Annotated in this window: 41 protein-coding genes and 3 tRNA genes; 24 read left to right on the top strand and 20 right to left on the bottom strand. The window is 66.8% G+C overall.

Annotation, left to right across the window (positions count from 1 at the left end):
- Positions 1-238: 238 nt before the first annotated feature.
- From ACTJLF_RS33090 to ACTJLF_RS33050, 9 genes are all read right to left on the bottom strand, one after another.
- Positions 239-1,591, bottom strand: a complete 1,353-nt coding sequence (locus ACTJLF_RS33090; RefSeq protein WP_440884751.1) for an LLM class flavin-dependent oxidoreductase — start codon at positions 1,589-1,591, stop codon at positions 239-241.
- The gene (locus tag ACTJLF_RS33085) at positions 1,588-2,421 is read right to left on the bottom strand and encodes a MetQ/NlpA family ABC transporter substrate-binding protein (protein WP_132802777.1); all 834 of its coding nucleotides are present in this window, start codon (positions 2,419-2,421) and stop codon (positions 1,588-1,590) included. The genes ACTJLF_RS33090 and ACTJLF_RS33085 overlap by 4 nt, the downstream gene beginning before the upstream one ends.
- A gap of 139 nt (positions 2,422-2,560) precedes the next feature.
- Entirely contained in the window at positions 2,561-2,953 is a 393-nt protein-coding gene (locus ACTJLF_RS33080; protein WP_019658249.1) for a DUF4150 domain-containing protein, read from the bottom strand.
- 41 nt (positions 2,954-2,994) lie between these two features.
- Complete coding sequence (locus ACTJLF_RS33075) at positions 2,995-3,633, bottom strand: DUF3540 domain-containing protein (RefSeq protein WP_019658250.1); 639 nt, start codon at positions 3,631-3,633, stop codon at positions 2,995-2,997.
- Between the two features lie 64 nt (positions 3,634-3,697).
- Positions 3,698-4,747: a pentapeptide repeat-containing protein gene (locus tag ACTJLF_RS33070; RefSeq protein ID WP_440884750.1), complete on the bottom strand. Its 1,050-nt coding sequence runs from the start codon at positions 4,745-4,747 to the stop codon at positions 3,698-3,700.
- Entirely contained in the window at positions 4,744-7,347 is a 2,604-nt protein-coding gene (locus tag ACTJLF_RS33065) for a DUF2169 family type VI secretion system accessory protein (RefSeq protein WP_440884749.1), read from the bottom strand. The genes ACTJLF_RS33070 and ACTJLF_RS33065 overlap by 4 nt, the downstream gene beginning before the upstream one ends.
- On the bottom strand, positions 7,344-7,808 hold the full coding sequence (locus ACTJLF_RS33060; protein WP_132802783.1) for a hypothetical protein: 465 nt from the start codon (positions 7,806-7,808) through the stop codon (positions 7,344-7,346). Before ACTJLF_RS33060 ends, ACTJLF_RS33065 begins: the two co-directional genes overlap by 4 nt.
- A 13-nt stretch (positions 7,809-7,821) precedes the next feature.
- Positions 7,822-10,212 (bottom strand): type VI secretion system Vgr family protein, encoded by a 2,391-nt coding sequence (locus ACTJLF_RS33055; RefSeq protein WP_440884748.1) that lies wholly within the window; start codon positions 10,210-10,212, stop codon positions 7,822-7,824.
- 281 nt (positions 10,213-10,493) lie between these two features.
- Positions 10,494-11,420 (bottom strand): alpha/beta fold hydrolase, encoded by a 927-nt coding sequence (locus ACTJLF_RS33050; protein ID WP_132802787.1) that lies wholly within the window; start codon positions 11,418-11,420, stop codon positions 10,494-10,496.
- Between the two features lie 138 nt (positions 11,421-11,558).
- Between ACTJLF_RS33050 and ACTJLF_RS33045 the strand changes: the two genes are divergently transcribed.
- Positions 11,559-12,620 (top strand): aldo/keto reductase, encoded by a 1,062-nt coding sequence (locus ACTJLF_RS33045; protein WP_019658256.1) that lies wholly within the window; start codon positions 11,559-11,561, stop codon positions 12,618-12,620.
- Between the two features lie 17 nt (positions 12,621-12,637).
- Here ACTJLF_RS33045 and ACTJLF_RS33040 read toward each other — a convergent pair whose 3' ends face one another.
- Entirely contained in the window at positions 12,638-13,291 is a 654-nt protein-coding gene (locus ACTJLF_RS33040) for a hypothetical protein (protein ID WP_132802789.1), read from the bottom strand.
- A gap of 42 nt (positions 13,292-13,333) precedes the next feature.
- On the opposite strand from ACTJLF_RS33040, the gene ACTJLF_RS33035 reads away from it, so the two are divergent.
- The 3 genes from ACTJLF_RS33035 (at position 13,334) to ACTJLF_RS33025 (ending at position 14,943) form a co-directional block, all read left to right on the top strand.
- Positions 13,334-13,828 (top strand): aminoacyl-tRNA deacylase, encoded by a 495-nt coding sequence (locus ACTJLF_RS33035; protein WP_019658258.1) that lies wholly within the window; start codon positions 13,334-13,336, stop codon positions 13,826-13,828.
- A gap of 101 nt (positions 13,829-13,929) precedes the next feature.
- Positions 13,930-14,568: a glycerol-3-phosphate 1-O-acyltransferase PlsY gene (plsY, locus tag ACTJLF_RS33030; protein WP_019658259.1), complete on the top strand. Its 639-nt coding sequence runs from the start codon at positions 13,930-13,932 to the stop codon at positions 14,566-14,568.
- A 21-nt stretch (positions 14,569-14,589) separates the two neighbouring features.
- Entirely contained in the window at positions 14,590-14,943 is a 354-nt protein-coding gene (locus ACTJLF_RS33025) for a RidA family protein (RefSeq protein WP_132802791.1), read from the top strand.
- A gap of 115 nt (positions 14,944-15,058) precedes the next feature.
- Here ACTJLF_RS33025 and ACTJLF_RS33020 read toward each other — a convergent pair whose 3' ends face one another.
- Positions 15,059-15,703 carry a TIGR02281 family clan AA aspartic protease gene (locus ACTJLF_RS33020; RefSeq protein ID WP_132802793.1) on the bottom strand — a complete coding sequence of 215 codons (645 nt, stop codon included), beginning with the start codon at positions 15,701-15,703 and terminating at the stop codon, positions 15,059-15,061.
- A 153-nt stretch (positions 15,704-15,856) separates the two neighbouring features.
- Positions 15,857-16,342, bottom strand: a complete 486-nt coding sequence (locus ACTJLF_RS33015; protein WP_019658262.1) for a YajQ family cyclic di-GMP-binding protein — start codon at positions 16,340-16,342, stop codon at positions 15,857-15,859.
- 47 nt (positions 16,343-16,389) lie between these two features.
- On the opposite strand from ACTJLF_RS33015, the gene murB reads away from it, so the two are divergent.
- Together murB and ACTJLF_RS33005 are read left to right on the top strand one after the other, a co-directional pair.
- Positions 16,390-17,442, top strand: coding sequence for a UDP-N-acetylmuramate dehydrogenase (gene murB, locus ACTJLF_RS33010; protein WP_019658263.1), 1,053 nt, complete (start codon positions 16,390-16,392; stop codon positions 17,440-17,442).
- Positions 17,443-17,458: 16 nt separating this feature from the next.
- The gene (locus tag ACTJLF_RS33005) at positions 17,459-18,307 is read left to right on the top strand and encodes a hypothetical protein (protein WP_132802795.1); all 849 of its coding nucleotides are present in this window, start codon (positions 17,459-17,461) and stop codon (positions 18,305-18,307) included.
- Between the two features lie 71 nt (positions 18,308-18,378).
- On the opposite strand, the gene argG is transcribed toward ACTJLF_RS33005, so the two are convergent.
- From argG to ACTJLF_RS32985, 4 genes are all read right to left on the bottom strand, one after another.
- Entirely contained in the window at positions 18,379-19,719 is a 1,341-nt protein-coding gene (gene argG / locus ACTJLF_RS33000) for an argininosuccinate synthase (RefSeq protein ID WP_019658265.1), read from the bottom strand.
- A 159-nt stretch (positions 19,720-19,878) separates the two neighbouring features.
- Positions 19,879-20,205 carry a pyrimidine/purine nucleoside phosphorylase gene (locus tag ACTJLF_RS32995; RefSeq protein WP_019658266.1) on the bottom strand — a complete coding sequence of 109 codons (327 nt, stop codon included), beginning with the start codon at positions 20,203-20,205 and terminating at the stop codon, positions 19,879-19,881.
- Positions 20,206-20,330: 125 nt separating this feature from the next.
- Positions 20,331-20,942, bottom strand: coding sequence for a hypothetical protein (locus ACTJLF_RS32990; protein ID WP_440884747.1), 612 nt, complete (start codon positions 20,940-20,942; stop codon positions 20,331-20,333).
- A 58-nt stretch (positions 20,943-21,000) separates the two neighbouring features.
- On the bottom strand, positions 21,001-21,354 hold the full coding sequence (locus ACTJLF_RS32985) for an ArsC family reductase (RefSeq protein ID WP_126183411.1): 354 nt from the start codon (positions 21,352-21,354) through the stop codon (positions 21,001-21,003).
- A gap of 36 nt (positions 21,355-21,390) precedes the next feature.
- Here ACTJLF_RS32985 and folC point away from each other — a divergent pair, with 36 nt between their 5' ends.
- From folC to ACTJLF_RS32940, 9 genes are all read left to right on the top strand, one after another.
- Positions 21,391-22,698: a bifunctional tetrahydrofolate synthase/dihydrofolate synthase gene (gene folC, locus ACTJLF_RS32980; protein WP_019658269.1), complete on the top strand. Its 1,308-nt coding sequence runs from the start codon at positions 21,391-21,393 to the stop codon at positions 22,696-22,698.
- An 81-nt stretch (positions 22,699-22,779) separates the two neighbouring features.
- Positions 22,780-23,655 carry an SPOR domain-containing protein gene (locus ACTJLF_RS32975; RefSeq protein ID WP_019658270.1) on the top strand — a complete coding sequence of 292 codons (876 nt, stop codon included), beginning with the start codon at positions 22,780-22,782 and terminating at the stop codon, positions 23,653-23,655.
- A 21-nt stretch (positions 23,656-23,676) separates the two neighbouring features.
- A complete protein-coding gene (locus ACTJLF_RS32970) occupies positions 23,677-24,162 on the top strand; it encodes a CvpA family protein (RefSeq protein ID WP_019658271.1) in 486 nt (161 codons plus the stop codon).
- A gap of 12 nt (positions 24,163-24,174) precedes the next feature.
- Positions 24,175-25,677 (top strand): amidophosphoribosyltransferase, encoded by a 1,503-nt coding sequence (gene purF / locus ACTJLF_RS32965; protein WP_019658272.1) that lies wholly within the window; start codon positions 24,175-24,177, stop codon positions 25,675-25,677.
- Between the two features lie 11 nt (positions 25,678-25,688).
- A complete protein-coding gene (locus tag ACTJLF_RS32960; protein WP_132802803.1) occupies positions 25,689-26,915 on the top strand; it encodes an O-succinylhomoserine sulfhydrylase in 1,227 nt (408 codons plus the stop codon).
- A gap of 4 nt (positions 26,916-26,919) precedes the next feature.
- Complete coding sequence (gltX, locus tag ACTJLF_RS32955) at positions 26,920-28,308, top strand: glutamate--tRNA ligase (protein ID WP_132802805.1); 1,389 nt, start codon at positions 26,920-26,922, stop codon at positions 28,306-28,308.
- A 35-nt stretch (positions 28,309-28,343) separates the two neighbouring features.
- Positions 28,344-28,419: transfer RNA gene (locus ACTJLF_RS32950), tRNA-Ala, on the top strand.
- A gap of 48 nt (positions 28,420-28,467) precedes the next feature.
- Positions 28,468-28,543 (top strand) — tRNA-Glu (locus ACTJLF_RS32945).
- A gap of 69 nt (positions 28,544-28,612) precedes the next feature.
- A tRNA-Asp gene (locus tag ACTJLF_RS32940) sits at positions 28,613-28,689 on the top strand.
- 68 nt (positions 28,690-28,757) lie between these two features.
- On the opposite strand, the gene ACTJLF_RS32935 is transcribed toward ACTJLF_RS32940, so the two are convergent.
- Entirely contained in the window at positions 28,758-29,114 is a 357-nt protein-coding gene (locus ACTJLF_RS32935; protein WP_440884746.1) for a hypothetical protein, read from the bottom strand.
- Between the two features lie 233 nt (positions 29,115-29,347).
- Between ACTJLF_RS32935 and ACTJLF_RS32930 the strand changes: the two genes are divergently transcribed.
- Entirely contained in the window at positions 29,348-29,725 is a 378-nt protein-coding gene (locus ACTJLF_RS32930; protein WP_019658275.1) for an HU family DNA-binding protein, read from the top strand.
- Positions 29,726-29,854: 129 nt separating this feature from the next.
- On the opposite strand, the gene ACTJLF_RS32925 is transcribed toward ACTJLF_RS32930, so the two are convergent.
- Positions 29,855-30,064, bottom strand: coding sequence for a hypothetical protein (locus ACTJLF_RS32925; RefSeq protein ID WP_019658276.1), 210 nt, complete (start codon positions 30,062-30,064; stop codon positions 29,855-29,857).
- Positions 30,065-30,235: 171 nt separating this feature from the next.
- On the opposite strand from ACTJLF_RS32925, the gene ACTJLF_RS32920 reads away from it, so the two are divergent.
- On the top strand, positions 30,236-30,706 hold the full coding sequence (locus ACTJLF_RS32920; protein WP_132802809.1) for a hypothetical protein: 471 nt from the start codon (positions 30,236-30,238) through the stop codon (positions 30,704-30,706).
- A gap of 102 nt (positions 30,707-30,808) precedes the next feature.
- A complete protein-coding gene (locus ACTJLF_RS32915; RefSeq protein ID WP_126183417.1) occupies positions 30,809-32,647 on the top strand; it encodes a bifunctional metallophosphatase/5'-nucleotidase in 1,839 nt (612 codons plus the stop codon).
- A gap of 46 nt (positions 32,648-32,693) precedes the next feature.
- Here ACTJLF_RS32915 and ACTJLF_RS32910 read toward each other — a convergent pair whose 3' ends face one another.
- The gene (locus ACTJLF_RS32910; protein WP_440884745.1) at positions 32,694-33,365 is read right to left on the bottom strand and encodes a DUF418 domain-containing protein; all 672 of its coding nucleotides are present in this window, start codon (positions 33,363-33,365) and stop codon (positions 32,694-32,696) included.
- A 283-nt stretch (positions 33,366-33,648) separates the two neighbouring features.
- Here ACTJLF_RS32910 and ACTJLF_RS32905 point away from each other — a divergent pair, with 283 nt between their 5' ends.
- On the top strand, positions 33,649-34,224 hold the full coding sequence (locus ACTJLF_RS32905) for a BPSL1445 family SYLF domain-containing lipoprotein (protein ID WP_019658280.1): 576 nt from the start codon (positions 33,649-33,651) through the stop codon (positions 34,222-34,224).
- A gap of 43 nt (positions 34,225-34,267) precedes the next feature.
- Here ACTJLF_RS32905 and ACTJLF_RS32900 read toward each other — a convergent pair whose 3' ends face one another.
- A complete protein-coding gene (locus tag ACTJLF_RS32900; protein WP_440884744.1) occupies positions 34,268-35,119 on the bottom strand; it encodes a plasmid replication/partition related protein in 852 nt (283 codons plus the stop codon).
- Positions 35,120-35,401: 282 nt separating this feature from the next.
- Here ACTJLF_RS32900 and ACTJLF_RS32895 point away from each other — a divergent pair, with 282 nt between their 5' ends.
- From ACTJLF_RS32895 to ACTJLF_RS32875, 5 genes are all read left to right on the top strand, one after another.
- Entirely contained in the window at positions 35,402-35,923 is a 522-nt protein-coding gene (locus ACTJLF_RS32895) for a sigma-70 family RNA polymerase sigma factor (RefSeq protein ID WP_440884752.1), read from the top strand.
- A 52-nt stretch (positions 35,924-35,975) separates the two neighbouring features.
- Complete coding sequence (locus ACTJLF_RS32890) at positions 35,976-36,242, top strand: DUF4880 domain-containing protein (RefSeq protein ID WP_019658283.1); 267 nt, start codon at positions 35,976-35,978, stop codon at positions 36,240-36,242.
- Between the two features lie 157 nt (positions 36,243-36,399).
- Positions 36,400-36,651, top strand: a complete 252-nt coding sequence (locus ACTJLF_RS32885; protein WP_019658284.1) for an MbtH family protein — start codon at positions 36,400-36,402, stop codon at positions 36,649-36,651.
- The gene (locus ACTJLF_RS32880; RefSeq protein WP_440884743.1) at positions 36,651-37,397 is read left to right on the top strand and encodes a thioesterase II family protein; all 747 of its coding nucleotides are present in this window, start codon (positions 36,651-36,653) and stop codon (positions 37,395-37,397) included. The genes ACTJLF_RS32885 and ACTJLF_RS32880 overlap by 1 nt, the downstream gene beginning before the upstream one ends.
- A gap of 128 nt (positions 37,398-37,525) precedes the next feature.
- Positions 37,526-41,228: condensation domain-containing protein (locus ACTJLF_RS32875; RefSeq protein WP_440884742.1), on the top strand; the 3,703-nt coding region annotated here is incomplete at its 3' end.

Raw genomic sequence — 41,228 nt, 5'->3', positions numbered from 1 at the left:
TCATCCCAAGGCAGTCTGTAGTTGACAGGCAGAACGGTGTCTTTATTTCGCTGCGGGGAGCACCCGATGCCCTGTGCGAATGGGCGGTCTGCTGGTGCCGGCGGTTCGACTGCAGCGCTCATCGATCACGACGACGGGGTGCCTTTCGCAGCGAAACAAAGGGGGAGGCCGCAGGCCGGGGGGCATTCGCGGAGAGGCACCCCGTCGGCGTGATCTCTCCCTGAACAACAGGCCTTCTTCAGGCCGCCAGCCTGTGTGCCGCCCGACCCGCAGGCCGTGCCAGCCCCAGGTGATCGCGCAGCGTGCGCCCCGCGTACTCCGTGCGGAAGATTCCGCGCTTCTGCAGGATCGGCACCACCCCGTCGACGAAATCCTGCAGCCCGTGCGGCAGCGCGTCGGGCATCAGGTTGAAACCGTCCGCCGCACCGGCCCTGAACCAGCGTTCGATGTCGTCCGAGATCTGCTCCGGCGTGCCCACGACCACGCGGTGCCCGCCGCCGCCCGCGAGCTCACGGATCAGCTGGCGCACCGTGTAGCCGTGCGTGCGGCCGGCCGCGACCACCGCGTTGAAGAAGGTGTGGTTGCCGTTGCCGTTGGCGGGCAGCGGCAGGTTGTCGGGCAGGCGCTCGTCGAGCTTCAGCCGGTCTGGCGTGATGCCCAGGGTGCCCGCGATGCGCGTCAGGCTGTAGTCCCACGGGATCAGGTCGACCAGTTCGTCGCGCCGGCGGATGGCCTCGGCCTCGGTGGCGCCGACGATGGTGGTCAGGCCTGCGAGCACCTTCACCGCGTCGGGGCCGCGGCCCAGCTCGGCGGCGCGGGTCTTGAGCGCTCGTGCGTATGCCAGCGATTCCTCGAAGGACTGCGAGGCGGAGAACACCGCCTCCGCATGGCGCGACGCCAGTTCGCGCCCGTCGGCCGAGGCTCCGGCCTGCACCAGCACCGGGTGCCCCTGCGGCGAGCGCGGCAGGTTCAGCGGCCCCTGTACCGCGAAGTGTTCGCCGCGATGCGCGATGGCGTGCACCTTGGCCGTGTCGATGAAGCTGCCGCTGGCCTTGTCGCCGACGAAGGCGTCGTCCTCCCAGCTGTCCCACAGCGCCTTCACGATGGCGGTGAACTCCGAGGCGCGCGCATAGCGCTTCGCATGGTCGGGCACCGCATCGAGGCCGAAGTTGCGCGCCGAGGGCAGGTCGGCCGTGGTCACCACGTTCCAGCCCGCACGGCCGCCGCTCACGTGGTCGAGCGTCGCGAAGCGGCGGGCGATGTTGTAGGGCTCGTTGTAGCTGGTCGAGGCGGTCGCGATCAGGCCGATGTGCGTGGTGGCCGCGGCCACGCAGGCCAGCAGCACCGTGGGCTCCAGCGCTGTGATCGGGCGGAAGTGGATCTGGTCGACGATGGCCGCGTTGTCCGCGAGGAACACCGCGTCGAGCTTGCCTGCCTCGGCGATCTGCGCGGTGCGGACGTAGTGCCGGATGTCGGCGAAGGCCTGCGGATCGCTCTCCGGCAGGCGCCACGCCGAGGGCACGAAGCCCGAATGGAGGATGTTGACGTTGAGGTGCAGCTGCCGCGGCGCGGTCTTGTTCGAAACGCTCATTGGGAGAAGTAGTCGGGCAGCCGGTAGCCGGCCCATGCCGGGTTGGCCCTGAAGAAGCGCTGGAACTCCGCCGACTGGTAGGCCGCCGCGATGTCCTGCGCGAACTTCGCGTTCTCGTTGCTGCGCTTGACGGCGACCACGTTCACGTAGGGCAGCGTCATGTTCTCCAGCTTCAGCGCCTCGGTGAGCTTCAGGCCCGACGCGATCGCGAAGTTGCCCTGGACCGCGGCAATGTCCGCATCGGCCAGCGATCGCGGGGCCTGCGCGGCCTCGAGCGGCACCAGCTTCAGGCGCTTGGGATTGGTGACGATGTCGCGCTCCGACACCGAGATCGGGCTCACGCCCGGCTTGAGCGTCACCCAGCCGATGCCCGCGAGGATGTTGAGCGCGCGCGCCGCATTCACCGGATCGGAGGGCAGCGTGACCGTGGCGCCGTCGGGCACCGCGTCGAGCGACTTGTGGCGCTGCGAATAGAGGCCCATCGGCGGCGTCGGCACGTGCACCACCGGCACCAGGTCGAAGCCCTGCTGCTTGTTGGTGGCGTTGAGGTACAGCGTGTGCTGGAAGATGTTGGCGTCGATCTGGCCGCGCTCGACCGCGTCGTTGGGCTGAACGCCCTGGCTGAACTCGACGTACTTCACGGTGTAGCCCAGCTTCTTCAGCTGGGGCTCGATGCCGTTGGTGAAGGCGTCGCGGTAAGGACCGGGCATGAAGCCCACGCGCAGGTCGGCGGCGTGGGCGGAAAGCTGCGCCGCCAGGCTCAGGGCGAATCCGCCGAGCAGGGGCGCGAAGCGGCGCAGCCAGGACGGCGCGCGCGAAGAGGAAGACATGACGACAACTCCAGGGGGACGGCGGAAAGGAGTTGGGCACTCTAGGGCGCGATGCCCGGGAGGCGAACGAAGATTTGCGCGCTTCCTTATCCGCTGGCCGGATATGGGATGCCGGCCCGGTTCCGGCGGCCCCGGGGCTTCAGGGTGAGAGGATCATCACCTTGCACTGGCTGGGCACGATGCGCATGCCTACCATGTTGCCCCGGTTCTGCGTGCTCAGGCTGGTCATGCGCGTGGCCGGCGTTCCCTTGACCAGCACGGTGAACGCACCCGTCACGTGCCGCGACTGGCTCATGAAGGTCTGCGAGACGATGCCGCCGCCCGCGCCGGTGGTGTCGCCCAGCGTGATCGGCGTGGTGGTCGCCATGTTGTGTGCGGGCATGCACATGAAGAGGATGTTCCAGGCGTTCGGTACGGCCGTGGGGCCGAACGCCATGTTGGGGTATGGGATGGGCGCCATCGCGGCGGGCGGCGTCTTGCAGACGTCGGGAAAGGCGAGGTCCATTCCCATCAGCTGGCAGTTGGCGAACATGGCGGTGCTCCTTTCGGCAATGAAGGCGGGCGGCGGATGGGTCAGCCCATGTGGATCTGCGTGGCATCGACTTTGACGAGATCGCTGGCCGTGACCACGGTGTGCCGGGCGTGCATGCGTGCCGTGCCGCCGGCTTCGCAGTCGAGATGGCCGACGCGGACCTGCTCGGTCTCGTCCACCACGCGCAGTACCCTGCGCGCCATCTGCACCACGCGGTCCGCTACCGATTCGAAGACCTGGCCGACCAGCCGCAGCCTGCCCACCGTGGCGTCGAGCGCCTGGCCCGTGAAGCGCATGTCGTCGACGCGGCACTGGCCGCTGTCGGCCTGCAAATTCCATTGCGCGGCCCGCATCTGCAGCTCCGCCCCGCTGCTAAGCCGCAGGCCGGCCGGGCTCTCGATCGACAGCGCACCGGCCGCATCGAGCCGGCTGACCGAACTGTCGACCTGTTCGAGCACGGCGATCAGGTACACCCGCGCGCTGTCGGGGCCCGAGAGCAGCACCGTATCGCCCGCCTCGGGCCTCAGCAGGCAACTGGCCGCTCGGCGGCAGCGCCAGCTTTCCCCGTGTTCGTCTTCCACCTCGAATTCGGAATCCGGCAGGGAGGCCGTCAGCCGGCCGACGAAATGGACCGGGGTGGCGGTCGTTGCGAGGCCGGGGCGCAGTGGAACGACATTCATGGCTTATTCCTTTTCGAGGTTGGCGGATGTGTTTCTCGGAAAAGCGGGCGTTCGGAGACAGGGCTCAATGCGGGCCGGACCAGGCCTGTGCCTGGAAAAGCTCGGGCTCGTTCTCGATGATTCCGGCGCGGCTGGAAAACCGGGTGCCTTGCTGCTGCGCGCGATGCAGGCGGGTGCGCAGGAAGTGCGCGCCGCCGAGGTCGGCGCCGCTCAGGTCGGCGTACGAGAGGTCGGCATCCTGCATCGCGGCGTCGCGGAAGTTCGCGCCGGCGCAGCGTGCTCGATGGAACACGCAAAGAGGCAGGCGAGCTCCAGAGAAGTCGGTGCGCTCCAGCAGGGCCTCCACCCAGATCGACTGGTCGAAGCGTCCGCCGCTGCAGTCGGCGTCGCCAAGGTCGGCCTCGGCGAACAAGGCCTGGCACGCATCCACGTTGGAGAAGTTCGCCCGCTTCAGCGTCGCGCCCTTGAAGTTGGCCTGGGTGAGCGTGGCGCTGCCGAAGTCGGCTTCGTCCATGCGGCTGTCGGTGAACTGGCACATGGGCAGCGAAAGGCCTGCGAAGTGCTGGCCGCTCATGTCGCACTCCAGGAACATCGCGTTCATGGCCGACGCGCCCTGGAAGACGGCAGTCCTCAGGTCGAGCCGCAGGAAGGTCACGTAGGCCAGCACCGCGCCGCTGAAATCTGCCTGCCCGAGCTGCGACTCGATGAAGCTGGCTCGTTCGAAGCGGGGCGTCCCAAGCCGGCTCTCGGTCAGTTCGCAGCGAAAGAACCTGACGAGGTCGAGCCCGGCCTGCGCAAAGCTGGCCCGCGCCGCGTGGCATTCGGCGAAAGAGGCTCCTTCCAGCTCGGTAGTCTCGAAGCGCGCGGCGTCCATGCGGCTGCGGAAGAACTGCACTTCCTTCAGGCGAGCGAAGGAGAAGTCGCAGCTCGACAGCGTGCAATGCGACAGCGAGCTGCCCTCGAGGTTGGCGTGCGAGAAGTTCGCGCCGCTGAAGTCGACGTCGTCCATCATCGCGCCCGAGAGGTCGAGGCCGCTCAAGTCCCATTCCCTGCAGTCGGCGCTGCCGACCTGGATGCCGTGGCGGACCTTGTCGACGAGTTCATCGCGGGTCATTCGGCGGCGGAGGCGCGTCGCGCGGGCAAGGTTCGGGCGTGCCGCGTGTAGGCGCCGAGCAGATGCGTGGTGCCGTCGATCAGGCTTTGAGACACGTCGGTGCGGAACAGGTTGGCGCCGCTCAGGTCGGCCTGCGTGAAGACCGCCTTGGAGAAGTTGGCATCGATGAGGTTGGCGCCGCGCAGAATGGCGCCGGTGAGGTCGGCCCGCACGAAGAGGCTTTCGCCGGCGATGAGCCGCTCCAGGTTGGCCTCCTGCAGCGCACATTCGGAGAAGTCGCAGTTGTCCAGGCTTGCATTAGCCAGGTCCGCGCGCGTCAGCGGCGTGGTGCGCAGCCCGCAATGCCTGAGCACGCAGCGGCGCAGCACGGCCCCGGCGAGCGTGCTGCCGTGCGCAAAGCTGCATGCGTCTAGCCGTGCGTCGGAGAAGTCGGTCGACAGGCTGCAGTCGGTGGAGACGAAGCCGCAGCGCACCAGCGACGCGTTGACGAAGCGAACGTTCGCCAGCGTGCATTCGAGCCACACCACCTGCCTGAAAGATGCTCCATCGAAGGCGATGCTGCTCATGCGCAGCTTCGTGAGGAACACCTGGTGCCAATCGGCGCCGCGGAAGTCGCACCGGCTGATCTCGCATTCGCCCAGGCGCGTCTGGTCGAACGTGGTGTTGGCCATGTTGCACGACACGAAGCGCGCCTTTTCGCAATTGGCTCCGCTCATGTCGGCGCCGGAGAAATCCGCGAACTCGCATTGCGCACCGCCGAGGTTGGTGTTGCGCAGGGTCGCATTGGGCAGCGAGGCGCGGGCCAGCCTGGCGCGCGCCAGCACCGCGCCGTTGAAGTTGGCGTTCGCGAGCTGGGCTCCCTCGAGGTTGGCGTCCTCGAGGGCGGCGCCGGAAAAATCGGCGCCGTTCAGGTCCATGCCCGAGAGGTCGGCACCGACGAGCCGCATGTTCCGGAAATCGCGCTCGCCCGGAGCTGCCGCCGCCAATTGCCTGCGCAGCTTTGCCGAGCGGAACGAAGGCATCGGCGGCGCGGGGTCGAAGAGGTGGGCGCCGTGGAGGTAACCCTGTCTGATCTGCACCGTCATCCGCTCCCTGGTTCCGGCGGGCATGAGCGCGGGGGCCGGGTCCGGGGTGGCTGGGGAGGCGGCAGGCGTTGCGGCGAGCTGGTCGAGCTGCCGGATGAGCGCATCCGGATCGAAGCGTTGCGGCTGTTCGCGGCTCTTGTGGAGCAGGGCGGGGTCGATCTCGTTTTCCTGCCTGCGGCGCATCCGCGCGCTTTCTGCCTCGAGTCTGTTTCGGGCTTCCATCATTTCTCCCTGCATGCGCTCGAAATGCTCGGGCACTTCGTCGAAGGGCAGCGGTGCGGCCGGGGGCAGGGGGGGCGGCAGGTATCTGTCGGGGTCCACGCCAAGTGCGACGAGTTCCGCGCGCCGTTTCTCGTGTTCGCGCAGTTGCCCGGCGCGAAGGTTGCGCAGCAGTGGCCGCTGCATCGGGTCGGGTGCGTCAAGGGCGCTCCAGTCGCCGAGGATCTCCTTCGGGGCGAGGTCGCTGTCGCGAAAGGCGAGCAGGCTGCCGCGGGCGGTGTCCAGCCGCTGGAGCAGCACCGACTGGTAGTGCTGGGCCGTGCGCGGCTGCCGGGACAACTCCAGCGCCGGCATGATGTGCCGCACGTCCGCCGCGTCGTCCTCGCGCACCGGCAGCACACCGTGCCAGACGAGCGCCACGCGCTCGCGATGCGGAAAGAACCAAGCGGTGGTCAGCCGCAGGGCGATTTCGCTCAGCCCGTTGCCGTCCTTCTCGAAGCTCGCGAAGCAGCGCGCGCGCCAGTCGGGAAGGGGGCCGGAGAGCACCGGCTTGTGCGGGTGCATGTTGAGGATCTCGTAAGGAGCGCCGGGCGGCAGTTCCTGCAGGGCCGGCAAGCGCTGGTCTTCGGGCGCGGCGTTGAAGAAGCGCCAGTCCATGTCCGGAGCGAAGCCGGGGAAGTGACTATCCAGCCAGTGCTGCCCGTAACTGCTGCCCATGAGGGCCATGCGCCGGGGGCTGTCGATGGGCACCGGGCCGAAGCTGGCGGGTGCTACCTCCTGCCCGCGCGAGCGCACCCGACCGTGAACGCCTTCCACGTTGGGCGCGCGGCGGGTGTGCACGCCGTTGATCGTCTCGTCGAACGCCCCGATGCCTCCCGGGTTTTCCGGCACGCCCGGCCCGCCATAGGCATGCGCCCAGTCCAGCGGCATCGCCTCGAAGGGCTGCGGCTCGCTCAGACGGCCGTCGAGCCAGTAGCGGTCTCCGGATACGTGCAGGGACTTATCCAGGCCGGCGATGCGCAGGTGCACGGCGCATTCGGCCTTGTCCTGCTGGTGGCGGGTGTAGGCGTGGCCGCTCGCCAGCACTTCTGGCACGGACTTGGGCACGCCCATGTCGAACACGCCCATGCCGCCGATTTCCTCTCCGACGGTCTGCCACAACTCCTGGTCGGCCAGGAGCTTCGGTTCTGCTTCCAGGCTGGCGAGTGCCGTGACGGCTACGCCGAGCTGGTCGAAGCCCTGCCAGCGATACGGCCGCGTCAGGATGCCCAGGCGCAAGGGTTTGACGGTCTTCATCGGCCTGTGGCCTCCGGTGATGGGCGAAGGCGGGTGAGGTCGTCGCCGTGGTAGGCCGGGGCGGTGCTGCGGCGCTCGAGCACGACTTCACGGCTCACCGGGTCGAAGCGCACGGCGAGGGTCTTTCCGGCCGCGTGCTCGGCCAGCTCGGGCATGGCGATGGCGGTGGTCTGGTCGACGTCGAAGGCTTGGCTGCCTGCCACGGCATGAACCCGAAGATGCAGCTTCGCGATCGCCCACGTGGTGCCTTCGCCCGAACGGCGCTGGCCGGTGTCGGAGAGGGACATCACCAGCGCCATGGCGGGCGTCCCGTTCGCGAGCATGTCGGCAGCCCTGCGCATGCGCACGAGTCGCACGGCGCGCCGGCGGCGCTCGCGCACGAGCGTGACGCATAAGGTGAGCACCAGCCATGCAAGCAGCGGTGCCAGCACCCACCAGATCGTGAAGGAGACATCCGGCATCCGGTCTGAGCGCTCATCCGAAGAGCACGAAACCCTTGAGGGCGCCCCAGAAGCCGCCGGCGTGCTGTTCGGCGACGACGTTCGAGAAGCTCACCGAGCCGAAGTTGGCCTGGTGCGCGTACATGTTCATGATCTGCGCGGTGGCGTCCATCTTCTTGATGTTGCTCGTGAGCGTGAGGCCGGCGTTGCTGTTGTTCACGCCGTAGGTCGCGCTCGACAGACCGGTGGCCACCACGGCCGTGGGCGACCAGTCCCACAGCAGCACGCGGTTCACGCGCTTGACGTGGTTGCCCTCGAAGGTGAAGTCGCCGCTGGCCTTGATGTCGACGTCGCCCGCCGTGGCCTCGATGGTCACCTTCTGCGCCTTGCCGTGGTAGTTGCCGGCCGAAACGGTCGAATTGTGGTCGCCCGTCTCGATGGTTTCCTCCAGGCCGCCCTTGATGTTGTCCTTCCCGCCGCCGCCCACCACGGTGCGCTGCCAGCCGGTCTGGTAGGTTTCCTGCCGGTTGCCGGCGAGCGTCTTGAGTATCGAGTCGCCGGTGTGGATCTCCTCGTCCATGCCCTCCTTCACGTCGACCAGCAGCCCCTTGTCGAAGGTCTCGTGGCGCAGGCCCGCATTGACGACGACCTCCGACTGGCCGCTGAGCACCGTCTCCTTCGAACCGAGCCTGGTGGTGGTCTCGATGCGGTTGTCGAAGAAATGTTCGGTGAGCGCGCCCGAGACGGTGAGCTTGGAGCCGTTGCGGTACTCGGCGGTGTCCTTCTTCTTGATGATGGTGTCGCGCGTGCCGTCGACGGTGAGCGTGTCGGTCTTCAGCACGTGGCTGTTGCGGTGGCCGTCGATGGTCTCGGTCTCATCGTTCTCGACGTGGATCCTCAGGTCGTTCTCCACGTCGATCTCGAAGTCCTTCTCGGCGTGGATTCGCACTAGCTCGCAGCCCGGCGCGTCGTCGAGGATGAACTCGTTGGCGTTGGCGGCCGAGCCGTCCCTGCTGCGGCTGACGAAGCCGCTGACCGTGACGTTGGCCGGCAGTTCGAGCGGCGGCATCTGGTCGGCGTTGTAGACGCGGCCGATGATGATCGGCCGGTCGGGGTGTCCCCCAATGAAGTCGACCACCACTTCCTGGCCCCGGCGGGGATGGTTCACGGCGCCGTAGTTCGAGCCGGCCCATGCGCTGGACACGCGCACCCAGCACGAGCTGTTCTCGTCGCTCCTGCCGTAGCGGTCCCAGCGGAACTGCACCTTTACGCGGCCGTATTGGTCGACCCAGAACTCCTGCCCTGCCTTGCCCACCACGGTGGCCGTCTGGGGGCCGTTGGCCCGCGGCATGGGTGTCACGCGCGGTGCTCGGAAGGCGCAACTGGCGGGTTGCACCGCGAAGTCGAAGCTGTAGGAGGCAGCCTCGCTGCCGCTCGCATAACCTCCTTCGCGCAGCTCATAGGCGACCGACACCACGAGGTACTCGCGGTTGTCGTCTTCTCGGGGGCAGTTCTGCATGGTGAAGCGGTAGCCGGGCGCCATGCCGCGCACGTTGGTGTGGCCGGTGTCGCGCTCGGCCTGGGCCTGCGCCTCCTCGAGGCGGATGCGCGCGTAGTGCTCGCCCTGCTCCGACTCGCTGAAGCCGCCGAGCCATTCGTACATCTCGTACTGGCCATGATCGCCGCCGCGCGGCTGGTTTCGCACGTTCATGAGGTCGGCGCGCGGTTTCTTGAAATCGAAGTCGTCCACCACGTAGCTGCCCGGGCGGATTTCCTCCGTGACCTGCCATTGATCGATCACTTCCTGGAACGGCGCGAGGTCGCGGTCGGTGGCGAGGTAGCTGATCTTCGGATAGGCCGGCAGCGGCCCATGCGCGCCGATGTCGTCGGCCAGCACCAGCGTGTGCTGGCTCTTGCCGTGCTCGAAGAAGTAGTAGATGCCTTCGTGCTCCATCAGCCGGCTGACGAAGGCGAAGTCGGTCTCCTGGTACTGCACACAGTACTCCCACTGCCGGTAGCTGCAGCTGAGCCTCTTCTCGAAAGCGAAGCCGTATTCGGCGAACACCTCCTCGAGGATCTCGACCACCGACTTGTTCTGGAAGATCTTGCAGTCGCTGCTGCGGGTGAGATACCACAGCCAGGGCCGCACGCTTGCCCGGTAGACGATGTGCCGCGAGGTGTCGCCTTCCTTGCCGATCATGGTGAAGCGGACGATCTGGCCGTTGAGGAAGCGCGGTTCCCCGGCCGTCTGTATCTCGAGCGCCAGAGGCTTGCCGAGCACTGCTTTCATGTCGATCGACATGCTCGGGCTCAGCAGGTCGACCTCGAATTCGAACAGTTGCGACAGCCCCTCCGTGCCGCTCATGGAGCGGAACATGAGCTGCTCTTCGCCCAGCGGTGTGTGGGCGCGTACGACTCTGGTCATTCGAGACTCCCTTTGGCTCAAGAACCCCCAAGACGATGCCGGCTGCACCAGCATCGACCACCGCGCGAGCACCCGCAGGCCGCGTTTGCGAACTTAGGTGTGAAACGTTTGCTCGCCCGTGCACACAAGCGCACCACGGTCTGCCTCATCGTTGTGCCAACGAAGCGACGTGAGGCTTTCTTTGCAAGTAGCAGGCCAACGGCCGCGCCGGCCGTGATGCTGCGCCGCGCGTGCGTAAAGAGGGGAGCGGGGGAGCGGGCAGCGGGCCGCTGCCCGCTTCCTCAGGCGATGAACTCTTCGATCATCCGCGCCACGATCCGCGGCTGATCGTGATGAAGCATGTGCCCCGCGTCCTCCAGCCGCTCGATGCGAACGTTGCCCACCGACTTCAGCCGCTCGTGGAATTCGTCGAGGGTGTAGCGGTTCTTCCACCAGCCGTGGAGGCTGTCGTCGGAGGCCTCCACCATCAGCAGCGGCGCGGTGATGCGCGAATAGAGGGCCAGCGTCTCGTCGACACGGAAGATGTGGGCGTTGACGATCTTGTGCGCCGCGTCGCCCAGGATCTGCCAGCGCTCGCTGCCGTCGGGCTGCGCGTGGCTCACCGACCAGTGGTTCGCGAGCCAGGCGGCCTTGTCTGGCGTGAGGCGCGGGTTGGTCTTCATGAGGCGGCGGGCCACGCCGTCCACGGCCGAGTAGCCGGCCAGGGCCATCTCGCCGCGGTGCAGGCGCTTGAGTTCGTCGATCCACTGGCCGTAGCGCGAGGGCGCCTCTTCGGGCTTGCGCGCGGGCATGCCGAAGCCTTCGAGGTTGACGAGGCGGCGGATGCGCTGCGGCCGCACGCCGGCGTAGTGCATGGCGACGTTGCCGCCCATGCTGTGGCCGACGAGGTCGACCTGCCTGGCATCGTCGCCTTCGCCCGCGTAGTGGTCGAGCAGCCATTCGAGGTCCGCCAGGTAGTCGGCCATCCAGTAGTTGTCGACGCCGCCGCCGTCAGTGAGGCCGAAGCCGCGCCAGTCGGGGGCGATGATGAAGCGCTCTTCCTCCATCGCGTCGACCACGAACTGCCATGAGGCCGCCACGTCCATCCAGCCGTGGGCCAGCACCAGCGGCGGGCGCTCGTCGGAGGGCTGGCCCCACAGGCGCACGTGGTAGCTGAGGTTGCGCACGGGCACGAATTCGCTGCGGGAGGGGCGGAGGGCTTGGTACATGGGCGCCGATGATAAGGAGGCCTTTGTACTGACGCAGTCCGGCACAGGACAGCGGCCGGGGCCGTGCATGGGCGCATCGCGCTCGGGTTTTGGCGCGGCGGCCAGCGGGCCGTGGGGCGCGGCGGTAGCATCCCGCGCATGAAAAAGATCCAACTCGGTCAAAGCGACCTGCACGTCACCCCGATCTGCCTCGGCACGATGACCTTCGGCGAACAGGTCGACGAGCCCACCTCCCATGCCATCCTGAGCCGCTCGCTGGAGCGGGGCATCGACTTCATCGACACCGCCGAGATGTACTCGGTGCCCGCGCGCAAGGAAACCTACTCCGTCACCGAGACCATCATCGGCAACTGGTTCGCCGCCAACCCCGGCGCGCGCCAGAAGCTGGTGGTCGCGACCAAGGTGGCGGGCCCCTCGCGCGGCATGCCCTGGGTGCGCGAAGGCAGCGGCATGACGGCTGCGGACATCGAGGCATCGTGCAACGGCAGCCTGAAGCGGCTGCGCACCGACGTCATCGACCTCTACCAGATCCACTGGCCCGAGCGCCACGTGCCCGCCTTCGGCAACATCTACTACGACCCGTCCAAGGAAACCTCGAAGACTTCCATCCACGAGCAGCTCGAGGCGCTCGGCAAGCTGGTGAAGGCGGGCAAGGTGCGCGCCATCGGCCTGTCGAACGAAACGCCCTACGGTGTGCACGAGTTCGTGCGGCTCGCCGAGCAGCACGGCCTGCCGCGCGTGGCGACGGTGCAGAACGTCTACAACCTCATCAGCCGCGGTCACGAGAACGGGCTCGACGAAACGATGCACCGGCTGGGTGTGTCGCTGCTGGCCTACTCGCCGCTGGCCTTCGGCCTGCTGACCGGCAAGTACGACCAGAGTGGGATCGAAGGGCCCGATGCGCCGAAGGGTGCGCGCATCTCGAGCTACGAATCGGTGCGCAAGCAGCGCTGGGGCCGCCCCGATTCGCTGCGTGCCGCGAAGCGCTACAACCAGCTGGCCCGCGACAACGGCCTGACGCCCACGCAGCTGGCGCTGGCCTTCTGCTACACCAAGTGGCAGGTCGCGAGCACGATCATCGGCGTGACTTCGCTGGCGCAGCTGGAAGAAGACCTCGACGTGTACGGCACCACGCTGTCGCCGGAAATCCTGGCCGAGATCGACAAGATCCGCTGGGACATCCGCGATCCGGCGGCCTGATCCTGGTTCCTGATCCGTCAGCGGGCGCATTCGCCGTTCGCTGCGGCCAGCGCCAGGGCAGGCAGGCTCAACAGGCCCATGCCGCCGCCCTTGAACTCGCCCTTCCTGCAGTCGCCGCGCGCGGCGCCTGCGACGCCCGAGCCGAGCCTGGAGTCGAAGCCCGAGCGCGGGCTGCCGTCGAGGTCCTCGGCGGCCCGTTCGGCGAAGGAGCGTTCACGGCCGATGTCGCGCAGGGCGCGGCGCGTGCTTTCCGAGTGGAGGATCAGCGGCGGCGGGGACGCCTGGCTTTCGGCTTGTGACGGCGCAGCAGCGGCGACCGGTGTCTCGGGAGCGGGGATCGATCTGGCGCGAGCGGATTGCGGGGGACGCCTGACGGCAGGGCGCTGCGACGATGCGGAAGGCGGCGATTGCGCCACCGCTTTTGCGGGAGGCTGTGCCCGCACCATTTCCACGACGATGCGTTCCGCCGTCCCGACGATGCGTCCATGCGGCTTTGTCGCAACCACCAGCAGCCAGAGCACCGCCGCGTGCATTGCCGCGACCATCAGCACGAGCGTCGTGAGGGCGGGGCGGCGCAACGGAGGGAACGAAATCGCGTTCACCGGGGCTGGCGTATGCTGCATGGCTCGAGCGAATTCGATGTGGTGCGGCAGATTCTTGCTGCGGCGCATCGGATTTTCTGAAGTGATCCTGAACCAGAAGTTGCCACCCAGATGGCCAAGAAAAGCGCCCACACCTCCGAGACACCCGCCACGCAGCTGCTGCGCGCGCACAAGATCGCCTTCACCGAGCATCCCTACGAATACGTCGAGCACGGCGGCGCCCAGCGCGGCGCCGAGATGCTGGGGCTGGACCCGTTCACTGTCATCAAGACGCTGGTGATGCAGGACCAGGACGCCAAGCCGCTGATCGTGCTGATGCACGGCAACCGCACGGTGTCGACGAAGAATCTCGCGCGCCAGATCGGCGCCAAGTCGGTCGAGCCCTGCAAGCCCGAGGTGGCGCAGCGGCACAGCGGCTACATGGTGGGCGGCACTTCGCCCTTCGGCACGCGGCGCGAGATGCCGGTGTACGTGGAGTCGAGCATCCTCGAGTTGCCGCGCATCGTGCTCAACGGCGGGCGGCGCGGCTACCTGATAGGCATCGATCCTCAGGTGTGCGTGGCGCTGCTGGGCGCGAAGCCCGTGCAATGCGCGCTGGCAGAATAGCCGCCGCCATGGCGACGTCCCTCACCCTCCAGCGATCCCTCTCGCGCATCCAGGCGGTCGTCGCCGAATAGAACAACAACCACCCTCCGCGGAGTGCCGTCTTGAGCTTCACCTTGCCTTCCATCATCGCCATCGTGGCGTCGTACCTGATCGGCTCGCTTTCCTTCGCGGTCATCGTGAGCAAGGCGCTCGGCATGGCCGATCCGCGCAGCTACGGCAGCAAGAACCCCGGCGCCACCAACGTGCTGCGCTCGGGCAACAAGGGCGCGGCGCTCGCCACGCTGCTGCTCGATGCGCTCAAGGGCTGGGTGCCGGTGTTCCTGATCCACCAGTTCGGCGCGCAATGGGGCTTGGGCGAGGGCGTTGCCGCGGTGGCTGGCGTGGCCGCGTTCCTCGGCCACCTGTACCCGGTGTTCTTCGGCTTCCAGGGCGGCAAGGGCGTGGCCACGGCGGCCGGCGTGCTGGTGGGTATCGCGCCGTGGCTGGGGCTGGCCACGGGTGCCACCTGGCTCATCATCGCGATCTTCTTCCGCTACTCCTCGCTGTCGTCGCTGGTGGCCGCCTTCTTCGCGCCGGCCTACTACCTGATCGGCGGCGGCATCGCCTGGCCGCTGGACCGCACGGCGCTGGTCGCGATCATCGTCATGAGCCTGCTGCTGATCTGGCGGCACCGCGAGAACATCCGCCGGCTCGCCGCCGGCACGGAGTCGAAGCTCGGCTCCAAGAAGAAATCAACCTGAACCGTAGAAAGAACACGCTCCATGGCTTCCATCACCCGCTACCACGTCGGCCCGCGTCTTTCGGAGACGGCCGTGCACAACGGCACCATCTACCTCGCTGGCCAGGTGCCCGACGACACCACGCAGGACATCCGCGGCCAGACCACGCAGGTGCTCGGCATGGTCGACCGCCTGCTCGCCGAGGCCGGCAGCGACAAGTCGCGCATCCTCATGACGCAGATCTTCCTGGCCGACATCAACGACATCACCGCCATGAACGAGGTGTGGGACGCCTGGATCCCGGCCGGCAACACGCCGCCGCGCGCCACCGTGCAGGCCAAGATGGCCAACACGGCCTACAAGATCGAGATCGTGGTGACGGCCGCCCAGGCCTGATCCGACAGGGTTCTTTTCGCGAGGGCCGCCGCGCACGGCCGCCCGAAGCGGCCGGCCCGCCCCCGGTAGGGGGTTGGCGAAGCGCACGCAGTGCGCGCAGCCTGGGGGCGAGCAATCAATATCGCTTCTCCAGGACCATCTGGTCCGCGTCGCGGCGCATCGAGAAGCGGTTGATGAAGCTGTTGCCAAGCAGCACGAAGGGCATGGCCTGCTGCGAGACGATGGCGTCGATGTCGTACACCTCCACGTCGCCCACGCGCACCGACTGCAGGCGCAGCTTGTAGCCGGTAGCCGTGCCGTTGGCGGTGTTCATCAGCACGCGCTGGCCCTTGCTGTAGTCCAGTCCGATGCGCTGGGCGTCGTCGGCCGACAGCGCGATGGCCGTGGCGCCCGTGTCGAGCATGAAGGTGACCGGCCGGCCGTTGATGGCGCCCTGGGTCATGAAGTGCCCGCGGCTGTCGGCCGACAGCACCACGCGGCTTCCGCCGCCGCCCGAGCCCCCACCGCCGCCGATGCTCACCGGCGTGTCCATGCGCAGGTTGACGCGCTTGCCCTCCATCTCGACCACCGCCTGCTCTGCCTGCAGCGAGATCAGCTTCACGCCCTGGTAGCTCTCGCCGACCGCCACCGTCTTGGGCGGATTGCCGTTCACGATCAGGATCGCCCGGCTGCCGATGCTGCCGGTCAGGGTGACCGAGCCAGCTGCGTGCGCCACGGCGGCGGCAACGAAGAGCTGCGCGGCGACGAGAAGATGTTTCATACGAGGCTTGCTGCTCCAAGTGCCAGATATCGGTCGTGCGACCCGAATAGACCAGGAATACCGCGGAACCGGCTCCGCCGGGCCGCCGGTATTGCCCCCGGCGAGGGGGTTGGCGGCCACACGAAGTGGGCAAGCCTGGGGGGAGGACCGCTATCAGTCCCTGAAGTTGTTGAAGGTGAGGGGCATGTCCGGCACGTCCTTCTTGATCAGCGCCATGGCCGCCTGCAGGTCGTCGCGCTTGGCGCCCGTGACGCGCACCGCGTCGCCCTGGATCGCCGCCTGAACCTTGAGCTTGCTGTCCTTGATGACGCGGGTGATCTTCTTGGCCTGCTCGCTCTCGATGCCGTTCTTGATCTTGATGACCTGCTTGACCTTGTCGCCGCCCATCTTCTGGACGTCGCCCTTGTCGAGGAAGCGCACGTCGACGTTGCGCTTGGTGAGCTTGTTGCGAAGGATGTCCTCGACCTGGACGAGCTGGAACTCGGCGTCTCCGATCATCGTGATTTCCTTGTCCTTGAGCTCGACGGCGGCGGCTGTGCCTTTGAAATCGAAGCGCGTGGCGATTTCCTTGGCGGTGTTCTCGACTGCGTTCTTCACCTCGGGAAGGTTGGGTTCGCAGACGGTATCGAAGGACGGCATGGACTCTCTCCTGAATTCTTCACGGGTGCAGATGCGACAATTCTCCCATGATCGTGGAGTCCAACGTCCCGCTGCAGCCCTACAACAGCTTCGGCATCGTCGCGCGCGCACAGCATCTCGCGCGCATTGCAGGCGAGGCCGATCTGGCCGCGCTGCGCGACGATCCGGCATGGCGCGACGCGCCCCGTTTCGTGCTGGGCGGCGGCAGCAACATCGTGCTGACGGGCGACGTGAAATCGCTGGTGCTGAAGGTCGAGATCAAGGGCCTGCGCCTGCTCGAGGAAACCCCGCGCGCCTGGATCGTGGAGGCCGGCGCCGGCGAAACCTGGCACGACGCCGTCGAATGGATGGTGCGCAACGGCTATCCGGGGCTCGAGAACCTGGCGCTGATCCCGGGAACGGTGGGCGGCTCGCCGGTGCAGAACATCGGCGCCTATGGCGTCGAGCTGCAGGACCGCTTCGACTCGCTCGACGCCTTCGACTGGGAGACCGGCCGCAGCTTCAGCCTCGACGCGGCCCAGTGCGCCTTCGGCTACCGCGATTCGGTCTTCAAGCATGCGCGCAGCAGCCCGAACGACTTCGGCCTGGCGGGCAGGGCGGTGATCACCCGGGTGCGCTTTCGCCTGCCCAAGCCGTGGAAACCGGTGGTCGGCTACCTCGATCTCGAGCGGAAGATGGAGGAAAGCGGCAACTTCACGCCGAGCGCGCAGGACATCTTCGACTGGATCTGTGCCATCCGCCGCGCCAAGCTGCCCGACTGGCGCGTGCTGGGCAATGCCGGCAGCTTCTTCAAGAACCCGACGGTCACGCCCGAGCAGTGCGCCGACATCATCGCGCGCGACCCGAAGATCGTTCACTACCCGATGGACGACGGCAGCATCAAGCTGGCTGCGGGCTGGCTCATCGACGCCTGCGGATGGAAAGGCAAGTCGGTGGGCAATGCCGGCGTCTACGAGCGGCAGGCTCTGGTGCTGGTCAATCGCGGCGGCCGCGAGAACCCTGTGACCGGCGGCGAGGTGATGACGCTCGCCAAGGCCATCCAGACCAGCGTGTACGAGCGTTTCGGCATCCGGCTGGAGCCGGAACCGGTGGTGGTCTGACGGATCGTCGGGCGACATGGATCTCGACTTCCTGCACCTGAATTTCCGCCGCCGCATCGGCGCCCTCGTCTGGGCTCGCCGAGCCGTGCCCGTGGTCGCACTGCTGGCGCTCTTCCTCGGAACGCGTCGCTGGGGCTCGATGGTGGCGGTGATCGTCTTCGCGCTGCTGTTCGCGGCGGTCCTCAAGTTCCTCGAGACCAGCCTGCGGCGGCAGTTCATCCGCGAGGCGCGGCTGCCGCCCTTCCTGGTCGGCAAGCTGTGCCAGGCGCATCCGCAGCTCAGCCGGCGCGACGCCGAACTGGTGCTGCGCGGCCTGCGCCAGTTCTTCATGGCGCACCTGCGCAGCGATCGCAAGTTCGTGGCCATGCCCTCGAAGGTGGTCGACACGGCGTGGCACGAGTTCATCCTGCACACGCAGGGCTACCAGAACTGGTGCAAGGCGGCCTTCGGCGGCATGCTGCACCACAGCCCGGCGGAGGTGCTGGGCCGCGACCCCAAGCGCAACGACGGCCTGCGCCGCACCTGGTACTGGGCCTGCAAGGAAGAGAGCATCGACCCGCGCAAGCCGGCGCGGCTGCCGCTGCTGTTCGCGCTGGACATCAAGTTCGCCATCGAAGGCGGCTTCCATTACGTGCCCGACTGCCGCGCGATTGAGCGGCACATCGGCTCGGACGCCCACTGCGGCACCAGTTTCGGTGATTCATCTTCTGACAGCGGCAGTTCGGGCGACGCCGGCGGCTTCGGCGGCAGCGAGTCGAGCAGCAGCAGCGATGGCGGCTCCAGCGACGGCGGTTCGTCCGATGGCGGAAGCGGATGCGGCGGCGGGGGTTGCGGAGGCGGCTGCGGCGGAGGCGGCGGAGACTGATCTTCTCCTCGCGTCACCCATGAAAAACGGGCCCCGAGGGGCCCGTTGTCATTGGAGCGTTCCGTTGCCGGTCAGCTCGCGTCGCCGTCGTTCGCCAGCTTCGGCAGCGATGCGCCTTCGCTGGACGACAGCAGGCCGGTGCGGGTGTAGATGCCCAGCTTCTCGCGCGTGTCGGCGATGTCGAGGTTGCGCATCGTCAGCTGGCCGATGCGATCCAGCGGCGTGAACGCGCCTTCGACCTTCTCCATGCTCAGGCGCTCGGGCTTGTACGTGAGGTTGGCCGACTCGGTGTTCATGATCGAGTAGTCGTTGCCGCGGCGCAGCTCGACCGTCACTTCGCCGGTGATGGCGCGCGCCACCCAGCGCTGGGCCGTCTCGCGCAGCATGATGGCCTGCGGGTCGAACCAGCGGCCCTGGTAGAGCAGGCGTCCGAGCTTGCGGCCGTTCTCGCGGTACTGCTCGATGGTGTCCTCGTTGTGGATGCCGGTGACCAGGCGCTCGTAGGCGATGAACAGCAGAGCCAGGCCGGGAGCCTCGTAGATGCCGCGGCTCTTGGCCTCGATGATGCGGTTCTCGATCTGGTCGCTCATGCCCAGGCCGTGGCGGCCGCCGATGCGGTTGGCTTCCAGGATCAGCTCGACCAGGTTCGAGTAGCGCACGCCGTTCAGCGCGACCGGCACGCCTTCCTCGAAGCGCACCGACACGGTCTCGCGCTTGACCTCGACCTCGTCCTTCCAGAAGGCAACGCCCATGATCGGCTGAACGATGGTGATGCCGCTGTTCAGGTGCTCCAGGTCCTTGGCCTCGTGCGTTGCGCCGAGCATGTTGGAGTCGGTGGAGTAGGCCTTCTCGGCCGACATCTTGTAGGCGAAGCCGGCCTTCTGCATGAATGCCGACATCTCGGCGCGGCCGCCCAGCTCGTCGATGAAGACCTGGTCGAGCCAGGGCTTGTAGATCTTGAGGGCGGGGTTGGTCAGCAGGCCATAGCGGTAGAAGCGCTCGATGTCGTTGCCCTTGTAGGTGCTGCCGTCGCCCCAGATGTGGACGTCGTCTTCCTTCATGGCCGACACGAGCATGGTGCCGGTGACGGCGCGGCCCAGAGGCGTGGTGTTGAAGTAGGTGACGCCCGCGGTGGTGACGTGGAAGGCGCCGGCCTGCAGGGCGGCGATGCCTTCGTTGGCCAGCTGGGCGCGGCAGTCGATCAGGCGGGCGTTCTCGGCGCCGTAGAGCATCGCCTTGCGGGGGATCTCGTCGTAGTCGGGCTCGTCGGGCTGGCCGAGGTTGGCGGTGTAGGCGTAGGGAATCGCGCCCTTGTTGCGCATCCAGTGGAGCGCCGCGCTGGTGTCCAGGCCGCCGGAGAAGGCGATGCCGACCTTCTGGCCGGCGGGAACGTTTTGGAGGATGGTCGACATGATGGGAGGTCCGTTGGTGTTGGCGCGGTTCAATGGTTCATGACATTCGTGGCGCGGCTGTGTGCCGTGGATACCGTGGAACCGGCTTCACCGGGCCACTGGCATCGCCCCCTGCAACGGGGTTGGAGAAGCGACACGAAGTGCGCGAAGCCTGGGGGTTTACCCAAAATGACAGATGTAGCTGTAGGGCTCGCCCGTCACGCGGATCTTGAAGCTCGAGTTGCCGGGCACGTTGAACTTCTGGCCGGGGCCCGAGGCGATCCAGTCGTCGGAACCTGCAAGCTGGTATTCGCAGCTGCCGGCGGTGCCTTCCATGATCTCGGGGGCGCCGGTGTTGAAGGTGAGGGTGGACGGCAGGATCACGCCGACCGATTTCTTGGTGCCGTCCGCGAGGGTGAGGCTGTGGCTCACGCACTTGCCGTCGAAATACACATTGGCCTTGGTGGCCACTGCGGCGCTGTTCAGAGTGTCGGTAGTCGTCGTCATTGGGTGGCGCCTGGGCCTTGGCGGCCGGCGAATCGAGGACGCACCGCATCAGCGGCGCACCCGTCAAGGGTTGGAAAAGTCCCCGATTTTAGGGGCTCGGGCGCCGCACGCCGCCGGCCGGCGGATCAGCGGTGCCAGCCGCGGTAGCCGCCCCAGCCCCGATAGCCGTGGTAGTGGCCGCCCCAGCCGCGCGAATAGCCGAGGTTCAGCGAGATGCCCACGGGCGGGTAGGCGTAGGGATACGCATAGGGGTAGGTATAGGCAGGCGCCACGTAGACGGGGGCGGGCGCTGCGTACACCGGCGCCGGCTGGTAGACCGGTGCAGGGGCGCTCGAGACGACGACGCCGGGCTCGGGCACCACGTTGTCCCAGGGCGAACCGCCGGACTGCGGGGCGTAGCCGCCGCCATTGGCCTCGACCGGATAGGGCTGCAGCTGCGGCTGCGGCGCCACCGGGGACGTCGTGGCACCCGTTACCCCGGTCACTCCGTAAGCGCTGGCCTGGATCGGGATGGTCGCGCCGGGCCGCGTGTTCATGCGGGTGGTGTACTGGCGGCCGTTGTATTCGTAGGTGACGTTGTAGTTGACGTCGCTGCCGGTCGTCTCGCGGATCGGGGTGGCGGAGATCACCCGGGCCTGGACCACCTGGTTCTGCTGTGCATGAACGAGGCCGGTGCCGGCGGCCAGCAAGCCGGCGACCGAAAGGCCTGCGAGAGTGCGGAAACTGCGATTTTTCATGGTGTGTCTCTCCTGCTGATCGAGATTCGACGCCCCGTGACAGACCGGGTTCCGCGATTTACACGGCGTTGACAGCCCAGGCTTCGGCGTCGAAGCCGGTCGTAACAGGTTTTTTCGGCCCCCAGTCGACCACCGGACGCTTGATCAGGCTGGGGTTGGCCAGGAGCACCGCACGGGCCGATGCGGCATCGACCACGCCCTCGCGGGTCGCGTCGTCAAGCTTGCGCCAGGTGGTGCCCTTGCGGTTGACCAGCGCCTCCCAGCCGGGCTTCTTCAGCCAGTGGTCGAGCTCGGACTCGGGCACGCCCTGTTTCTTGAAATCGTGGAAGGTGTATTCCACGCCGTGTTCGTCGAGCCAGGCGCGGGCGCGCTTGACGGTGTCGCAATTCGGAATGCCGTAGAGGGTTGTCATGGCCGCGATGATGCCCCGGCCGACGGGTCGGCGACAATGCCCGCCTCCATGGAAACCCTGAACGACTGGCTCGAGCGCGCCGAGCGGCTCCATCCCAAGAATATCGAGCTCGGACTCGAACGCGCCAAAGAGATGGCGCAGCGCATCGGCCTGCGCTTCGGCTGCCCCGTGATCACGGTGGCCGGCACCAACGGCAAGGGCTCGACCTGCGCCATGCTCGAATCGATCCTGATGCATGCGGGCTATCGCACCGCCGTGTTCACCTCGCCGCACCTGGTGCACTTCGAGGAGCGCCTGCGGCTGCGGGGCGAAGCTGTCGATGCTTCCAAATTGATAGCAAGCTTCGAAGTGGTCGAGAAGGCGCGCGGCGACATGGCGTTGACCTACTTCGAATTCACCACTCTCGGCATCCTGCACTGCATGACCGAGGAAAAGCCCGACGTGGCGATCCTCGAGGTGGGCCTGGGCGGCCGGCTCGACGCGGTCAACATCGTCGACACCGACTGTGCGGTCATCACCAGCATCGACCTCGACCACATGGAATACCTGGGGCCCGACCGCGAGAGCATCGGCTTCGAGAAGGCCGGCATCATGCGCCCGGGCAAGCCCGCCATCGTGAGCGACCCGGTGCCGCCACAGAGCGTGGTCGACCATGCCAACGCGATCGGCGCCGACCTCTGGCGCTTCGGAACCGACTTCAACTTCTCGGGCGACAAGCAGCAGTGGGGCTGGTCGGGCCGCGGGCGGCGCTACAGCGGGCTGGCCTATCCGGCACTGCGCGGGGCCAACCAGCTCATCAACGCGGCCGGCGTGCTGGCGGCGCTCGAGGCGCTGCGGCCGCAACTGCCGATCACGGCGCAGGCCGTTCGCAACGGCCTCGCGATGGTCGAGCTGCCGGGGCGCTTCCAGATCGTGCCGGGCGAGCCGGCGCTGGTGCTCGACGTGGCGCACAACGCGCATGCCGTGGCGGCGCTGGCCGAGAACCTCGACGCGATGGGTTTCTACCCCACAACGCACGGTGTGTTCGGCGTGATGGCGGACAAGGATCTGGCTCCCATCCTGGCGCGCATCGGCCCGCTGATCGACCGCTGGTATTTCACCGACCTGCCCACGCCGCGCGCCGCCAAGGCGGCCGACCTGCTGGCAGCCTGGCAGGCGCAGAACACACGCACCGACGCCTCGGCCAGCGTGCACGCAGGCCCGATGGAGGCGCTGCGCGCGGCCATCGGCCAGGCAGGGCCCGCTGATAGAATCGTGGTCTTCGGATCGTTCTTCACCGTGGGTGGCGTGCTCGAAAACGGCACCCCCCGGCTGCAAGCCAAACACCTGTCGCCGGGCGGCTGATCGTCGGGCCTTACGCATCGTCTGGCACCGTCTGGCACCTTCTGGCATCACCTCGCTGCACTCCTCCAGGGATCGAACTTCATGGCGTTTTTCAAGTTCCGCACGCGCGGCCCGCAAGGCAACGAAGGACGCAGCGCCCCGGCCGCAGTCCCCGCGGAAAGTGTCGAAACCATGCGTCGCCGTGCGCGCCACCGGCTGCTCGGCGCGGCGGTGCTGGTGCTGCTCGGCGTGATCGGCTTCCCGCTGCTGTTCGATACCCAGCCGCGGCCCGTGTCGGTCGACATTCCCATCGAGATTCCCGACCGCAACAAGGTCAAGCCGCTGCCCGTTCCCGCGACGCCCGCGCCTGCCACGAGCAGCAGCACCACGCCCGCGGCGCCTGACAACGGTACTTCGCGCGTGGCATCCGCCTCGTCTTCCAGCGGCATGATCACGGAAGCCGCCGACGGCACCGAGATCGACCCCGGCAAGCCGGTCGCCAGCGCAACGCCGGCTCCGGCGCCCGAGCGCAAGCCGGACCCGAAGCCCGAGCCGAAACCGGAGCCGAAGCCCGAACCCAAGCCCGAGCACAAGCCGGAACCGAAACCGGAAGCCAAGCCGAAGCCTGAACCCAAGCCCGAAGCCAAGCCGAAGCCCGCCGCCGTCGACGATGGCGCCCGCGCCCGCGCGCTGCTGGAGGGCAAGCCCGTCACCGCGGCGGCCGCCAAGCCCGCCGCCGCCGACGAGGCCGGCCGCTTCGTGGTGCAGGTCGGCGCATTCGCCGATGCGGACAAGGCGCGCGAAGTGCGCCAGAAGCTCGAAAGGGCCGGCCTCAAGACCTACGTGCATGTGGCCAAGACGGCCGACGGCGAGCGCACGCGTGTGCGTGTCGGTCCCTTCAGCTCGCGTGCCGAGGCCGACCGTGCGGCCGAGAAGGTCAAGGGCTTGTCTTTGTCGGCCGCGATCCTCACGTTGTAAGAGTCGTCGCCAGCCGTTGCCGTGGCCTTGCTCGACTGGATCGCCGTCGCGCTCATCGGGGTGTCGATGCTTTTCGGCCTCGTGCGCGGGCTGGTGTTCGAAGTGATTTCGCTGATCGGATGGGTGGCCGCCTTCATTGCAGCCCAGTGGCTGGCGTCGGGCGTGGCGGCATGGCTGCCGTTCGGCGACCCGCAGGGGGCGTGGCGCTACCCGCTGGCCTTCGTGCTGGTGTTCGTGGCGGTGGTGTTCGGCGTGGGGCTGGTGGCAGCGCTCACGCGCAAGTTGATCACGGTCGTGGGTTTGCGGCCGGTGGACCGGATTCTGGGCGCGGCGTTCGGCGCGGCGCGGGGCGTAGTCGCCCTGCTCGTGTTCGCCGTCGTTGTCCATTTGCTGGTGTTGAGCGACAGTGCCTGGTGGCACGAATCGCGCAGCGCCATTGTTCTCGATGCGGCATTGCAGGGCCTCAAGCCCTCCCTGCCTGAAAAGTTGGCCAGCTACCTGCCCTAAGGGGAATCGTTCATGTGTGGAATCGTCGGCGTTGTCAGCAACGCACCCGTCAATCAGCTGCTCTATGACGCGCTGCTGCTCCTGCAGCACCGCGGCCAGGATGCCGCAGGCATCGTCACGCTGCAGGAACGCAAGTTCTTCATGCACAAGGCCAAGGGCATGGTCCGCGACGTGTTCCGCACGCGCAACATGCGCGCGCTGCCCGGCAGCGTGGGCCTGGGCCAGGTGCGCTACCCGACCGCCGGCAATGCCTACAGCGAGGAAGAGGCGCAGCCCTTCTACGTGAACGCGCCCTTCGGCATCGTGCTGGTGCACAACGGCAACCTGACCAACGCCCACGCGCTGCGCTCGGAGCTGTTCTCCACCGACCACCGTCACACCAACACCGAGAGCGACTCCGAGGTGCTGCTCAACGTGCTGGCGCACGAACTCGAGCGCGCCTCGCGCGGCGTGCCGCTGCATCCGGCCGAGGTGTTCGCTGCCGTGAAGAGCATGCACAAGCGCCTGCGCGGCTCGTATGCCGTGGTGTCGCTGATCGCCGGCCACGGCCTGCTGGCCTTCCGCGATCCGTACGGCATCCGCCCGCTGTGCATGGGCCGCAGCGCTGACGGTACCGTGATGGTGGCGAGCGAATCGGTCGCGCTGGAAGGCTCGGGCCATACCTTCGAGCGCAACATCAACCCGGGCGAGGCTGTGTTCATCGACCTCGAGGGCAATGTGCATTCGATGCAGTGCGCCGAGTCGCCGACGCTCAACCCCTGCATCTTCGAATTCGTCTACCTGGCCCGTCCGGACTCCGTGCTCGACGGAATCTCGGTCTACCAGGCACGCCTGAACCTGGGCGAGACGCTGGCCAAGCGCGTGGTGTCCACCGTGCCGCCGAACCAGATCGACGTGATCATCCCGATCCCCGAGTCGAGCCGCCCTAGCGCCACGCAGCTGGCTCATCTGCTGGGCGTGCCGTACCGCGAGGGCTTCGTGAAGAACCGCTACGTCGGCCGCACCTTCATCATGCCGGGGCAGGGCGTGCGCAAGAAGTCGGTGCGCCAGAAGCTCAACGTGATCGCCAGCGAGTTCAAGGGCCGCAACGTGCTGCTCGTCGACGACTCCATCGTGCGCGGCACCACCAGCCGTGAAATCGTGCAGATGGCACGCGACGCCGGCGCTCGCAAGGTCTACCTGGCCAGCGCCGCGCCGCCGGTGCGCTATCCCAACGTCTACGGCATCGACATGCCGACCAAGGACGAGCTGGTGGCGCACGACCGCACGGTCGAAGAAGTGCGCGAACTCATCGGCTGCGACGCGCTGATCTACCAGGACGTCGACGCCATGAAGCGTGCCATCGGCTCGCTCAACACAAAGCTCGACGGCTTCGATGCCTCGTGCTTCGACGGCGTGTACGTGACCGGCGACATCGACACCGAGGCCATCACACGGATGAACGGCAACCGCCCGCGCATCGAAGAGACCGAAGAGGATTCTTCGCGCCTCGCGCTTCCCAATCACAGCGAGTGAGGGCAGCCGAAGTGACCGACGACGATAGAACACTGCCGCCCGGGCTGCATCCCGATACGCTCGCTCTGCGCACCGGCCTCGCACCGAGCCAGTACGGCGAGCATTCCGATGCGCTCTTCCTGACCAGCGGCTTCGTACAGCCCGACGCCGAGACCTCGATGCGCCGCTTTGCGGGCACCGAGCCGGGCTACACCTACTCGCGCACCTCGAACCCGACGGTGACCAGCTTCGAGCAGCGCATCGCCGCGCTCGAAGGCACCGAGGCGGCCATCGGCGCATCCACCGGCATGGGCGCGATCCTCATGATGTGCATGGGCCTGCTGAAGGCCGGTGACCATGTCGTGTGCTCGCGCTCCGTGTTCGGCTCCACGCTGAACCTGTTCGGCAAGGAGTTCGCCAAGTTCGGCGTCGAAACCACTTTCGTCTCGCAGACCGACGTTGCCGAATGGCGCGCGGCTGTGAAGCCCAACACCAAGCTGTTGTTCGCCGAGACGCCGACCAATCCGCTCACCGAAGTCTGCGACATCCGTGCGCTGGCCGACGTGGCGCATGCCGCGGGCGCGCTGCTCGCGGTCGACAACTGCTTCTGCACGCCGATCCTGCAGCGTCCGGCGGCGCTGGGGGCCGACCTCGTCATCCATTCGGGCACCAAGCATCTCGACGGCCAGGGCCGCGTGATGGCGGGCGCGATCTGCGGTCCTTCCAAACTCATCGTCGACGTGTTTGGCCCCATCGTGCGCACCGCCGGCATGGCGCTGGCGCCGTTCAATGCGTGGGTCGTGCTCAAGGGCATCGAGACGCTGGGCATCCGCATGAAGGCGCATTGCGCCAATGCGATGGAGATTGCGCAGTGGCTCGAGAAGCAGCCGGGCGTCTCGCGTGTGTACTACCCCGGGCTCGCGTCGCATGCGCAGCATGAGCTGGCCATGCAACAGCAGTCGGGGCAGGGCGGCGCGGTGGTGTCGTTCGACGTGGTCGGCGACTCGCCCGAGACGGCGCGCGCGAATGCCTTCCATGTGATGGACAGCACGCGCGTGGTGAGCCGTGCTACCAACCTGGGCGACGTGAAGACCATCATCACGCACCCCGGCACCACCTCGCATGGCCGGCTGACCGAAGCGCAGCGCCAGGCCGCGGGCATCGGCCAGGGCTTGATCCGCCTCGCGGTCGGCCTCGAGCACATCGAAGACATCAAGGCCGACATCGCGCGCGGCCTGAGCACACTGAATCCACGATAACGAAATGACCGGCAAAGTACGCACCCGCATCGCACCATCCCCCACGGGTTTTCTTCATCTGGGCACGGCTCGCACGGCCCTCTACTCGTGGGCTTATGCGCGCCACTACGGCGGCGAGTTCGTGCTGCGCATCGAGGACACCGACGTGGCCCGCTCCACGCAGGATTCCACCGACCAGATCCTTGCGTCGATGCGCTGGCTGGGCCTCGAATACGACGAAGGTCCGATCTATCAGATGCAGCGCCTTGAGCGCTACCGTGAGGTGATCGCGCAGATGCTTGCGGCAGGCACTGCCTACTACTGCTACTGCACGCCCGCGGAGCTCGAGGAGATGCGCGAGGCGCAGCGCGCACGTGGCGAGAAGACGCTGTACGACCGCCGCTGGCGACCCGAGCCGGGCAAGGTGCTGCCGCCCGTGCCCGAAGGCGTGCCGCCCGTGGTGCGCTTCTGCAACCCGCCCGAAGGCGACGTGACTTGGAACGACCTCGTGAAGGGCGAGATCACCATCAACAACCGCGAGATCGACGACATCATCATCCTGCGGCCCGACGGTGTGCCGACCTACAACTTCGCGGTGGTGGTCGACGACTGGGACATGAACATCACGCACGTGTTCCGCGGCGACGAGCACATCAACAACACGCCGTGGCAGATCAACATCTTCCGCGCGCTGGGCGCGCCGCTGCCCGAGTTCGGCCACGTGCCCGTGATCCTCGGCGACGACGGACAGAAACTCTCGAAGCGCCGTGGCGCGGTGAGCGTCACTGCCTACGAGGACAATGGCTACCTGCCCGAGGCGATGCTCAACTACCTCGCGCGCCTGGGCTGGAGCCACGGCGACGACGAGCTCTTCACGCGCGAGCAGATGGTGAGCTGGTTCGACGGTTCGCACCTGTCGAAGAGCCCGGCGCAGTGGGATGCGGCCAAGCTCGCATGGGTCAACGCGCAGTACATCAAGGCGAAGACCGGCGACGAACTCGCACCGCTCGTTGCGGCGCAGCTGAAGAAGCGTGGCATCGTTGCGGACGAGCGCCTGCCGGCGATCTGCGCGCTTTTCAAGGATCGCTGTGAGACCACGGTCGCGCTGGCCGACTGGGCCGCGGCGTTCTATGCGGACATCACCGTGAGCGACGCCGACCGCGCACAGCACATCACCGATGCAGTGAAGCCCGCGATCGCAACACTCGCAGAAAAAATGATGACGGTCGCATGGGATAAGGCCTCGATCGCAGTTATGATCAAGGAAGTCCTCGCGACACACGCATTGAAAATGCCAGTGTTAGCGATGCCAGTACGAGTGCTTGTGATGGGAACACCGCAAACACCGTCCTTGGATTCAGTCCTCGAAATTTTTTCTCGCGAAAAAGTTATCGAACGATTGAAAAAGGCCTGAAATTCAGGCTATAATCTGAGGCTCGACACCCACACGGGGGTATAGCTCAGCTGGGAGAGCGCTTGCATGGCATGCAAGAGGTCAGCGGTTCGATCCCGCTTACCTCCACCAGAGTGTCGAGATGGTTTGAGATGCTGATCGCAGCACGTCCAAGGTTTTGACCCTATCGTCTAGAGGCCTAGGACACCACCCTTTCACGGTGGCTACCGGGGTTCGAATCCCCGTAGGGTCGCCAGTTTCACTGCGGTGAAGCCGGCACGAGTCGTCAACACTCGGTTCCGCAAGGAGCGAACGTTGTCTACCAGGAGTGGTAGTTCAGTTGGTTAGAATACCGGCCTGTCACGCCGGGGGTCGCGGGTTCGAGTCCCGTCCACTCCGCCAGTCAGAAGCCCTTGCAGCCAAAAGCTGCAGGGGCTTTTCACTTTCTGGCTTTCTCTTCCTTTCTCTCTTCATTCAACTGAATCGCGTGTGTTCTGTTGCATCACCGCGAGACATGTCACGGCTTGGTTCCGTGACGTCGAGGGAGTAATCCCGCAGGGAGGATCAGCCTGTCGAGCAGAGCTATGAACTGGCTTCAGTGCGATCCGAAGATGCACACCTTCGCATCGGCCAACGACGCTGATGCCGTTGGAGAGCAGCGTGGTACATACGTGCTCGATGCATAGCTTCGCAGCGACCATAGCCTTGCCGCCGATGATCTTGCGCAAGAGTGGCAATAGGTTCTGCAGATGCGACGCCATCAAATTTCCTCGGCGAATCTGGGTGCGATACCAGGTTTTGTTCATCGCGACGAGTTCGCTTCTCATCGGAGATGGAGGGACATTCGACATGCATCGCGCATGCAGATCCCCCCGCTACGCGTGCCCGCACGCAGGAACAACCCCCTCACGGGTGCCGAATGAGGCGAATCAACGACAGCTGGAAGCGACCGCGTTACATCTGGCCTCTCGCAGTCGAATAAACTCCCGCCCGCTTGCAGCGTGATTCGTGCTGCGCCGCCATAGGCAACATGGCGAAATCAAACTTATTAGGAACTCAGTTGAACCGCATCGAACTCGTCGAAAAAATCGCCGTCGCCCACAACCTCAGCAAGGCAGAAGCCGCGCGCGTCCTCGAGACCATCACCAGCTCGATCGTCGCTGCCGTGAAGAAGGACGACCCTGTCCAGATCGTCGGCTTCGGCACTTTCAAGCAAGTGGCGCGCGCCGCACGCTCGGGCTTCAACCCCAGCGCCGGCACCAAGATCAAGATCGCCGCACAGAAGGTGCCGAAGTTCGTGCCGGGCGCTGCCTTCAAGGCCGCCGTGGACCCCAAGGCTGCCAAGCGCAAGGCCGACAGCAAGGCTGCGACCGCCAAGCCCGCAGCAAAGAAGGCTGCCGCACCCGCCAAGAAGGCTGCGGCTGCCAAGAAGAAGTAAGAGCAGTGATGCTGGCATCCAGGCCGCGAGCCCGGGATGCTTCATGAAGAACGGCCCCTCGGGGCCGTTTTTCTTTGGTGGTTGGCGTGAGCACCACCTCGACTATTCGGTGGGCTCTAGATCATCCAGTCAGTCCGGCTGGATCACGCCTTCGCTCAGGTAGCGCTGGTATTCGGCAATCGGTATCGCGGTGGTCTGCATGCTGCCGGCATCGCCCCAACTCAGAACGGCGCTGTCGGGTGCCAGCTGGATCTCGATGGGACCCTGGGGAATGAGGATCAGGGGGCCGTCGCCGGCCCGGTATTCGACATTTCCTGTGACTTTCGCATTGGCTGCCATGTTCGTTCCTCGGAGTGGTGGGGGATGCGGGGGACGGAACCCAAGCGTATAGGAATCCGATCTCGCGCGGTTGCGCCGTCCCTCGCTTATCCGTGTAGGCCGAATGGCTGTCTGCCGCGGCCGCCGCCGTCACACCTTGGTCACGCGTGGTGTGGCACGCTCCCGTCCCGAATGACGAAGCGCATCTGGATCACCTGGTTGTCTGTGGCTTGCCTCGCCATTCTGGCTATCGGCGCCGCTTGGCGCCTTGCAGACGGCGGCGAAGAGCACGGCCAGGTGGCCGGCTCAACCCCGTCGCTCGAGATCCGCTGGCATGGCGGCGGCATCGTGTTGCAGGGGGCGGTGCGTGATGCGGCCACTCAGCAGGCGCTCGCCGCGAGCGCAGCCGCGCGCCTGGGCGGCGAGAGCGAACAGGTGATCGACTGGCTCGACATCACGCCGGCTGCACTGCCGGTCTCCGACGCCGGGGCTCTCGCCCGGCTCGTGCTCCTCGGACAGGAAGGCTGGCACCTGCAGCGCTGGCCGACGGAAGGGCGGCTCGCCGTGCAGTCGCTCGCCGACGAGCGCAGCCTGCAGGCGAAGGCACTCCTGCAAGCCGCATTCGGCCCTGGCGTCGTGATTCGCGTCGTCGGATTGCCCTGACTCGACTGTCCATCTCCTCGTGGCGCGGCGGGGCCTTCACGGCCTCGTCATGTGCGGTGGCCAGCATCCGCTGCGTTCCCAAACAAGGAGAGAGAGGTTCCCATGCATGCATCGTTGAAGCACTTCGCCCTTGCCGGCGTGGTGGTGGCCACCCTGACCGCGTGCGGCGGCAGCGACAACTCGAACAATTTCGTTCCCTTCGTGCCGCCCCCCACGGCGAGCAATCCGCCCGCACCGGCGCCGGCTCCGGCACCCGCCGTTCCGGGCGCCATCGACGTCAAGCTCATCGCCTTCAACGACCTGCACGGCAACCTCGAGCCGCCGAAGCTGTCGATCAACGCGCCTGCCAAGGCTGGCGGCACGGTCGCGGTGCCTGCCGGCGGCGCGGCCTACATGGCCTCCGCCATCGCCTCGCTGAAGGCGAAGAATCCGAACAACGCCGTGGTGTCGGCCGGCGACATGATCGGCGCCTCGCCGCTGGTCTCTGCGCTCTTCCTGGACGAATCGACCATCGAGGCCGTCAACGCGATGAAGATCGACTTCAACGCGGTCGGCAACCACGAGTTCGACAAGGGCCAGACCGAGCTGCTGCGCATGAAGAACGGCGGCTGCGCGAAGAACACCGCGCTCGAGCCCTGCCGCGTGAACAAGAGCTTCCCGGGGGCCAACTTCGGCTTCCTCGCGGCCAACACGGTGAAGAGCGACGGCAACACGCTGTTTCCCGCCACCGGCATGAAGAGTTTCACGAAGGACGGCGCCACGGTGAAAGTGGCCTTCATCGGCATGACGCTGAAGGGCACGCCGAACATCGTGACGCCCGCCGGCGTCGCCGGCCTGAGCTTCAAGGACGAGGCCGATACCGCCAATGCGCTGATCCCGCAGCTGAAGTCGCAGGGTGCCGACGCCATCGTCGTCGTCATCCACGAAGGCGGCACGACCACCGTGGGCTACAACGACAAGAGCTGCGCCGGCCTGAGCGGCGACATCCTGCCGATCCTGAACAAGCTCGATCCGGCCGTCGACGTGGTGATCTCGGGTCATACGCACCGCTCCTATATCTGCGACTACGCCAAGACCAACCCCGCCAGGCCCTTCCTGCTGACCAGCGCCGGCCAGTACGGCACGCTGCTGACCGACATCAACCTCACCATCGACACCAAGACCCGGAAGGTGACGGCCAAGAGCGCCGACAACGTGATCGTGCAGGGCGAGGCCTATACCAGCGGCTCGACGACCGTCGCGCTGACCGACCAGTACCCCGTCTTCGGCAAGAACCAGGAAGTGGCTGCGCTCATCAGCCAGTACCTCTCCATCGCCGGACCGCTGGTGCAGCGCGTGGTGGGTTCGCTCACCGCCACTGCCACGCGCACGCAGACCACGTCGAAGGAAAGCGTGCTGGGCAATCTGATCGCCGATGCGCAGCTTGCCGCCACCAAGCCCGCCGGCAAGGGCGAAGCGCAGATCGCCTTCATGAATCCGGGCGGCGTGCGCGCCGATCTGGCGCCTGCGGGCGACGGCAGCGTGACCTACGGCCAGATCTTCGCCGTGCAGCCTTTCGGCAATAGCCTGGTGGTGAAGACCATGACGGGTGCGCAGATCAAGGCGGTGCTGGAGCAGCAGTTCAACAGCGGCGCCAACACCGTGAGCTCGCCCCGGGTGCTACTGCCCTCCAAGGGCTTCAGCTACACCTACAACCTGTCTCAGCCCGCCGGATCGCGCATCAGCAACATGTCGCTCAACGGCACCGCGATGACAGACGGCGCCACCTACCGCGTGACCATGAACAGCTTCCTGGCCACCGGCGGCGACAACTTCACCGTCTTCAACCAGGGCACCGATGCGCTCGGCGGTGACCAGGACGTGGACGCCCTGGAGGCCTATATCAAGGCGAACAGCCCGCTGACCCCGCCGGCGACGGATCGCATCACGGTCGCGCCTTGAGGGGTGGGCGGTAGCTGACGGTAGCTGAGCAAGAGGCCGGCAGTGATCAGCCGGCCCGCCCTTCGGCTGCCAGCCCTTGCCACGCCGTCCCCACATGCCTCCTCGGGCGTCGTGCGAGCCATCTGCAGCTGAGCATCGCCTGCAGCAACGGCAGCGCAGCGAAGGGAAGGGCGACCCCCAGCAGGAACCCGAAGCGCGGCTCCAGCGCATGAAACAGCAGCACGGCGGCCAGCATCTGCACGAGCGAGTTCACCAGCGCCATCCGGCCCATGGGGGCGAGCTTGACCAGCATGTGTCGCCACTGCGATCGCTGGAACAGCAGGACGAAAGCTGCCAGGCAGCAGATGACCACAGACGCTGCCAGCGGCATGAGCTGCTTCAGCAGCGTCATGGCGGCGGCTCCGACAAGCGCTGCGTTGAACAGGCGAATCCACAGATGCCGGTACGCGACGGACTCCATCAGCATGCGTCGAGCCAGCAGGCGGAAGGATGCCGGTCTTCTTTCGGTCCGATCCTTGCGCGTCGCGAGACTCATGCCGAAGAGCAATGAAAGCAGCGCCGCCAATGACGCGACGACTTCGAGCGCCGAGCTGCCGAGCAGGCTGAATGCCGGCGCGATGAGCAGCGCGAAGCCACGCAGCGCGTCCGTCAGTTCAGTTCTGCAGATGCTGCCGCCGTGCGATCGGCGCGGCAGTATTGCTGCGGGTTCGAATGTCATGGGAGTGCGCGATGTGGATTCGTGTGCCAGATCGCGGATGGCCGTGTACGGCCGTCCGCACCAGAGCCGCGATGCTACGAACCAGCATTGCACGAACATTGCGCCGCCTGGACGTCCCTCAGGCGTACCCGTTTCGCCTAGGCCGTGATCTCGCGTAGGCCAACGCCTTCAACTCGATTTGCGCGGTTTTGGCGGTCTTAGCATGGACGAATCTGCCCTCGGGCAGAGACTCATCGCCGATTCAAGTTCTATCCAAAGGAAGGGTTCCGTCATGAAAAAAACCATGAATCTCCGCACGCTGGCGTTCTCGTCCGTGATGGTGGCATGCAGCCTGGCATTCGTCGGGTGCACCACCACGCGGCCTCAGGATCAGGCCAGCAGCGCGTCTTCGCGCGCCTCCATCGACGCGCAGGTCGATGCCTCGCTGTCCAAGCTGTACGACTCGGTGAAAGGCTCGCGTGAGCTGGTCTCCAAGTCCAGCGGCGTGCTGGTGTTCCCCGCCGTGGTGGGCGCCAGCATGGGCGTGGGCGCCGAGTACGGCCGGGGCGCGCTGCGCGTGAACGGGCGCACGCAGTCCTACTACAGCACCACCGCCGGATCAGTGGGATTCCAGGCGGGCGCACAGTCCAAGGCCGTGATCTACCTGTTCAACACCCAGGCCGCACTCGACAAGTTCCGCAACAGCAAGGGCTGGACGGCCGGCGCCGATGCCACCGTGGCCCTCGCGACCATCGGTGCGAACGGCAGCATCGACACCAACACACTGCGCCAGCCCGTGGTGGGCTTCGTCATGACCAACGTGGGCCTGGAGGCCGGCGTGTCGCTGTCGGGCGCGAAGATCTCCGAGATCCAGCCGTAGCAGTAACGGCGGCTTTTCTTCATCCGGCCAGCCGGCTGCGGGCTCAGTGACCTAACTGGGCCTGCAGGTCGGCCACCTGCCTGCGCAGCGATTCGTTCTCGGCCGTGAGTTCGGCCACGCGCTGCTGCAGCGCCTGCACCGCATCGAGTTCCGCGTCGCCGTCTGAAGCTGCTGCTTCGGCGGATTCAGTACGCGGCTTCTTCTTCGATTCCCGTACCCGCTTCGCCGCCTGCTTGAGTTCGTCCTTGCCGGCGTTCGCGGCCGACACCTGCTCCTCGGCAGGCAGGGTGGCCACCGCCGCTGCGGTGTTGATCGAGATCACGCCCGACTTCACCGCAGCCACCAGTTCCGGCGCAGCCTGCTTCTGGATCTTCTCGATCATCCCGACCTGGCTGCTGCTCAGGCGGGCGGCCCGGGCGATGGCCTCGCGGCTGTTTAGAGGGGCGGGCGGCGGTATCTGGATCATGCCAGCGGCTGATTCAGTCGTTCCGTCGGCAGGCGTATCGACATCGAAGGGGGGATCGTCCGAGGCCTCCGCAGCGGACTCCGACACCGTCGCAAGGCGACCGCGCTGGCGGTCGACGATGTCCTTCTTTCTCAGCGCAAGCACGCCGCGCAGGAAGTCGGAGATGCTGCGCCGGCCCAGGTGCTGGTCGATCATCCAGAGATGCACGTCCTCGATGGACTTGAAGCGCGTGTTCTGCACCGTATTGAATGGAAGCCCGTGCTTCTGGCAGATGCCGTAGCGGTTGTGGCCGTCCACCAGCACGTCGCCCCACAGCACCAGCGCATCGCGGCAGCCCTCGGTGAGGATGCTGCGTTCCAGCGCCTCGTACTCCTCCGGTGTCATGGGGTCGATGTAGGCTTTGAGTTCTTCGTTGACGACGATGTTCATGAGGGGGCTGGAAACGGAGCGGGGCAAAGGGGCGCGATTTTAGAGGCGCCCGCCGTCGCCTTCGACGCGCCGTAGAGGTGTCTCTGTTTGGTGCGTCCAAACGTCTATAAGAGCAAGGACACATTTGCAAATTTGCGCTGTGATTCTTTCATAAATATTAATGATTCTTATTTAAGTTTTCGAGACGGGTGCCCCCGATGGGCGGACTGCGACCACGCCAAGGCGCCCGGCGTGAGCCGTTTCGAGATTCGATGCCTGGCCCAATCTGGAGTTGTTCAAAAAATGCTGTCACTCTCGTCCGAGTCTTCTCTGGGGGATGTTTTTGTCGCCAACCGGGCCCAACTGCTCCACGTGGCGCGCAGGATCGTTCGTACCGCGGACCTTGCCGACGACGTCGTGCAGGACGCCTATCTCCGGATCGCCGACGGCGCCTGTGACCGCAAGGTCGACAAGCCCATGGGCTACTGCTGTCAGGTGGTGCGCAATCTGGCGCTCGACCACTGCCGCCGCCAGTCGCTCGAAGCTACCTACCGCACCTTCGATGTGGACGTGGAGACGCTGGACGTCCCGGGCCCGCCGTCGCCCGACTGCGTGATGCGGGACAGGCAGGCGGTCGGCCTGATCGAGCAGGCGCTGTCGGCCTTGTCCCCGAGGACGCGCTTGGCCTTCCAGCTCTATCGGCTCGAAGGGCTCACGCAGCGCGACATCGCGGTGCAGATGGGTTGCGCGCTCGGGCTCGTGAACCGACTGATTGCCGAGGCGGACGAAGCCATCGGCGCGATGCGCCACCTGATCAAGGATTGAGTTGCGCGAGTGAGCTCCGGTGCCGGTTGGTGTAAGGTAAAGCCGTACACGCATGGCACAAGAGCAAGACGACCTCATCTGGCGCACCGCATGGAACTGGGTGCGGCGCGAGCATGATCGCGAGAATTTCGGCGAGGGCTCGCGTGTCGAACTGGTGGCATGGCTGCTCGCCGACCCCGCCCACCGCAAGGCCTACGACAAGGCCGCCCGGCTCTGGCTGCTCGCAGGTCTCGTGCCGCCCACCATCGACGTCGATGCGTGGAAGAAGAGCCAGGGCCCAGCCATCTCCGAAGACCCGGAAACCGGCCGCGACGCCTGATCGCCGTCGGCCGGCCTCTCGGCCGCCATCCTCCCCCGCAGTCCCGGGGTGAACAGATTCGGTCTCGAATCGTCATGTTGATCAGAAGCGCAGCAATCGACCGCCTGCCGGCCCGCTTGCCCGCGAGCTTCCTCCATCAACCGCACAAGGACCGCCCATGTCTACCAGCTGCTTCGATCGCGAAGACGAAACCTTCATCGTTCTGGTCAACGAGGAAGACCAATATTCCATCTGGCCCCACTGGAAGGCCGTGCCCAGCGGCTGGAAGGCCGTCGATGGCGTGAAGGGCGACAAGAAGGCCGCGCTCGAGTTCGTCGAGAAGAACTGGACCGACATGCGTCCCAGGTCGCTGCGCGACTGGATGGCTGCGCAGGATCGCGCGCCTTCCGCGGAAGCTGCCGCAAGCTGATGGCCGGGCCGGCGAGGGTTTCGCTGCTGTGCCTGCCTTGCGCGGGCGCCAGCGCAACGATGTATCTGCGCTGGCGGCAGCTGCTGCCGCGCTGGATCGAGGTCATGCCCGTCGAGTTGCCGGGCCGGGGCATGCGCATGGGCGAGCGCTTCGTGGAGACCTACGACGCATTGGTCGAGCGGATCTGCGCGGAGCAGGCGGCCGCGATGCAAGGCAGCTTCGCGATCTTCGGCCACAGCATGGGCGCGTTGCTGGCCCATGGCGTCGCGCAGCGGCTGCGCATGCTTGGCCGGCCATTGCCGCTGGCGCTCCTGGCGTCGGGCAGTGCCGCTCCGTCGCAGCGCGATCCGGACCGCCTTCCCGACACGCATGACGACGATGCGCTGATCGCTGATCTGCGCAGGCAGGGCGGCACGCCCGAAGAGGTCTTCGCCAGCGCCGAGCTGATGCGCATCACCCTCGACACGCTGGGTGCGGACTACCGCGTCTGCCGGAGCTTCGAATACGTGTCGGCGGACACGCCTCTGCCCATGCCCCTGCATGTCTTGGCCGGCCGGCAGGACGACATCGACGCCGCGCGCGTCGAGGCCTGGTCGGCGCATGCAGGCGGCGCGTTCTCGCTCGACTGGTTCGATGGCGGCCACTTCTTCATCCGCCAGCACGAGGCTGCAGTCCTGGCTGCACTGGCGCGCCGCCTGGGGCTGTCCGTGGCGGGAGGGCGGCATGCATCTCATGCGGTTGCGTGACGCATTGCCAGCAGGCATCGAGGCCCTTCGGCCGGATGCCGCCGCGTGGTGCGCCAGCACGCCGGCATGAGTGAACGCTGCCGGGCCGGCGCCGGCGGCGCCCTTTCTAATTTTCTGGAGTGAGCGAGATGGCACGCACGGCGGCAACGACGCTGGATCTGGGGCATCACCCGATGTCCGCGAATTTCGTGGAACACCTGCGGGCATTGGCGCAAGGCCGGCCGGACGATGTCTGGCTCACGGTGGCGGGCGAAGCGGATGGCGCCTACTTCGAGAAGCCGATCACCTACGCTGTCTTCGAGGCGCGCGTTCGTGCGCTCGCGGCCTGCTTGCAGCGGCAGTTCGCCAAGGGCGAGCGTGCCCTGGTCATGCTGGACAACGACGACCACTATGCGGTGAGCATGCTGGCGTGCTTCTATGCAGGCGTGATCGCGGTGCCGGTGTTTCCGCCCGAATCGATGCGGCCGCAGCACCTCGCCCGGCTGACGGGCATAGCGGAGGATTCGCAGGCGCGCTGCGTGCTCACCTCGGCGGCGATGCGCGCCGCGATGACCGGCGCGCCCGACGCGTTCGCACAGGCCGAGATGGTCGCCGTCGATGAGGTGGATCTCGCCCTTGCCGATGCTTGGATGCCGTTCTCGCCCGCGGCGGACGATGCCGCGTTCCTGCAATACACCTCGGGCTCGACCTCTGCCCCCAAGGGCGTGATCGTGACCCACGGCAACCTCATCGCCAACGAGCGAGCCATCCGCGACGGAATGGGCATCGGCCCGGACGACAAGTTCGTGTCTTGGGCGCCGCTCTATCACGACATGGGCTTGATCGGCGGTCTCATGCAGCCGCTCTACAGCGGCATTCCGCTGGTGCTGACCTCGCCGCGCTACTTTCTCGAAAGCCCGGTTCGCTGGCTCGAGCTGATCTCTCGCCATCGCGCCACCCTGAGCGGTGGCCCCGACTTCGCCTACCGCCTCTGTCTCGACCGCGTGAGAGGTTCGCGCCTGGCGGGGCTGGATCTGTCGACATGGCGTGTCGCCTACACGGGCGCCGAGCCCGTGCGTGCCGACACCGAAACCGAATTCATCGAGCGATTCGCGCCTGCTGGTTTCGAACCCGATGCCGTGTATGCCTGCTACGGACTCGCGGAAGCGACCCTGTTCGTCACCGGCGGCCGGCGCGGTGCCGGACTGGTCGCGCGCACTTTCTCCGCCGATGCACTGGCCAGAGGTGAGGGCGCGGAGAGCGCCCAAGGCACGATGCTGGTCGGCTGCGGTGCCTCGCCGGACCGCCATGAGGTGCGCATCACCGATCCCGATTCGCTCGCTGCGCTCGAAGCGGGCCGCGTCGGAGAAATCTGGGCGGGCGGCCCGAGCATATGTGCCGGCTACTGGGGCAAGGAGCGCGAGACCTGCGAGACCTTCGCCATGCACGAGGGGCGACGCTGGCTGCGCACGGGCGACCTCGGCTTCATGCACGACGGGCAGCTCTACGTCACGGGTCGCATCAAGGACCTGATCATCGTGCGCGGGCACAACATCTACCCGCAGGACATCGAGCGCACGGTCGAGGCCGAGATCGATGCAGTGCGCAAGGGGCGCGTCGCAGCCTTCGCGGTGTCGGGGCCCGATGGCGAAGGCATCGGGGTGGCTGCGGAAGTTTCGCGCAGCATGCAGAAGCTCGTGCCGCCGAACGTGCTGGTCGATGCGTTGGGTGCCGCCGTCAGCGAGGTGTTCGGCGAGGCGCCTGCCGCCGTGGTGTTGCTCAATCCGGGCGCGCTGCCCAAGACGTCGAGCGGCAAGCTGCAACGCCAGGCGTGCCGTGCGGGGCTTGCAGCGCGCAGCCTCGATGCTTATGCGGTCCACGAACGCGGTGTCTTCACGCACGGCGGGAATGGGCTCTGCACCCAGCCGGAGGCGCCGGTGCTCGATGAAGTGGCGCTGGCGGTCTCGGCCATCTGGAAGGACGTGCTCAGGTGGCCCGAGGATCGTGAGCTCGCGCACGACGCGCATTTCTTCATATCGGGCGGCAATTCGCTCGCAGCGGTTCAAGCCTGCGCGCATATTGCCCGGCAGTGGGGCATCGGGTTCGAGTTGCGCGACCTCTTCGAGCATCCCCGGCTGGCCGCCTGCGCGGCCATCGTGCGAAATCGCAAGGACAGTCCGGTGCACGGCACCGCAGGCGTCGAGCCGTTGTCCGCCGAGCTCCGGCTGCGGCCCTTGCCACTGTCGCACGCACAGGAGCGCCAGTGGTTCCTGTGGAAGCTCGCGCCGCAGAGCACGGCCTACCACATGAGCGGCGCCCTTCGCCTGTCGGGCGTACTGGATGCCGCCGCCATGCACGCGGCATTCGAGGACATCGCCGCGCGCCATGAGTCGCTGCGCACGGTGTTCCTGGCAGGAGCAGACGGAACGGCCGAACAGCTGATCAGCCCGTCGTGGGCGCCGCTCCTGAACCTGATCGACCTGCGCCACCTCGCAACCGCTACCGAGCGCGAAGCGCGCGCGGCAGATGAGGTGAAGCGCCTGCATGCCACACCATTCGATCTGACGCAGGGGCCTTTGCTGCGCGTTGCGTTGATCCGCCTGTCCGACACTTCGCACCTGCTGGTGGTGGTGATGCATCACATCATTTCCGACAGCGCTTCGATGCAGGTGCTGCTCGATGAGCTGGCTGCCGGCTACGCCGAAAGGCTGAAGGGCGGTGCGCCTTCGCGCCGCGCTGCGGCGCGCATCCAGTATGTCGATCATGCGGCGTGGCAGCGCGACTGGCTGGCCGAAGGCGAGGCCGGGCGGCAGCTGGACTGGTGGCGCTCGCAGCTCGGCGAAGAGCATCCGGTGCTGGCTCTGCCGACAGACCATCCGCGCACGGCCCGCATCGGCTATCGCGCTGCACGCCATGGCGTCGAAGTGCCTGGAGATTTGCTGGCTGGCTTGCGCCGCTCGGCGGCAGCCGAGGGGGCCACGCTGTTCATGGTGCTTCTGGCCGGTTTCCAGGCGCTGCTGCATCGCTACAGTGGGCAGGAGGACATTCGCGTCGGCGCGCCGGTGGCGAATCGGCGCGGGGTCGAGGCGGCGAACATCATCGGTTTCTTCGTCAACACACTCGTGCTGCGCAACCGTATCGGCGCCCGCATGCGCCTGTCGGATGTCGTGGCGCAGGCGAAAGAGGCGGTGCTGGGCGCACAGATGCACCAGGACCTGCCGTTCGAGCAGCTGGTCGAGGCGCTGCAGCCGCAGCGAAGCCTGAGCCAGAGCCCGCTGTTCCAGGTGATGTTCAATCACTTGATCGAAGACTACCGGGCGCTGGCACAGCTGCCGGGGCTCGAGGTGGCGCACCACGCGCTGCCGGATGGAGAGGCGCAATTCGAGCTCGTGCTGGAAGCCCGCGAGACGCCCGATGACCGGTTGACGCTGAGCCTGGTCTACGCCTCGGAGCTGTTCGACCGGGAGACGGTGGAGCGGATGGCCGGGCACTACCTGTCGGTGCTGCGGGCGTTGGTCGAGCGGCCGCAGCAGGCGGTGGGGGATGTGGTGCTGGTGAGCGAAGCCGAGCGCGCGCAGCTTGCGGCGTGGAGCGAGAACGATCGGCGCCACGAGGGCGAGCAACCGGTGCACCGGCAGATCGAGTCGCATGCAAGGCTCAAGCCGCAGGCGCCTGCACTGGTCTTCGGCGACGAAGCCCTGAGCTACGGCGAACTCAATGCCCGCGCGAACCGCCTGGCGCATCGCCTGATCGCCTCGGGCGTGGGCCCGGATGTGCTGGTGGGCCTCTGCGTGGAGCGCTCCGTCGAGATGATGGTGGGCATCCTGGCGGTGCTCAAGGCCGGCGGCGCCT

This window comes from Variovorax sp. 22077, from assembly GCF_052044195.1.
Classification (GTDB): Bacteria; Pseudomonadota; Gammaproteobacteria; order Burkholderiales; family Burkholderiaceae_C; genus Variovorax; species Variovorax atrisoli.
Note: the sequence above shows the minus strand (reverse complement) of the source record. Positions and strands in the feature narration are given on the sequence as shown.

Excerpts from the sequence above, each read along its gene's own strand:
- ACTJLF_RS33090 (WP_440884751.1), bottom strand. The coding sequence starts at position 1,591 with ATGAGCGTTTCGAACAAGACCGCGCCGCGGCAGCTGCACCTCAACGTC.
- ACTJLF_RS33085 (WP_132802777.1), bottom strand. The coding sequence starts at position 2,421 with ATGTCTTCCTCTTCGCGCGCGCCGTCCTGGCTGCGCCGCTTCGCGCCC.
- ACTJLF_RS33080 (WP_019658249.1), bottom strand. The coding sequence starts at position 2,953 with ATGTTCGCCAACTGCCAGCTGATGGGAATGGACCTCGCCTTTCCCGAC.
- ACTJLF_RS33075 (WP_019658250.1), bottom strand. The coding sequence starts at position 3,633 with ATGAATGTCGTTCCACTGCGCCCCGGCCTCGCAACGACCGCCACCCCG.
- ACTJLF_RS33070 (WP_440884750.1), bottom strand. The coding sequence starts at position 4,747 with ATGACCCGCGATGAACTCGTCGACAAGGTCCGCCACGGCATCCAGGTC.
- ACTJLF_RS33065 (WP_440884749.1), bottom strand. The coding sequence starts at position 7,347 with ATGAAGACCGTCAAACCCTTGCGCCTGGGCATCCTGACGCGGCCGTAT.
- ACTJLF_RS33060 (WP_132802783.1), bottom strand. The coding sequence starts at position 7,808 with ATGCCGGATGTCTCCTTCACGATCTGGTGGGTGCTGGCACCGCTGCTT.
- ACTJLF_RS33055 (WP_440884748.1), bottom strand. The coding sequence starts at position 10,212 with ATGACCAGAGTCGTACGCGCCCACACACCGCTGGGCGAAGAGCAGCTC.
- ACTJLF_RS33050 (WP_132802787.1), bottom strand. The coding sequence starts at position 11,420 with ATGTACCAAGCCCTCCGCCCCTCCCGCAGCGAATTCGTGCCCGTGCGC.
- ACTJLF_RS33045 (WP_019658256.1), top strand. The coding sequence starts at position 11,559 with ATGAAAAAGATCCAACTCGGTCAAAGCGACCTGCACGTCACCCCGATC.
- ACTJLF_RS33040 (WP_132802789.1), bottom strand. The coding sequence starts at position 13,291 with ATGCGCCGCAGCAAGAATCTGCCGCACCACATCGAATTCGCTCGAGCC.
- ACTJLF_RS33035 (WP_019658258.1), top strand. The coding sequence starts at position 13,334 with ATGGCCAAGAAAAGCGCCCACACCTCCGAGACACCCGCCACGCAGCTG.
- ACTJLF_RS33025 (WP_132802791.1), top strand. The coding sequence starts at position 14,590 with ATGGCTTCCATCACCCGCTACCACGTCGGCCCGCGTCTTTCGGAGACG.
- ACTJLF_RS33020 (WP_132802793.1), bottom strand. The coding sequence starts at position 15,703 with ATGAAACATCTTCTCGTCGCCGCGCAGCTCTTCGTTGCCGCCGCCGTG.
- ACTJLF_RS33015 (WP_019658262.1), bottom strand. The coding sequence starts at position 16,342 with ATGCCGTCCTTCGATACCGTCTGCGAACCCAACCTTCCCGAGGTGAAG.
- murB (WP_019658263.1), top strand. The coding sequence starts at position 16,390 with ATGATCGTGGAGTCCAACGTCCCGCTGCAGCCCTACAACAGCTTCGGC.
- ACTJLF_RS33005 (WP_132802795.1), top strand. The coding sequence starts at position 17,459 with ATGGATCTCGACTTCCTGCACCTGAATTTCCGCCGCCGCATCGGCGCC.
- argG (WP_019658265.1), bottom strand. The coding sequence starts at position 19,719 with ATGTCGACCATCCTCCAAAACGTTCCCGCCGGCCAGAAGGTCGGCATC.
- ACTJLF_RS32995 (WP_019658266.1), bottom strand. The coding sequence starts at position 20,205 with ATGACGACGACTACCGACACTCTGAACAGCGCCGCAGTGGCCACCAAG.
- ACTJLF_RS32990 (WP_440884747.1), bottom strand. The coding sequence starts at position 20,942 with ATGAAAAATCGCAGTTTCCGCACTCTCGCAGGCCTTTCGGTCGCCGGC.
- ACTJLF_RS32985 (WP_126183411.1), bottom strand. The coding sequence starts at position 21,354 with ATGACAACCCTCTACGGCATTCCGAATTGCGACACCGTCAAGCGCGCC.
- folC (WP_019658269.1), top strand. The coding sequence starts at position 21,391 with ATGCCCGCCTCCATGGAAACCCTGAACGACTGGCTCGAGCGCGCCGAG.
- ACTJLF_RS32975 (WP_019658270.1), top strand. The coding sequence starts at position 22,780 with ATGGCGTTTTTCAAGTTCCGCACGCGCGGCCCGCAAGGCAACGAAGGA.
- purF (WP_019658272.1), top strand. The coding sequence starts at position 24,175 with ATGTGTGGAATCGTCGGCGTTGTCAGCAACGCACCCGTCAATCAGCTG.
- gltX (WP_132802805.1), top strand. The coding sequence starts at position 26,920 with ATGACCGGCAAAGTACGCACCCGCATCGCACCATCCCCCACGGGTTTT.
- ACTJLF_RS32935 (WP_440884746.1), bottom strand. The coding sequence starts at position 29,114 with ATGAGAAGCGAACTCGTCGCGATGAACAAAACCTGGTATCGCACCCAG.
- ACTJLF_RS32925 (WP_019658276.1), bottom strand. The coding sequence starts at position 30,064 with ATGGCAGCCAATGCGAAAGTCACAGGAAATGTCGAATACCGGGCCGGC.
- ACTJLF_RS32920 (WP_132802809.1), top strand. The coding sequence starts at position 30,236 with ATGACGAAGCGCATCTGGATCACCTGGTTGTCTGTGGCTTGCCTCGCC.
- ACTJLF_RS32915 (WP_126183417.1), top strand. The coding sequence starts at position 30,809 with ATGCATGCATCGTTGAAGCACTTCGCCCTTGCCGGCGTGGTGGTGGCC.
- ACTJLF_RS32910 (WP_440884745.1), bottom strand. The coding sequence starts at position 33,365 with ATGACATTCGAACCCGCAGCAATACTGCCGCGCCGATCGCACGGCGGC.
- ACTJLF_RS32905 (WP_019658280.1), top strand. The coding sequence starts at position 33,649 with ATGAATCTCCGCACGCTGGCGTTCTCGTCCGTGATGGTGGCATGCAGC.
- ACTJLF_RS32900 (WP_440884744.1), bottom strand. The coding sequence starts at position 35,119 with ATGAACATCGTCGTCAACGAAGAACTCAAAGCCTACATCGACCCCATG.
- ACTJLF_RS32895 (WP_440884752.1), top strand. The coding sequence starts at position 35,402 with ATGCTGTCACTCTCGTCCGAGTCTTCTCTGGGGGATGTTTTTGTCGCC.
- ACTJLF_RS32890 (WP_019658283.1), top strand. The coding sequence starts at position 35,976 with ATGGCACAAGAGCAAGACGACCTCATCTGGCGCACCGCATGGAACTGG.
- ACTJLF_RS32885 (WP_019658284.1), top strand. The coding sequence starts at position 36,400 with ATGTCTACCAGCTGCTTCGATCGCGAAGACGAAACCTTCATCGTTCTG.
- ACTJLF_RS32880 (WP_440884743.1), top strand. The coding sequence starts at position 36,651 with ATGGCCGGGCCGGCGAGGGTTTCGCTGCTGTGCCTGCCTTGCGCGGGC.